This window comes from Pseudomonas asuensis (assembly GCF_014646755.1).
GTDB lineage: Bacteria > Pseudomonadota > Gammaproteobacteria > Pseudomonadales > Pseudomonadaceae > Chryseomonas > Chryseomonas asuensis.
Genome location: NZ_BMNW01000002.1, coordinates 480,218 through 537,888 on the forward strand (window position 1 = coordinate 480,218; position 57,671 = coordinate 537,888).

Annotated in this window: 48 protein-coding genes, 1 tRNA gene and 1 pseudogene (2 of these 50 running past the window's edge); 24 read left to right on the top strand and 26 right to left on the bottom strand. The window is 54.2% G+C overall.

Going from position 1 to position 57,671, the window contains the following annotated elements; translation table 11 throughout:
- The 4 genes from bcsG to IEX86_RS06005 all read right to left on the bottom strand — a co-directional run.
- Window positions 1-1,314 carry the 5' portion of a cellulose biosynthesis protein BcsG gene (gene bcsG / locus IEX86_RS05990; protein ID WP_188865204.1) on the bottom strand. It extends 372 nt beyond the left edge of the window, so only the first 1,314 of its 1,686 coding nucleotides appear in the window; it begins with the start codon at window positions 1,312-1,314; its stop codon lies beyond the left edge, outside the window.
- Window positions 1,315-1,397: 83 nt separating this feature from the next.
- On the bottom strand, window positions 1,398-1,607 hold the full coding sequence (bcsF, locus tag IEX86_RS05995) for a cellulose biosynthesis protein BcsF (protein WP_188865205.1): 210 nt from the start codon (window positions 1,605-1,607) through the stop codon (window positions 1,398-1,400).
- Window positions 1,600-3,162 carry a cellulose biosynthesis protein BcsE gene (gene bcsE / locus IEX86_RS06000; RefSeq protein ID WP_188865206.1) on the bottom strand — a complete coding sequence of 521 codons (1,563 nt, stop codon included), beginning with the start codon at window positions 3,160-3,162 and terminating at the stop codon, window positions 1,600-1,602. The genes bcsF and bcsE overlap by 8 nt, the downstream gene beginning before the upstream one ends.
- A gap of 124 nt (window positions 3,163-3,286) precedes the next feature.
- Entirely contained in the window at window positions 3,287-3,571 is a 285-nt protein-coding gene (locus IEX86_RS06005; protein WP_188865207.1) for a DUF1652 domain-containing protein, read from the bottom strand.
- 314 nt (window positions 3,572-3,885) lie between these two features.
- Between IEX86_RS06005 and IEX86_RS06010 the strand changes: the two genes are divergently transcribed.
- Window positions 3,886-4,176, top strand: a complete 291-nt coding sequence (locus tag IEX86_RS06010; RefSeq protein WP_188865208.1) for a hypothetical protein — start codon at window positions 3,886-3,888, stop codon at window positions 4,174-4,176.
- An 82-nt stretch (window positions 4,177-4,258) separates the two neighbouring features.
- On the opposite strand, the gene IEX86_RS06015 is transcribed toward IEX86_RS06010, so the two are convergent.
- Window positions 4,259-4,348, bottom strand: a tRNA-Ser gene (locus tag IEX86_RS06015).
- 201 nt (window positions 4,349-4,549) lie between these two features.
- Here IEX86_RS06015 and IEX86_RS06020 point away from each other — a divergent pair.
- Complete coding sequence (locus IEX86_RS06020) at window positions 4,550-5,245, top strand: crotonase/enoyl-CoA hydratase family protein (protein WP_188865209.1); 696 nt, start codon at window positions 4,550-4,552, stop codon at window positions 5,243-5,245.
- A gap of 353 nt (window positions 5,246-5,598) precedes the next feature.
- On the opposite strand, the gene IEX86_RS06025 is transcribed toward IEX86_RS06020, so the two are convergent.
- The 9 genes from IEX86_RS06025 to aroC form a co-directional block, all read right to left on the bottom strand.
- Window positions 5,599-6,486 carry an AEC family transporter gene (locus IEX86_RS06025; RefSeq protein WP_188865210.1) on the bottom strand — a complete coding sequence of 296 codons (888 nt, stop codon included), beginning with the start codon at window positions 6,484-6,486 and terminating at the stop codon, window positions 5,599-5,601.
- Window positions 6,487-6,641: 155 nt separating this feature from the next.
- Complete coding sequence (locus IEX86_RS06030) at window positions 6,642-6,977, bottom strand: ribonuclease E inhibitor RraB (RefSeq protein ID WP_188865211.1); 336 nt, start codon at window positions 6,975-6,977, stop codon at window positions 6,642-6,644.
- A 255-nt stretch (window positions 6,978-7,232) separates the two neighbouring features.
- A complete protein-coding gene (gene speE / locus IEX86_RS06035; RefSeq protein ID WP_188865212.1) occupies window positions 7,233-8,093 on the bottom strand; it encodes a polyamine aminopropyltransferase in 861 nt (286 codons plus the stop codon).
- Between the two features lie 100 nt (window positions 8,094-8,193).
- The gene (locus tag IEX86_RS06040; RefSeq protein ID WP_188865213.1) at window positions 8,194-8,409 is read right to left on the bottom strand and encodes a PLD nuclease N-terminal domain-containing protein; all 216 of its coding nucleotides are present in this window, start codon (window positions 8,407-8,409) and stop codon (window positions 8,194-8,196) included.
- A 94-nt stretch (window positions 8,410-8,503) separates the two neighbouring features.
- Entirely contained in the window at window positions 8,504-9,187 is a 684-nt protein-coding gene (gene mtnC, locus IEX86_RS06045; RefSeq protein ID WP_188865214.1) for an acireductone synthase, read from the bottom strand.
- Entirely contained in the window at window positions 9,184-9,735 is a 552-nt protein-coding gene (locus IEX86_RS06050; RefSeq protein WP_188865215.1) for a 1,2-dihydroxy-3-keto-5-methylthiopentene dioxygenase, read from the bottom strand. The genes mtnC and IEX86_RS06050 overlap by 4 nt, the downstream gene beginning before the upstream one ends.
- Window positions 9,732-10,349 (bottom strand): methylthioribulose 1-phosphate dehydratase, encoded by a 618-nt coding sequence (locus IEX86_RS06055; protein WP_188865216.1) that lies wholly within the window; start codon window positions 10,347-10,349, stop codon window positions 9,732-9,734. The genes IEX86_RS06050 and IEX86_RS06055 overlap by 4 nt, the downstream gene beginning before the upstream one ends.
- Window positions 10,309-11,490 carry an MFS transporter gene (locus tag IEX86_RS06060; protein ID WP_188865344.1) on the bottom strand — a complete coding sequence of 394 codons (1,182 nt, stop codon included), beginning with the start codon at window positions 11,488-11,490 and terminating at the stop codon, window positions 10,309-10,311. Before IEX86_RS06060 ends, IEX86_RS06055 begins: the two co-directional genes overlap by 41 nt.
- A gap of 132 nt (window positions 11,491-11,622) precedes the next feature.
- Window positions 11,623-12,714, bottom strand: coding sequence for a chorismate synthase (gene aroC / locus IEX86_RS06065; protein ID WP_188865217.1), 1,092 nt, complete (start codon window positions 12,712-12,714; stop codon window positions 11,623-11,625).
- A 178-nt stretch (window positions 12,715-12,892) separates the two neighbouring features.
- On the opposite strand from aroC, the gene IEX86_RS06070 reads away from it, so the two are divergent.
- Both IEX86_RS06070 and IEX86_RS06075 read left to right on the top strand, forming a co-directional pair.
- Window positions 12,893-13,855 carry an alpha/beta hydrolase gene (locus IEX86_RS06070; RefSeq protein WP_188865218.1) on the top strand — a complete coding sequence of 321 codons (963 nt, stop codon included), beginning with the start codon at window positions 12,893-12,895 and terminating at the stop codon, window positions 13,853-13,855.
- 57 nt (window positions 13,856-13,912) lie between these two features.
- On the top strand, window positions 13,913-14,719 hold the full coding sequence (locus IEX86_RS06075) for a hypothetical protein (RefSeq protein ID WP_188865219.1): 807 nt from the start codon (window positions 13,913-13,915) through the stop codon (window positions 14,717-14,719).
- A gap of 201 nt (window positions 14,720-14,920) precedes the next feature.
- On the opposite strand, the gene IEX86_RS06080 is transcribed toward IEX86_RS06075, so the two are convergent.
- Entirely contained in the window at window positions 14,921-15,115 is a 195-nt protein-coding gene (locus IEX86_RS06080) for a hypothetical protein (RefSeq protein ID WP_188865220.1), read from the bottom strand.
- Window positions 15,116-15,163: 48 nt separating this feature from the next.
- Between IEX86_RS06080 and IEX86_RS24980 the strand changes: the two are divergent.
- Window positions 15,164-15,250 (top strand): annotated as a pseudogene (locus tag IEX86_RS24980) (hypothetical protein); the annotation flags it as partial.
- Window positions 15,251-15,816: 566 nt separating this feature from the next.
- Here IEX86_RS24980 and IEX86_RS06085 read toward each other — a convergent pair.
- Together IEX86_RS06085 and IEX86_RS06090 are read right to left on the bottom strand one after the other, a co-directional pair.
- Window positions 15,817-16,503, bottom strand: coding sequence for a CatB-related O-acetyltransferase (locus IEX86_RS06085; RefSeq protein ID WP_229685276.1), 687 nt, complete (start codon window positions 16,501-16,503; stop codon window positions 15,817-15,819).
- A 110-nt stretch (window positions 16,504-16,613) separates the two neighbouring features.
- The gene (locus tag IEX86_RS06090; protein ID WP_188865222.1) at window positions 16,614-17,903 is read right to left on the bottom strand and encodes a mechanosensitive ion channel family protein; all 1,290 of its coding nucleotides are present in this window, start codon (window positions 17,901-17,903) and stop codon (window positions 16,614-16,616) included.
- Window positions 17,904-18,113: 210 nt separating this feature from the next.
- Between IEX86_RS06090 and IEX86_RS06095 the strand changes: the two genes are divergently transcribed.
- The 9 genes from IEX86_RS06095 to IEX86_RS06135 all read left to right on the top strand — a co-directional run bounded on the left by IEX86_RS06095 (window position 18,114) and on the right by IEX86_RS06135 (window position 28,436).
- On the top strand, window positions 18,114-19,016 hold the full coding sequence (locus IEX86_RS06095; protein ID WP_188865223.1) for an AraC family transcriptional regulator: 903 nt from the start codon (window positions 18,114-18,116) through the stop codon (window positions 19,014-19,016).
- 279 nt (window positions 19,017-19,295) lie between these two features.
- A complete protein-coding gene (locus tag IEX86_RS06100) occupies window positions 19,296-20,603 on the top strand; it encodes an ABC transporter substrate-binding protein (RefSeq protein ID WP_188865224.1) in 1,308 nt (435 codons plus the stop codon).
- Between the two features lie 119 nt (window positions 20,604-20,722).
- Window positions 20,723-21,661 carry a carbohydrate ABC transporter permease gene (locus IEX86_RS06105; RefSeq protein WP_188865225.1) on the top strand — a complete coding sequence of 313 codons (939 nt, stop codon included), beginning with the start codon at window positions 20,723-20,725 and terminating at the stop codon, window positions 21,659-21,661.
- A gap of 49 nt (window positions 21,662-21,710) precedes the next feature.
- The gene (locus IEX86_RS06110) at window positions 21,711-22,544 is read left to right on the top strand and encodes a carbohydrate ABC transporter permease (protein ID WP_188865226.1); all 834 of its coding nucleotides are present in this window, start codon (window positions 21,711-21,713) and stop codon (window positions 22,542-22,544) included.
- Window positions 22,545-22,561: 17 nt separating this feature from the next.
- Window positions 22,562-23,659, top strand: a complete 1,098-nt coding sequence (locus IEX86_RS06115) for an ABC transporter ATP-binding protein (RefSeq protein ID WP_188865227.1) — start codon at window positions 22,562-22,564, stop codon at window positions 23,657-23,659.
- 48 nt (window positions 23,660-23,707) lie between these two features.
- The gene (locus IEX86_RS06120) at window positions 23,708-25,180 is read left to right on the top strand and encodes a mannitol dehydrogenase family protein (protein ID WP_188865228.1); all 1,473 of its coding nucleotides are present in this window, start codon (window positions 23,708-23,710) and stop codon (window positions 25,178-25,180) included.
- Window positions 25,181-25,251: 71 nt separating this feature from the next.
- Window positions 25,252-26,757: a xylulokinase gene (gene xylB, locus IEX86_RS06125; RefSeq protein WP_188865229.1), complete on the top strand. Its 1,506-nt coding sequence runs from the start codon at window positions 25,252-25,254 to the stop codon at window positions 26,755-26,757.
- A 74-nt stretch (window positions 26,758-26,831) separates the two neighbouring features.
- Complete coding sequence (locus IEX86_RS06130; RefSeq protein ID WP_188865230.1) at window positions 26,832-27,257, top strand: HPF/RaiA family ribosome-associated protein; 426 nt, start codon at window positions 26,832-26,834, stop codon at window positions 27,255-27,257.
- Window positions 27,258-27,374: 117 nt separating this feature from the next.
- Window positions 27,375-28,436 (top strand): oxidoreductase, encoded by a 1,062-nt coding sequence (locus tag IEX86_RS06135; RefSeq protein WP_188865231.1) that lies wholly within the window; start codon window positions 27,375-27,377, stop codon window positions 28,434-28,436.
- On the opposite strand, the gene IEX86_RS06140 is transcribed toward IEX86_RS06135, so the two are convergent.
- On the bottom strand, window positions 28,437-29,480 hold the full coding sequence (locus IEX86_RS06140; protein ID WP_188865232.1) for an acyltransferase family protein: 1,044 nt from the start codon (window positions 29,478-29,480) through the stop codon (window positions 28,437-28,439). It abuts the gene before it with no gap.
- A 215-nt stretch (window positions 29,481-29,695) separates the two neighbouring features.
- Window positions 29,696-31,888 (bottom strand): bifunctional 23S rRNA (guanine(2069)-N(7))-methyltransferase RlmK/23S rRNA (guanine(2445)-N(2))-methyltransferase RlmL, encoded by a 2,193-nt coding sequence (gene rlmKL, locus IEX86_RS06145; RefSeq protein ID WP_188865233.1) that lies wholly within the window; start codon window positions 31,886-31,888, stop codon window positions 29,696-29,698.
- Window positions 31,889-32,200: 312 nt separating this feature from the next.
- Between rlmKL and rmf the strand changes: the two genes are divergently transcribed.
- A complete protein-coding gene (rmf, locus tag IEX86_RS06150) occupies window positions 32,201-32,416 on the top strand; it encodes a ribosome modulation factor (RefSeq protein ID WP_010797981.1) in 216 nt (71 codons plus the stop codon).
- Between the two features lie 107 nt (window positions 32,417-32,523).
- On the opposite strand, the gene IEX86_RS06155 is transcribed toward rmf, so the two are convergent.
- Window positions 32,524-33,552, bottom strand: coding sequence for a quinone-dependent dihydroorotate dehydrogenase (locus IEX86_RS06155; protein WP_188865234.1), 1,029 nt, complete (start codon window positions 33,550-33,552; stop codon window positions 32,524-32,526).
- A gap of 396 nt (window positions 33,553-33,948) precedes the next feature.
- Here IEX86_RS06155 and IEX86_RS06160 point away from each other — a divergent pair, with 396 nt between their 5' ends.
- On the top strand, window positions 33,949-34,884 hold the full coding sequence (locus IEX86_RS06160; protein WP_188865235.1) for a DUF6685 family protein: 936 nt from the start codon (window positions 33,949-33,951) through the stop codon (window positions 34,882-34,884).
- Here IEX86_RS06160 and IEX86_RS06165 read toward each other — a convergent pair.
- The 4 genes from IEX86_RS06165 to IEX86_RS06180 all read right to left on the bottom strand — a co-directional run bounded on the left by IEX86_RS06165 (window position 34,870) and on the right by IEX86_RS06180 (window position 40,684).
- Window positions 34,870-35,451: a biliverdin-producing heme oxygenase gene (locus IEX86_RS06165; protein ID WP_188865236.1), complete on the bottom strand. Its 582-nt coding sequence runs from the start codon at window positions 35,449-35,451 to the stop codon at window positions 34,870-34,872. The two genes, IEX86_RS06160 and IEX86_RS06165, sit on opposite strands and share 15 nt — an antisense overlap.
- Window positions 35,448-37,865 (bottom strand): response regulator, encoded by a 2,418-nt coding sequence (locus IEX86_RS06170; protein ID WP_188865237.1) that lies wholly within the window; start codon window positions 37,863-37,865, stop codon window positions 35,448-35,450. Before IEX86_RS06170 ends, IEX86_RS06165 begins: the two co-directional genes overlap by 4 nt.
- 88 nt (window positions 37,866-37,953) lie before the next feature.
- Complete coding sequence (locus tag IEX86_RS06175; protein WP_188865238.1) at window positions 37,954-38,415, bottom strand: response regulator; 462 nt, start codon at window positions 38,413-38,415, stop codon at window positions 37,954-37,956.
- 10 nt (window positions 38,416-38,425) lie between these two features.
- Window positions 38,426-40,684 carry an ATP-binding protein gene (locus IEX86_RS06180; RefSeq protein ID WP_188865239.1) on the bottom strand — a complete coding sequence of 753 codons (2,259 nt, stop codon included), beginning with the start codon at window positions 40,682-40,684 and terminating at the stop codon, window positions 38,426-38,428.
- Window positions 40,685-40,913: 229 nt separating this feature from the next.
- Here IEX86_RS06180 and IEX86_RS06185 point away from each other — a divergent pair, with 229 nt between their 5' ends.
- On the top strand, window positions 40,914-41,918 hold the full coding sequence (locus IEX86_RS06185) for an alpha/beta fold hydrolase (RefSeq protein WP_188865240.1): 1,005 nt from the start codon (window positions 40,914-40,916) through the stop codon (window positions 41,916-41,918).
- Between the two features lie 49 nt (window positions 41,919-41,967).
- Here IEX86_RS06185 and IEX86_RS06190 read toward each other — a convergent pair whose 3' ends face one another.
- Together IEX86_RS06190 and IEX86_RS06195 are read right to left on the bottom strand one after the other, a co-directional pair.
- Complete coding sequence (locus tag IEX86_RS06190) at window positions 41,968-46,839, bottom strand: NAD-glutamate dehydrogenase (protein ID WP_188865241.1); 4,872 nt, start codon at window positions 46,837-46,839, stop codon at window positions 41,968-41,970.
- A 261-nt stretch (window positions 46,840-47,100) separates the two neighbouring features.
- Window positions 47,101-49,209 carry an LTA synthase family protein gene (locus IEX86_RS06195; RefSeq protein ID WP_188865242.1) on the bottom strand — a complete coding sequence of 703 codons (2,109 nt, stop codon included), beginning with the start codon at window positions 49,207-49,209 and terminating at the stop codon, window positions 47,101-47,103.
- 757 nt (window positions 49,210-49,966) lie between these two features.
- On the opposite strand from IEX86_RS06195, the gene IEX86_RS06200 reads away from it, so the two are divergent.
- The 7 genes in view from IEX86_RS06200 to IEX86_RS06230 are tightly spaced (at most 45 nt apart) and all read left to right on the top strand, a layout consistent with a single transcriptional unit that may run on beyond the window.
- Window positions 49,967-50,926, top strand: a complete 960-nt coding sequence (locus IEX86_RS06200) for an AAA family ATPase (RefSeq protein ID WP_188865243.1) — start codon at window positions 49,967-49,969, stop codon at window positions 50,924-50,926.
- Window positions 50,927-50,930: 4 nt separating this feature from the next.
- Entirely contained in the window at window positions 50,931-51,869 is a 939-nt protein-coding gene (locus IEX86_RS06205; RefSeq protein ID WP_188865244.1) for a DUF58 domain-containing protein, read from the top strand.
- Complete coding sequence (locus tag IEX86_RS06210) at window positions 51,866-52,363, top strand: DUF4381 domain-containing protein (protein WP_188865245.1); 498 nt, start codon at window positions 51,866-51,868, stop codon at window positions 52,361-52,363. The genes IEX86_RS06205 and IEX86_RS06210 overlap by 4 nt, the downstream gene beginning before the upstream one ends.
- Entirely contained in the window at window positions 52,356-53,390 is a 1,035-nt protein-coding gene (locus IEX86_RS06215) for a vWA domain-containing protein (RefSeq protein ID WP_188865246.1), read from the top strand. The genes IEX86_RS06210 and IEX86_RS06215 overlap by 8 nt, the downstream gene beginning before the upstream one ends.
- The gene (locus IEX86_RS06220; RefSeq protein WP_188865247.1) at window positions 53,387-55,126 is read left to right on the top strand and encodes a VWA domain-containing protein; all 1,740 of its coding nucleotides are present in this window, start codon (window positions 53,387-53,389) and stop codon (window positions 55,124-55,126) included. Before IEX86_RS06215 ends, IEX86_RS06220 begins: the two co-directional genes overlap by 4 nt.
- On the top strand, window positions 55,123-56,763 hold the full coding sequence (locus IEX86_RS06225) for a BatD family protein (RefSeq protein ID WP_188865248.1): 1,641 nt from the start codon (window positions 55,123-55,125) through the stop codon (window positions 56,761-56,763). Before IEX86_RS06220 ends, IEX86_RS06225 begins: the two co-directional genes overlap by 4 nt.
- A 45-nt stretch (window positions 56,764-56,808) precedes the next feature.
- A protein-coding gene (locus IEX86_RS06230; RefSeq protein ID WP_188865249.1) for an exonuclease SbcCD subunit D C-terminal domain-containing protein crosses the window boundary here: on the top strand, window positions 56,809-57,671 show its 5' portion. It continues 379 nt past the right edge of the window; only the first 863 of its 1,242 coding nucleotides appear in the window; it begins with the start codon at window positions 56,809-56,811; its stop codon lies off the right edge, out of view.

Below are 57,671 nucleotides of genomic sequence, written 5' to 3' on the forward strand. Positions count from 1 at the left end.
AACGATGACCAGAAGAACCGGTTTCCCCGAAGCCTGAAGGCGATCGATGAATGCGCTCAGATCATCCAACACATTTTGCAGGCGCGATTTGTAGTCTGCCGTGACTGTCTTGCCGGATATTGGATCAACGACCCGATTACCGTCATGCAGGGAAATGGTGTTGTAAAACATCGCTTCCCGGGCCGAGACATTGCTTAACCGCTGCTGCCACCATTTGGACAGGATCTGCCCATCGCGGTAAATGGGTGAGCCATCAAACCCCGTCATGACAGGGCGTAAATCCCCAAATGGAAACAGCGTAGCCTGCATGTCACCGTTATCTTTAACCTGACCGATCAGATTGTCGAAACGGCCAGTGTGGTTCATGACCATCGCTTCGTCAAACCCCAGCTGCTTAAGGTTTTCAAACAGAAAGCACTGCTTGCTGGCGGGCTGATACAACCCGGCATTAGGCGACTGTCCGCAACTGGCGCGAAGCAACCTTAATACGGCTGGCCCACTGTAGGTGGCTGCCGAGTTGAAGTCATCGAACAGCACGTCCATCTTGTTCCAGAGCGGATGCTGGCTTAGCCCAACATCCTCCATATCGTCCCATGCCAATGAGCAGATATTGAGGATCAGCACATCAAAAGGGGCTGCATCATTACCCAGGGCCTGAGGGAACTGACTAATCAGGCCACTCTGACGCGTATAGAAATCGGTAAGTGTCGCATTGAGATTGGCATCGGTCGGCTCGACCGTTCCGCCCGCTACCGGTCTGGGTACAGGCAAAGCTTGCCCACCAGGCTGTACGGTAGCCGTCGGTACCTCTACAAGCGTTGGCCCAGCCGTAGGACTGGATGACCGCCAGAATGTTGTTTGACTACCAATCAGGATCGCTGTTAACGCTACAACCGTTACAGCCGTGAAACGTATCCACTGGCTAAAGAAAAGGTAGCCCACCAGTAGCACTAAGCCTGCTGCCAGCCAAGAGGTGTTGATAAACCGGCCTAGTAGTTCAAGGATGTACTCAAAGCTGAACGCTGATATCTCAGCAGATTGGGCAAACAACCGGCTGATTGGGGGTAACCACGTGTCATACAGATAGAGCGACACCCCAATGGGGATCGCCACCAGATGCCTTAGGCGATGCAGCCACACAGGCGGTAACGGCGCCAGCAAAAAGGCTGCAAAGGCCAGATTTTCCAAGGCATGAAAATTCAACAGGCCCTGCCAGACCAGCACAAACTTAGTGAGAAAGTAATAATTCCAGAGGCCCAGTCCTCGCCAGTATTGAAGCGCAGTGGGCGGCGGCAGCAATGGTCTATCAGTCATGAACACATCTTCAATCAAGGCGTCCTGCCTGCTTTAAGACGACAGCGAGGCATAGGCAAATGGATGACGAAACGTAGAATACGTCAGGCCTGTTCTTTACTCCGTCCCTGCGTCTCGCTGCTGCGAATCTTGCCCCCTTTGAGCTCTAGCGAGGGCTTCAAATAACGAGGTCTCTGCATTTTATGAAAGACCCAATCCACTATGGCTTTCCAGGCCGAGCGCAACAAAAAGCCGGTCAGAAAGGCCAGAATAGCGGTCAGGATAATTGCATAGTTAAATAGCTCATCACTCATTGGCTGCTACCCTCTTCACCATGAGCGAAACACGCCTTAGTGCAGGCTGCGGCTCACCAGACTCTGGGGAGATATCCTTGATGTCGGCCGGCTCAGCGATACCTTTCAATCGCATGGCCAGATCGCCCGTATAATCATGCTGAGGCGGTAGTGCATTTATTCGGCTCAGCTCCAGCCCTAGGCGCTCGGGGCTATCATACAGCTCAACGTTGCCAGCCAATGAATCCACGGAAACACGAAAAATGTTCCGTAAGGCCGGTTCGATGTCATTGATGCGGCAGGCGAATAGATAGAGATATACATTCTGTTCTACAGCCGTCATGAAATCGCCGCGACGCTTCATTTCACACTGTGCCAACAGATCCAGAGCAGTCAACCCATTGGCTGGCTTAAGCTTTAAAACCATGCCAGTCAGCTCATCCTGCATGGTTCGCTCAAGCTCAGCCTGCACACTGCCAATAAAAGCCTCCGCAGCAACATACCCGCGCATAAATTGAGGGCGCAATGCCTGTAAGAGCTTGTCGAAATCCGTATCGCCTATTCGCTGGTAAACCTGTCCCTGCACACTTTGCAGTTGACTGAAAAAGCGGGATACATCGTTCAGGTAGGGCACAACAAGGTTGGTGCCTGCAGAAAAGAGCAGGCGCTCATCCACATGGCGAAGACACTGACTGATTTCACGAATGACGATCTTGAGACGATTGCCTCGAGCCGCACGCAGACCATGGATCTGTCGCGCAAGCTCCTCTACCTTACCGGCACTTGCTATGCCCAGAACTACCGTAGCGGCGTAGGCACCATGGGCAGCATTAAGCAGATCCTCAAGCTGTTCAAATAGTTGCCAATGCCGGGACGGCGCCTGCCGGCCCGCCAAACATTCTCGCCATGCCAGAACGACATCATCATCACGATTGCTGGTTGAAACTTCCACATCAGCAGCCTTTGCCAGGCGCAAACCAGACTCACTTAGCTCCAGGGAAAAATCGGCATGGAATACACCGCCTTCCCCGCTACGCCAGTGATCAATGTGGTAGTGCACATGAAACGCATGGCGCTCCATTTCACCCAGGCCTGATAGCTCATCGCTAAGAGGAGCAAGACGCGTCCGCTGCTGGATACCGTCTCCTACCCCAATCATGAGCAGCGTAATCTGATGCTTACGCACCCAACCTGCCAAATGAGCCAGCCGCTTTTTCAAAACAGCTTCGGTCAGGCTGTCTAGCTGGCGGACATCATACTGCACCACAACCAACCGGCCGGTCAGTCGGCCATACCATTCCAGTTCTTCTGTTAGCCGCTCTAGCCAACGCCCGTGGCTCTCTCCCGTCAAGGTATAAAACCGGACATTAGCCTTATGAGCCAGCAGCACATCAATCCAACTGTCCTTGGGCTGGCCAGGCAACACGCAAATGGACGATACGTCAGAAGCCTGCTCATGAAGGGTAGACAACAACAGCGTCTCAGCGACCAATGCCTGATTGACCAGTAGCCAATAAAGACCTGGTTGGCGCATGTGGCCATATTGTTGAGGTAAAGAATGAATAGCGATACGCAAACTGTTCGCCTTTGCCTGAAAATAAACAAAGCATTGCAGACAATAGGGCGAACATCCAGTTAGCCATACGCTACAACCCTAGTTTTTGACAGCATCAAAAGGGAAAAGTAAGCCTTGGGTTCGCTTAGGCTGCTACGGCGTCGCCTTGCTCAATCAAGATATCCAGTCGATTAATTGCGAGTTCCAAATGTAGCTCAGCAATCAACTGGCCAAGCAGGCCCGCATGGTGACAGTCACGCGTTCGCATGCCAAACACGACTCTTATCACACAGCCATCCGTCAGACTGAAGAACTCCAGGCCAAAGTGTTCAGGGCCATCAGGTATAAACCGGCATCCATAGGGCGTAAAACTAGACTCTAAAAGCCTTTTAGCCTGAACAATACTTAGTCGCTCATAGGTAGGCGACATACAGGCCTCCATGCCTCTTTGGCAAACCCATTGATAACGTGAATACATAGACATTTTACGTTACCCAGAGCCGCCCTAAAGCAAACGTATAGACCAATCGACAAATGGTTAACCGCTATAAACAGGCGAAAACGGCACACCGTTTTTATGCCCTGACGTTGCAAGGCCTGATAAATATTAGAGAAGTCTCCTCTTCTTGATCCAAGTCACTACACAAGACTGGAAAAGAGGATCTGACAAACGGTTAGGCCTCAAGGGAATGTTTGCGAAATTCCGTATCTAATGCTCATCATGGAAACTGCTGCTCTTTGATCATGAAGTCACTCCTTCACCTGTCAGATCTCTCGCTCGGACGCTATCAGGTCAATAGCATGGTCGATTGCGATGGCAGCCTGACGATTACCGCAGCCCCCGTAACAGGTAAATCATCGCTCACCTGGAAGCTGACGTCAGCACAAGTGCAAAACCCTCTGCTGATGGATACCGTCCTGACAGACATAGAGCGTGCGCTTCGCAAGCCGGCACCCGCCAACGAACCTAATGTGCCAGATCTAATGCTTGCGACGTATACCGCGGGATCACGGTATCTAAATCTAAAGCGCTAACAGGCGCCTTTCAAGGTCAACAAAAGCATACCTAAAAAGCACAAAACCCCTGAAGCTTTCGCTATCAGGGGTTTCGTTAATCTGGCGGTGAGGGTGGGATTCGAACCCACGATACGATTTCTCGTATACACACTTTCCAGGCGTGCTCCTTCAACCGCTCGGACACCTCACCAGAATGTTCTCAACGTCTGCGTCGTTGAGGTGCGCTACTATATCTATGTGATTTTGAAATGGCAAATTTTTTTTAATGTATTCATGCATTTAAATCAGAAAGTCACATTAGCCCGTGACCAGGCAGTCAACCAAACGGCTTTACGTGACTTAAAACAGCCGCTACGTTCACTGCACTATCAATAATGATAACGGCACCGCTATGACTGCACTCGTTTCCTATCGATATGAATCTCCTGTTGCAACCTTGACGCTCAATAACGGCAAGGTCAATGCACTCTCGCCAGCGGTCATCGAAGCCTTGAATCAGGCATTGGATCAGGCTGAAAAAGACAAAGCCATTGTAGTGATTACAGGCCAGCCCGGAATCCTCTCAGGGGGATACGATCTGAAAGTCATGATGAGCGGCCCGCAACAAGCAATTGATCTGGTGACCCTGGGGTCCCGTCTGTCACGCCGCCTGTTGTCCCACCCCTGCCCCGTCATAGTGGCTTGTAACGGCCATGCTGTTGCCAAGGGCGCTTTCCTGTTGCTATCTGCGGACTATCGCATTGGGGTAGAAGGTGCCTTCAACATTGGGTTGAACGAAGTGGCTATTGGTATGACGATGCATCAGGCAGGAATCGAAATAGCACATGATCGCTTAACGCGACCCGCCTTTCAGCGAGCCGTCATTGGCGCAGAGATGTTCTCGCCTCAGGCAGCTGTCGATGCAGGCTTTCTGGATGAGACTGTAGCGCCAGAAGACTTGGAATCAGCCGTACACAAGGCGGCCTTACGTTTGAGCAAGCTCAACATGCCAGCCCATGGCAAGACCAAGATAAAGGCCAGAGCCCCCTTACTGGCTGCACTGGATGAAGCGATCGCATTGGATGCGAAGTACTTCGGGCAAGCCTGACAATCATCAGACAAACGGCACGCTGTCGCAAAATCTGCGTGAAACGTGTCTATATCGCTAAAAAGGCGCTGTACAAGCAGCTCTTTAATCGCTAAACACCATTAAGCGAGAGATTTAGAAAAGCTTTAGATCTAAACAGGCTGTAACTTGCGACCTAGTCTCGACTCAATGTGATATGGCCCTTCAAAGGGCCATAACTGCCGACAGAGCAATTGAGCTTCTCCCTATAAGAAGAAAGGGCTTGAGTCATGTTAAGAAAACCGACACCCAAGTGGCGGCAAGCGAGCCTCGTGCTGATAATCACCACAATCGTACTTGTACTTCCGAACCTGACCCGTCTGCTGGGAGGTTGATCATCCAGCGGCAGGCATCCACCACGCCAACATGAGCGGCAAAAACCCAAATGCCAGTATGGTAGAGCACAAGACGAGACTGGCAACCTCTTGAGGGGAACGGTTAGCGCGTAGCGCATAAAGGTAATTGAAAACCGCCACCGGCATGGAGGACTGGATTACGAGCACTGCATGCGCCAAAGGTGGTAACTGCAATGCCCAGCCTACCAACCAACCGACAAGAGCACCCAGGCAGAGCCGGATTCCACCAAACAGGAATCCAGATCCCAGGTGTTGAGGCCGGATGCTGGCCAATGACACGCCCAATGTAATCAGCATGAGCGGAATCGCAAGGCCGGACATGAGATCAACCGTATTGGCAATCCAGCGCGGCAGTTGGGCATCAAGCATCATGAGCGACAACGCAATTGCCACGCTGATCATGATGGGATTACCTAATAACATCTTGAGCGAGCGCTCACCAGACATCCAGAAAATACCCAGGCTGAAATTACCGATCGATAACACCAGATAAAACGCTACCGCTAATGTCATCCCCGGCTCGCCAAAAGCGTACAGGCATACCGGTAGCCCCATGTTGCCGACATTAGGGAACATGAAGGCCGGTGCAAGTACCTTCCAGTCTCTCTTGAAAAGCCTGGCTAACCCCCATGCTGCTACACCCATGATCAGGCAAATAATGACGCAAGCCAAAGCCATTTGCCCAAAGCTGTGTTTATCGATGTGCGCATGACCAAGTGTTGCAAGAACCAGGCAGGGAGACGCTACATTGAAGACCAGCCGGGAGATGAAATCAGTGGGATACTCATAGCCCCAGCGCTTCCAGAAATAGCCGATACCCGCTCCAATGAGCACAGGTGCCATGACCGCGAATAACTCTGACAGCATGCTGTTCCCCCCTGAACCAAGCACTCATTATGCGCTCTTGGGCAGGAACGAAAAGTAATAAATCAGCAATCTATCAAGTGAGAAGGAGGCAGAGCAGAAGGCATAAGAAGGAATTGGGAGAGGCATGACACTGAAGGCCATGCCCCGCGCGGAGATCAGGTTCTCCTGATTTCCTGGGTTACACCCCAGCCATCCAGTGTTCCACCAAGAGGGCTTACTACGGCTTCCAGGTCGGACTCAAAATCGTCAATGGTCGAGTAGGTGGCAAACATCACTTTACTGACTTGCAAATGCCATCCACCTTCTTCATGCGGCATTATCTGAGCGTTCAACGACTCCCCTTTGAATTGACATGCAGCCTTTCGGGCCTGTTTTTCTTCAGGAAAAATAGCAAAGAAATCGATGGGATGTATGCGTGAGAAGTCGAAACCACCCTCCTTCATCTGCCGAAGCACGGTAAGACTCACATCATCGGAGATGTTTAAAGGCATAGGGCACCTCCTGCTCAATGAATGGGATTTTTTAGTTAATGCGATAGAGCGTGATAGAGGCACTGCAACAGCATTCACCAAGATCGTGGCGAAGTCACCATGCCGAACCTTGTGACTCAAAGAAACGCCAACACAGGGGTCTGACGTAGAGCATTACACATAACTAAAAGAGAGCTGTGAGGCCGCGCCGGTTCCTTGGGTGGCGACGAGTGGCGCATGCCCTGCTGCTGATCAACAGGGCACCTTCTGAAGGTATCAGGCGTTTGAAGTCTTGCCAATGGCGCTCAACACATACTGGGGCAGCGCAAACGCTCCTACATGTATATCGGCATTGTAATAGCGAGTAACAATGCCAGAGGTCGCAAAACGTTCACGTAACGTTTCTACAGGTACGAAACGCTTCTTGGCATCTCGGCTACCCCAAGCAAACGTCATCGAACCGCCAATATAAGTCGGCACAGCCGCCTGATAGAAATGCCAGTCTGCAAACAGGCCATTAACACGGCTCGCTGTGGTCTTTACTTCGTCAAGTTGCATGAACGGTGTGCCATTCTGGGTAACCAGAATGCCACCCTCGTTCAGACAACGATGGCAAGCCTGATAGAAGTTTTCAGAAAACAAGACTTCGCCTGGGCCAATGGGATCGGTCGAATCGGAAATGATCACATCGAAACGGTCAGTTGTATTTGCCACGAAACGCATGCCGTCATCAATGACGAGATTAAGACGCGAGTCGTCAAAGGCACCGTTTGAATGGTTTGGCAGATAGGTTTTGCACATATCAACAACGGCCGCATCAATCTCAACCATGGTGATGTGCTCGACACTCTTGTGCTTGGCCACTTCACGCAGAATACCGCCGTCACCGCCACCGATAATCAAGACACGCTTGGCCTGGCCATGGGCAAACAACGGCACATGGGTAAGCATCTCGTGGTAAATGAATTCGTCAGCTTCGGTCGTCTGGATTACGCCATCGAGCGCCATCACGCGACCCATGCGGGCATTCTTGAAGATAACGAGTTGCTGATGTTCAGTACGCACTTCGTGGAGCAGCTCGTCCATGCTAAAACGCTGGCCGTAGCCTTCATACAGGGTTTCTAGATAATCTTTCATAGAGAGGTCTCCCGTTCCTCAGTGGGCGGAACGGAAAACGCCCGCCCTGGAAAGGCGGGCATTGTAAGGGCAATGCGTGACGGCCTCTACACTTACCCTATTAGCCCTTGTGCGTTGGCGCAGAAACAGAGGTACTGGCGCGAGGACCGGCAACCCCCCAGGCAATCAGCCCCACGATTGGCAGAATGATGATAAGCAGTGTCCAGAATATCTTCTTGTTACTGGTGCTATCGCTGCGAATCACACTCACGATGGCCCAGATATCCAGCAAGAAGACGATAAAACCGATGACACCGCCTATAGTTGAGTTAATCATGGGTGCTCTCCAATTCAATTCCAGTAAAACTGGGACTGCGCACCCGAGGCGGTAGTTCGCCCTAAACGACCGAATGTCAGTGAATAAGCCTTTATCAGAGCCTTAACGGATCGATTTCAGCAAAACTTTTGACACACGGATGACCTGCCAGCTCACCGCCCTCTCGAACCAAACCACAGGTCTTCATACCGGCGGACTTGGCAGCCTCTAGTTCTTCGACTACATCGGACAAAAAGATGATTTCATCTGCCTGGTGTGTGGTCGCACTGGCGATACGGCGATAGGAATCGGCTTCACGCTTACCTCCGGTCATCGTATCGAAGTAACCAGAAAACAAGGGCGTCAGGTCACCTGCTTCAGAACAGCCAAAGATCAGTTTTTGCGCCTGTACTGAGCCGGAGGAGTAGACATAAAGCGTGATTCCTAACGCATGCCAGCGACGAAGAGCCTCGACGGCGTCCGGATAGACATGGCCCTTCAGCTCGCCAGCCTTGTAACCCTGAGCCCAGATCATGCCTTGTAATGCCTTGAGCGGTGTAGCCTTGCGATCTTCGGCAATCCAGCCCAACAGAATCTCGATAACACGCTCTATATCGGCATTCAGCTCCCCCGCTTCGGCACGCACAGCATCCAGTTGCTCTGCAACTGTCGAATCCTCTGCATGCTCACGCACAAAAGCAGGCAGGTGCTTGGTGGCGAAGGGAAACAAGACATCAAAGACAAAGCTGACTGCGCTGGTCGTGCCTTCGATATCTGTCAGGATTGCGCGAATGCTCATGCTTCTAGCTCCAGACGAGGAAAGCGGGCTGCAATATCTTCACCCGTAAACTGGGCTACCCATCCTTCAGGATTATTGAACAACCGGATCGCGACAAAGTTGGGCTCTTCACTCATGTCGAACCAATGCGGCGTACCGGCAGGCACTGAAATCAGATCATTCTTTTCGCACAATACAGCGTAGATATGCTCGCCGATATGCAAGGTAAAAAGACCTCGCCCAGCCACAAAAAAGCGGACCTCGTCTTCGGCATGGCGATGCTCTTCCAGAAACTTGGCGCGCAGCTCGGCTTTTTGCGGGTGATCAGCTTTCATGCTGATCACATCCACTGTCTGGTAGCCACGCTCCTGGATAAGACGATCAATCTCGGGACGATACGCCGCAATGACTTCTTCTTGGCTTGCCCCTGGCGCGACAGGCGCGGTGGCCTGCCAGCGCTCGAAGCGAACACCTACTTCAGCCAGCGTTGCCGCGATGTGATCACCCTGGGTAAGCACCTTGTTCGGCTGTTCGGGATGGGACTCGTGGTAGACGGTCAGGCAGCTCATGTCCGGATACTCAATATTTTAAGTTCACACTCGAAAAGAAACTCGAACGCCTCGATCTGACGCAAGGCATCGCTCATACGCGCCCCCCAAGTATAAAGGCCATGACCGCGGATCAAATAGCCCACGCAATCAGGGTGCGTGTCGAGCCATGTCTGGACTTGCGTAGCGAGACGGGTGATGTCCTGATCATTTTCGAAAATCGGCACCAGCACCCTACCCTCATGAGTCGTAACACCGCTAAAGGCTTTCTGCAGCTCGTAGTCATGCAGCACCAGCGCATTGTCGGCAATCATTCGGGACAAGACCGTGGCATTAACAGAGTGAGTATGCAGTACAGCACCAATCTCCGGCTTCCACTGATATAGCTGGGTATGCAACAGTGTTTCGGCCGAAGGCTTTTTGCCAGGCTCCAGGCTGTTGCCTTCCAGATCAGTCACAAGCACATCGTCCAGCCCCAGCTGCCCTTTATGCTTGCCTGAAACAGTCAGCAATGCGCGAGTCTCGGACAACCGGGCAGAATAGTTACTGCTGGTGGCCGGTGACCATCCTCGACTATAGAGGAACTGACCTGCCTCAATGATTTGCTGCGCCAGCAGCTCCCGATGATTCATCATGATGTCGATCTTCCAAACGCGTAATGATCATGCATGCCCCGACCAGCGCTGCTAGGCTGGCGAAGCCGAATGTCCAGGCAGGTCCCAACACCTGCCAGCTGTAACCGGAGTAGAAAGCCCCTAAGGCGCCCCCGGTTCCCGACAGTGCAGCATACAGTGCCTGCCCCTGCCCCTGATGCCTGTTTCCGAAACGGCGCTGGATGAAATGAATCGCTGACGCATGGAAGCAGCCAAATGTAGCGGCATGAATCACTTGAGCAAAGAGAAGCACACTCAAGTGATCGGCCAGATGGCCCAATAGCAACCAGCGGAGCGCCGCAAGCAGGAAACTGGCGGCGAGCACCTGCTTCAGGCTAAACATGGACAGCAACCGAGGCATGGCAAGAAAAATCAGAACCTCTGCCACGACACCTACGGCCCACAGCAGGCCAATCGTGCCGCGAGCATAGCCCAGGTTTTCCAAGTGTATCGTTAGAAAGGTGTAATAAGGCCCATGGGAGAGCTGCATAAGACAGGCCCCCAGATAAAAAGCGATGACGCCCGGCTGGCGTAGGCAGCTCATGAGCCCGCCCTCATTCCCGGAGCTTTCAAGTTTTACGGGCTGAGGCGAAGGGACCCAGGCACTGCCTATTACAATACCGGTCATGATCACCAGCAGGCCTGCTGGATACAGATCGAGGCTGAAATGCTCGAATAACTTACCCAGCCCTACTACAGCCGCAATAAACCCAACGGACCCCCAGAGACGGATACGACTGTACAGCGATGCCTGCTCACGCAGGTGAGCCAGGGTGATAGCCTCAAACTGTGGCAGCACCGCATGCCAGAAGAAGGCATGCGTCGCCATGATGAGTGCAAGCCAGGCATAACTGTGGCTGACATAGATGCCAGCAAAACAGATAAGCGTGCAGCAGGCGCCGAAACGAACAATGGCCAGCCGCTTACCCGTCCGATCGCCCAGCCACCCCCATAGATTAGGTGCTAGGCAGCGCATCAGCATGGGAATGGCCACTAGCTGACCGATATGTTCGCTGGAAAACCCCAGGTGGTGAAAGTAAAGCGACAGGAACGGCGCCGTTGCGCCCAGCAATGCAAAGTAGAAGAAATAGAAGCTGGACAGACGCCAATAAGGAATCGCCATTGACTTACGCATATCCATACAATGCCCGAGCAGGCCGGTACGACTGATCAACGGCGTGCCAAGTCATAGCAGCCTTCTAGAAGAAGGCTGCGGTTGAACACACCTGCAACCTGCAGACCGATAAACAGCCAATCAGAGCTGACCCAGAACAGGCGTCTCGACATGCACGTCGGCATTCTGGGCGCGATGCCGCAAGTAATGGTCTATCAAGACTAGCGCCATCATGGCCTCAGCAATAGGTGTGGCTCGAATACCAACACAGGGATCGTGGCGTCCCTTGGTAATAACATCAACGGGTTGGCCATTCACATCGATGGAGCGGCCAGGCGTGGTAATGCTCGAGGTCGGCTTGAGAGCCAGGTGCGCCACGATCGGCTGCCCGGAGGAAATGCCTCCCAGCACACCGCCGGCGTTATTGCTGAGAAAGCCCTCGGGCGTCAGCTCATCACGGTGCTCGGTGCCCCGCTGCGTTACACTGGCGAAACCGGCGCCGATTTCAACACCCTTCACGGCATTGACGCTCATCAGTGCATACGCCAGCTCGGCATCCAGACGGTCAAAGATTGGCTCACCAAGACCAGGGGGAACACCGTCAGCCACGACCGTGACACGCGCACCCACCGAGTCCTGATCTCGACGCAGCTGGTCCATGTACGCCTCCAGCTCAGGGACCTTGTCAGGGTCTGGACAGAAGAATGCGTTCTCTTCCACGCTATCCCAGGTCTTGAACGGAATTTCGATAGGTCCAAGCTGGCTCATATAGCCCCGCACACGGATACCCTTGGTTGCCAAAAATTTCTTGGCAATAGCGCCTGCTGCGACTCGCATGGACGTTTCGCGGGCAGAACTACGGCCACCTCCACGGTAATCACGCAACCCGTACTTGTGGTGATAGGTGTAGTCCGCGTGCGCCGGGCGGAACAAGTCCTTGATGGCAGAATAGTCTTTTGACTTCTGGTCGGTATTGCGAATCAGCAGGGCGATAGGCGTACCGGTGGTGACACCTTCGAACACGCCGGTCAGGATCTCGACTTCGTCCGGCTCCTGGCGCTGGGTAGTATGCCGGCTGGTGCCCGGCTTGCGACGATCCAGATCATGTTGAAGATCGGCTACCGTTAGCGGCAGGCCGGGTGGGCATCCGTCGACAATCGCGACCAGCCCGGGCCCATGGCTCTCGCCAGCCGTGGTAACAGTGAACAATGTGCCAAAGGTATTGCCGGACATGTCGCAAAGCTCCGCAGAATCGATGGACCGGAGCCTATCCAGCGCCGGCACAGAAAGCGAACGAGTATACCTTCTGGCTATCCTGAGTTCATCTTTAGAACCCTAACCGTTACGCTGCGTCCAATTACGGGTTGCCAGAACAGTCTGGCACCCTTTGTTTATGGCTACGAGTGTTGTGATGTCCCGTCTGTTTACCCTGCTTCTTTGCTTCCTGGCGCTACCTGCACTCGCAGCCAAGGGGTCAATCCTGTACCACCCTATCAACCTTGAGACGGCCAACGGCACGCTATATGGCAGCCTGGTCATGCCGGAAAGTCATAAGCCACAACCGGTAGCCTTGATTATTGCCGGTTCTGGACCAACTGACCGTGACGGCAATAATCCCATGGCACGTAATTTTGCCTTGAAACGTCTAGCCGAAGCTCTAGCCCAAAACGGCATTGCCAGTGTGCGTTATGACAAGCGTGGCGTTGCGCAAAGCAAACCTGCCGCACCGCGGGAAGAAGACCTGAGCGTACCGCGTTACGTTACTGATATCGTCGCCTGGTCAAAAAAGCTTCATGCAGATCCGCGCTTTACGAAACTGATCTTGATCGGCCACAGCGAAGGGGCTCTCATGGCTAGCCTTGCAGCCAATGAGGCGGGTGCCGATGCTCTGATCACCTTGTCGGGCAGTGGACGTCCCATTGACGATGTGTTGCGCGAGCAACTGGCAACCAAGCTTCCCCCAGCGCTACTGGCAAGCAGCCAATGGATCATGGACCAGTTGGATAAAGGGCAGATGCAGTTCCAGGTACCTGAGCCGCTGATGGTACTTTTCCGCCCAAGCGTTCAACCTTATTTGATCACCCTCTTCCGGGAAGATCCTGCCCAGGCTTTTGCCAAGGTCAAGGCACCGGCACTGATCATTCAAGGCAGTCATGACATTCAGGTTGACATTAAAGATGCCGAAGCGCTCAAGCGGGCAAGGCCGGAGGCCAAGTTGGTATTGATACCCGGCATGAATCATATGCTGCGAATCACCCCTACCGATCTCGACGCGCAGAAAGCCACGTACAACAACCCGAATCTTCCCTTGGCGGGCGAATTAGTGGATCGAATGACCGCCTTTATCCGAGAGAACGTCTCTAGTCCACACTGATTTGGCCGATATAGCGATTTGAATTACCCCATGCGGAGGTAGAAAAGGATCGCGGCCATGACTGAAACCGACATTGAAGAACCCACTACCGCCGAGGAAAGCGCCCCCGAGAAGCAGACGCACCCGTGGGCCGAACTCGGACCAGAGCATTTTTACCTGTTGCGCCTGGCGCCATTACCCACCGATCGCATTACCGGACCACGGCCCCTGCGCTTCGTCCAGTTTGGCAAGACCGAGCGACATGGCGATGATCTCAGCGTTTTATCATTGAGCATTCAGCTGCCCGGACAGCGTGTGCACCGTGATCAGAACCTCCTGAATATCTGGGCAGATCACGAGAATAAGGAGATCCGCTTTACCGCCGAACCGGGTGTACTCGAAGGTGGACTTTTGCAGGTCGAGCCGTCCAACCGTGGCCTGGGCCGTTTCCTGTTGGCTCAAGGAATTGCATGGGCCAAGGCAAACTGGGGTCACTACAAAGTGGCCAATCTCGACCTGCCTGCCCGCGATGGGTTTGTTGAGGAGATGCGCAAGCGCCGAGACCACGCACTGGAAGCTCAAGGTTTTACCCTGACCTATCTTGAGGGACAGACCCTTAAAGCGGTTTGCAGCACCCCTAAGGTCAGCGAGCTGAGCAGCGAGTGGAACATGGACAAGGTACAGGTACTCTCCCTGTTGGATGTGGGCAGTATGCTGGAGCAGGCCGACAAAAATTTGCATGAGCGTGACCTCAGTCTGTTCAAGCTGCAAGAGCAGATTGCCGCTTATCGCCGGGACGATGCAGGCCTTAAATTCACAATGGCTTGCCTGACTGCGTTCTGCCTGTTCGAGGCCGGACTGTTGATCTGGATGGTGTTTCACTGAACCACAGGGCTTCAGGCGTTTTAGCTACACCTGAAGCCCTGCTTTTTTCTACCAACAACCTTCTGGAGAGCGCTCGCTACTGGTGGCAGGCACTGTTTCCGCAGTAATTAGCCCCCGAATACAGGCCAGCGTCTCATCGTTGGTTTTGATAAGGTTCTCAAGGCTTCCTGCCTTTTTCCAGTCGCGGATGTGCTCAATACCCTAAAAGGCATGCTTGCCATTATAGGTATTCTGGGGTTGCATCAGAGCTACGTCATAGCGGGGATGCTCATGGCTCTCTAATGTCATGCGTGCCGTGAGCTTTTCATACATGGGAATGCCAGTATTGAAGCGCTTGATATATTGCGGGACCTGAGGCGCGTTGACGCCGGGTGCCAACTCTTTGGAGAAAAGCAATCAGCTCCCCTAGCAATGCATCAGCCTCACGGGCTTCCTTGATGAACGGTGAGCCATGCAGAATTCGACAAACTCAGTCGCTTCGGCAAGAACAAATTAAGGGCGGCAGTGATCCTGTATCCTTCATCTCAGTAAGAAATTAGTGGCCTCGGAAACCGATGGCACATGAGAGGGAGAACGGCAGGCTCAACACCGCCCTTCTCGGTAACATAAGTCTGAATAAAGACGTTTCACAAACGCCAGACTCTATACGAAAAGTCTTCGAGCGAAGGTCAGGCGAGGCAAAAATCGGTAAGGAAGCGGAGTGTATTGCAAATGAGCATTCCGAATCGATTTTTAACGAAGCATCACTGAGCGCAGATACGTTTCGTACAGAGCCTAATACCCATTATTACTACAACGGAGCGCTTATGAGCACCTGGGTTCTTCTAGTGGTGACCCTTATAAATACAGTCAACAATCACGGTGATAAAGGCACTTCCCCCATGGTGGCGATGCAGGAGTTCAATTCACAAAAAACCTGCATGGACGCGCGGACTCAGCTGATCAAAATGAATCCTGCCATTAGTGCATCGTGCGTTCTTAAATAACCGCGCCGCACCTTACACAAGGGCCAACGACCTGCTCAAATCCAGCTGCAGGCAGGCCTTTTCTGCCACTACATACCGAGCACTACGGCAGATCAATCCATAGCAGACCTCTCACTGTACCCGACAGCCTTTTCGAGTAACTTCCAGGGTTTTATAAGCGGCCTGTTGGGCGTAACGGGGTACCTCCTGGACGAAACGCTCTGGGTCATCAAAGGGAAGCTGCTTAAGTGCTTCAGGGCTAAGCGTCCACCATTGAGAGGCCAAGAGTTTTTCAATCAACTCAGGAGCAAAACGGTATCGAATGATCCGGGCCGGCGAGCCACCAACAATGGCATAGGGCGGGACATCCTTGGTGACCAATGCACGTGCGCCGATAATGGCACCTGTTCCAATCGTGAGCCCATCCATGATCATGGCATCACGGCCAATCCATACGTCATGACCTATGATGGTCACCCCCTGCTTGCCCTGATAAGGCAGGCCAGCCTCATCGGAAGCAAACGGGTGAGAGGTCGCCCAGTGTAGGGGATGGGTGTCTCTTTCCTGACCAATCAAAACGTTATTACTAATCGAACAGAAACGGCCAATCGATTGGACTAAATAGAGTTCACTGCCGCCTCGAATATAGGTATAAGCCCCAATAGAAAGCTGCCGAGCAGCGATTTCTACAGGGCCAACCGAAGCATGCTCTTCAAGCAGCAATGTGGTCCTGCTACTGACTCCCAAAGGGCCATTTGAAAGTTTGCATCCCTGCTTTCTGATCCAACGCTTCCAGTACGTATTTCTAAGCTTTTTAATCACAGCGCTTTCTCAATCCCCTAATTCCTCAGCCGGAGCATTTGCTTAAGATAAAAGCTCCGGCATTAGTATTACCCATGTTGAAAGGCACAGGGTAAAAGCGTGGCAGCTCACCGTATAGTCAGATGCTTGTCATCCAATGACGTGACAGCATTCATAGGTCGATCTGACATGAGAAAGGCTCGCATGTCTGCGCCGCTGGGCTGCTGATAGATACGAAGCCCGAATTCCGGCAGGATAGCCATCAGGTGATCAAAGATATCGCTTTGGATATTCTCGTACTGCGTCCAGATCACCGTGTTGGTAAAGCAGTACACTTCCAGGGGCAAACCACTGGATGTGGGGTCAAGCTGGCGAACCAGCAGTGTCATGTCCTGCCGAAGACCAGGATGGCTACGCAGGTAACGCTCGATATACACGCGAAATGTACCCAGATTGGTGATCCGACGTGTATTGACGGGCTCCTGGCCACGCTCGGCCAGCTTCTCGTTCCACTCGTTCAGCTCCTTCTGCTTATTGTCCAGGTAGTCGGCCAGCAGGCTGAAACGGTGCAGGTGCCGATATTCATCACCGTCGATGAAATGCACACTCTGCTGATCCAGAAACAGGCTGCGCTTGATACGGCGGCCGCCTGACTCCTGCATGCCTCGATAATTTTTGAAGGCGTCAGAGATAAAGCGCTTGGTGGGAATAGTGGTGATGGTCTTGTCAAAATTCTGCACTTTTACCGTATGCAGTGCGATGTCGATGACATCCCCACTAGCGTTTAGCTGAGGCATTTCTATCCAGTCGCCGATCCGCACGATGTCACCGGATGATATTTGTACGCTGGCCACAAGCGACAGGAGCGTGTCCTGAAAGATCAATAACAGCACAGCTGCCATCGCACCCAGACCGGACAGGAGAATCAGCGGAGAGCGATCAATCAGCGTGGCGATGATAAGAATGGACGCTACGCAAAATATCCCAATTTTGATGACCTGGATGTAGCCCTTGATGGGGCGAAAGCGCGCATCAGGCCGACGCTGATAAACCGCATTGACGATATCCAGCAGATTACTGATCGCCAGAACGATCGTCAGGATAATGAAAGCGCTACACACGTTTTCGACTACCGTAACCAGTGCCTCCGGCAAGCCAGGCACAGCGACGATACCTGTAGAAAGGATCAAGGCCGGTACTACATTGGCCAGACGCGCGATCATTGGTGTATTGGTGACTTCGCTTTTAAGGCCCAACGAAGCGCTGCTTAACAGGCGGTAGACGCCTCTCACCAGAATGCGTTTCACAATCCAGTTGCACAGCCAGGCAGCCAGCAACAGTACTGTCAGACAGAACAGCGTATAAAACTCGGGATAATTCCTGAGCCAATCCAACGAGGCATTCAAATAAGTAGTCATAATGTTTACTTTTCTTATTGCACCGCCCCGCTTCGGGCGGCATGGAGGCGTTACGGTAGCAAAATGCAACCGGCTTCTGTATGACTAGCGACAAAGCGGCACCCGCTAATCTGTATGAACCGCCTTATTGAGTGTTTGAAGACATTTCAGACGAAGCCGACTATGCTGCCTTGGCCTTTTCCGTATAACCACAACATCACGGACCCGGCCATGACTCGAGCTCTACGCAAACGCGATCCGTCGTATGAACTGATGGACGACCTTAGCGGCCACTCAGTGATCTACCGCGAACACGGCTTCCCCTGCCCGCTGGTTCGCTGGCATTTTCATAAGGAATACGAGCTGCATCTGATTACAGCCAGCGCCGGCACAGCCTTTATTGGGGACTATATCGGCAGTTTTTACCCGTACAGCCTGTTCCTGACTGGCCCTAACCTGCCTCATAACTGGATCAGCCAGATAGCCGAGGGCGAAATCGTCGACAAGCGCGACATGCTGGTCAACTTTACCGACGAGACGCTTGAAAACGCAGCCACGGTCTTTCCCGAGCTTAATTCGTTGAACCCCCTGCTTGAACGTGCTCGCTTCGGCATTCAGTTTAACTGCTCGCATACCATTGCTGAATCAGCAGACCTCCTGCAGCGCATCGCTGACTCAAAAGGTGCCAGCCGGCTAGGGCATTTTTTCGTACTGATGGAGTTGCTGGCAGCCTGTGAGGATTACCACCTGCTGAGCGGAGCACCGATTCGCTCAGAGGATGACGAGCACACATTGGACCGCACCAACAAGGCACTCAATTTTATTTTCGAACGCTATACCAGCGAGCTGACACTGGAAGAGGCTGCAGAGCACTTGGGCATGACGCCTACCTACTTTTCCCGATTCTTTCGCAAGGCTACGGGGCGGTGCTTTATCGAGTTTGTGAATAGCCTGCGTATCAGCAAATCTTGTGAGCTGTTATCGCAGAGTGAAAAAGCAGTGACTGACGTCTGTTTTGAGTCAGGCTTCAATAACATTTCCAATTTCAATCGCCGCTTTCAGCAAATGAAGGGCATGACGCCTTCCCATTATCGACGCCTAACCGCACGGCGCTTGACCGAGCAAAACGTATAAAACCGACTCAACCTTTATCAATACCATGCATTTTCTGTCACGCAGGCTCAGTGCTAAAAATCTGCAGAGCCTTATTACAGAGCTATTCGTACGTAAACGGCTTATAAAAGGTCGCTTTTTATAAGTGCAAAAAAGTATCAGTCAGTGTGCATTTTCGCATTTGTCTATTATCAGCCTTAAGGGGTGTAATTCAGACGAACACACTCCTCCTGTTTCGTCGTCTGGAGGTTAAAACAACAATAAGAACTTCTGTGGCTATGACGCAGAAGGGAGTGCGACATGAACATGCTATTGAAAGCGCTTTTCGCCACAGCCGGAATTTGTGCCGTCACCTACGCTCAGGCCGCAACGGTCACCATCGCTACCGTTAACAACAGCGATATGATTCGAATGCAGCGACTCTCCAAAACGTTTGAAGAGCAGCATCCAGACATCAAACTCAAGTGGGTAGTCTTGGAGGAAAACGTCCTTCGGCAGCGCCTGACCACTGACATTGCTACCCAGGGCGGCCAGTTTGATGTATTGACCATTGGTATGTACGAAACCGGGCTCTGGGGTGCCAAGGGCTGGTTGGAACCCATGAAAAACCTGCCAGCCGACTACGACGCGGACGATCTTTTCCCCTCGGTACGTGAAGGCCTGTCGGTCAAGGGTACGCTGTACGCCCTGCCCTTCTATGCTGAAAGCTCAATCACCTACTACCGTACTGACTTGTTCAAGGGGGCCGGGCTGACCATGCCTGAGCAGCCTACATGGGAACAGCTGGGTGAGTTTGCCGCCAAACTTCACCAGCCAGATAAAGACCAGTACGGTATCTGCCTGCGTGGTAAAGCGGGCTGGGGTGAAAATATGGCGCTTGTTGGCACCATGGCCAATGCCTTTGGTGCCCGCTGGTTCGATGAAAAATGGCAGCCCGAATTTACCGGTCCGGAATGGACCAAAGCGGCCAGCTTTTATGTCGACACGATGAAGAAGTATGGCCCTCCAGGCGCGTCCAGTAATGGCTTCAATGAGAATCTGGCTCTGTTCAATAGCGGCAAGTGCGCCATGTGGGTGGATGCCAGTGTGGCAGGTTCCTTTACGACTGATAAATCACAGAGCAAGGTGGCCGATCATGTCGGCTTTGCTGCCTCCCCCAGCCAGGTAACCGACAATGGTTCTTCCTGGCTCTACGCCTGGTCACTGGCGATTCCTTCCAGCTCCAAAAACAAGGAAGCCGCACAGTCGTTCGCCACCTGGGCAACCTCCAAGCAATACGCCAAGTTGGTTGCTGATAAGGAAGGTATTGCCAACGTCCCACCAGGCACCCGCAAGTCTACGTACAGCGATGCCTACATGCAGGCAGCCCCCTTCGCCAAGGTATCCCTGTCCATGCTGGAGAAAGCCGATCCGGCCCATCCATCAGCCAAGCCTGTTCCATACATAGGCATTCAGTACGTCACCATCCCCGAGTTCCAGGCAATTGGCACCTCGGTAGGCAAATTGTTCTCGGCGGCCCTGACCGGGCAGATGCCCGTAGAGCAGGCACTACAGGCGGCCCAGCAGTCGACCGCTCGTGAAATGAAGCGCGCGGGTTATCCCAAGTAGCCTGTTAACCGGCTCGGTGCAGCCTTGGTGGCTGCGCCGCCTTGGACAAGGCCTCCTACAGGGTCTCCCTGAAAGGCGGCCCTGCACCCCTTTCGCCGCAACGGTTCGGAGCGATTGTCATGAGCACTACTACCCTGAAAAGCCCCGTTTCTGCCCAAGCGCAACCCCGCAAGCATACAGCCCATAAACGCCGGACCAGCCCTGGTTGGTTTCTTGTAAGCCCGTCGGTTATGTTGCTGCTGCTGTGGATGATCGTGCCATTGGGCATGACAATCTATTTTTCTCTTATCCGTTACAACCTGCTCTACCCCGGCGAAAATGATTTTGTCGGCCTGGAAAACTTCGAGTATTTCGTCACCGATACCGGCTTTACGCCCGGCATGACCAATACCCTGCTGCTGGTCGGCAGTGTATTACTGATCAGTGTGGTACTGGGTGTGCTGATTTCAGCGCTGCTGGAAGCCACCAACTTCTGGGGACGCGGCATTGTCCGGGTCTTGCTGATATCCCCTTTCTTCATCATGCCGACAGTCAGTGCACTGATCTGGAAAAACCTCATCTTCCATCCGGTCTCTGGAATCCTTGCAGCCGTGTGGAAGTTCTTTGGCGCACAGCCGGTCGACTGGCTGGCGCATTTCCCGTTGCTGTCGATCATTCTCATCGTGTCCTGGCAGTGGCTGCCCTTTGCCATCCTGATCCTGATGACGGCCATGCAGTCTCTCGACCAGGAGCAAAAGGAAGCGGCGCGTCTCGATGGTGCCGGTCCGCTTGCCATTTTCTGGCATCTGACACTGCCTCATCTGGCGCGGCCCATTGCCGTGGTGGTGATGATCGAAACGATCTTCCTGCTTTCTGTATTCGCTGAAATCTTTACGACCACCAGCGGTGGTCCCGGCTTCGCCTCTACAAACCTTGCTTATCTGATCTACAACCAGGCGCTTCTGCAGTTCGATGTAGGCATGGCCTCGGCAGGCGGCTTGATTGCTGTTGTGATCGCCAACATCGCCGCCATCATTCTGGTTCGGATGATTGGTAAGAACCTGACTCAACAGCAATGAAGATATCCATGACGGTATATGCCACTGATGTTTTCATGAGGGCTTCAAGATGCTGACACTCAAACAATCCCGCCGCCTGCAAAGTGTCGTGCTTGGTGCATTGGCCTGGACGGTTGCGCTGATCCTGTTTTTCCCGATTTTCTGGATGATCCTGACAAGCTTCAAAACCGAAATCGACGCCTTTGCCACACCCCCTCAGTTGATTTTCCACCCTACCCTTGAGAATTACCTGCATATCCAGGAACGCAGCGACTACTTTCACTTTGCCTGGAACTCCGTTGCTATCGCGTTCGGCTCGACCATTATTGGTATGCTGCTTGCGGTACCAGCGGCCTATTCCATGGCCTTCCACGAAACACGCCTGACCAAGCAAACGCTGCTCTGGATGCTCTCGACCAAGATGCTGCCCGCCGTCGGCGTGCTCATGCCAATCTACCTGATGACCAAAAGCCTTGGGCTGCTCGATACCAAGCTTTCGCTGATCATTATCTACACGCTGATCAACCTGCCAATCATGGTCTGGATGGTTTACACCTACTTCAAGGACATTCCCAAAGACATTCTTGAAGCCGCACGTCTTGACGGCGCAACGACGGTTCAAGAGATTGTCAGGGTTCTCCTGCCCATCAGCAAAGGTGGCCTGGCGTCGACCGTGTTGCTGTCGCTGATCCTGTGCTGGAACGAAGCGTTCTGGTCACTCAACCTGACGTCCTCCAGCGCCGCACCTCTAACGGCCCTGATCGCCTCCTACTCAAGCCCGGAAGGCTTGTTCTGGGCAAAGCTGTCCGCCGTCTCGACACTGGCTTGTGCGCCTATCCTGATTTTTGGCTGGATCAGCCAGAAGCAACTCGTACGCGGCCTGTCCTTCGGCGCCGTCAAATAAGAACAAGAGGATTTCCCATGGCTACGTTAAAGATTCGCAATCTGCGCAAAGGCTTCGACGCTATCGAAATAATCAAGGGCGTTGACCTGGATATTAACGACCGTGAGTTCGTGGTATTCGTCGGGCCTTCCGGCTGCGGCAAGTCCACTCTGCTACGCCTGATTGCCGGGCTTGAGGATGTTACCGGCGGCACCATTGAGCTCGATGGGCGCGACATCACCGAGGTAAGCCCCGCCAAGCGGGATCTGGCCATGGTGTTCCAGACTTACGCGCTTTATCCCCATATGACCGTGCGCAAAAACATGTCTTTTGCGTTGGATCTGGCTGGAATTGCTAAAAGCGAAGTAGAGAAAAAAGTTGACGAGGCGGCGCGCATTCTCGAGCTCGGGCATCTGCTCGAGCGCAAGCCTCGCCAGCTCTCGGGCGGCCAGCGCCAGCGCGTCGCCATTGGTCGCGCCATTGTACGCAACCCCAAGATCTTCCTCTTCGATGAACCCCTGTCCAACCTTGACGCTGCGCTACGCGTACAGATGCGCCTGGAGCTAGCCCGGCTGCACCAGGAACTCCAGGCCACTATGATTTATGTCACTCACGATCAGGTGGAAGCCATGACATTGGCAACCAAGGTAGTGGTGCTCAATGGCGGCCGTATCGAACAAGTCGGCTCACCATTGGATCTCTACCATCATCCGGCCAACCTGTTCGTTGCAGGATTTCTGGGCACGCCCAAAATGGGCTTTTTAAAAGCCAAGGTCATCCATACCAGCGCTCAGGCCACAGAGATCGAACTTGCCAGCGGCCCTCGCCTGCGCCTGCCTCGTGACGGAAGATCCCTGGTCGTTGGGCATGAAGTTACTCTGGGTATTCGTCCTGAGCATCTTGTTATCGACCCTCAAGGTCAGCTCCCCGTCATTACAGACGTAACTGAACGGCTCGGCAGTGACACCTACTGCCATATGAATACGCCGTCAGATGAGCCCCTTACCGTACGCGTACCAGGCGATTTTTTCTGTGCCTATGGCGAGCGGCTCAAGCTGGGGGTGGATGTTAGCCATTGTCACCTGTTCGATGAACATGGCCAGGCCGTAAGCCACGCCTTGCAACAAGCTGCCTGATCAACTGAATCCGTGCGGCTTAGCGAAGCTGCACCCGGAGATACACGTATGAAACTCAACCGCCAGACTCTTGAACAGCTGACCGACCCCATCCGCAAGCCGACTTACGAGCCATGCCAGACCCGGCAAGGCATTGCTCATATCGGCGTTGGCGGCTTCCATCGAGCGCATCAGGCTATCTATACCGAAGCCCTTCTCAACCAGGGCGAGGCGCTGGACTGGTCAATCTGCGGCATAGGCCTTCGCAGCGAAGACCGTGCCATACGTGACACCCTGGCCGAACAGGACTATCTCTATACCCTGTTCGAACTGGGTGACACGCCTGATCTTGAAGTACGTGTAGTCGGTGCGATCAGCGACATGCTGCTGGCGGAAGATAGTGCTCAGGCACTGATCGATAAGCTGGCGCATCATCGCATTCGTATCGTTTCACTAACCATTACCGAGGGGGGTTACTGCATGGACGACAGTACCGGCGAGTTCAATGATGAACTGCCGCTGGTCCAGCATGATATTGCCCACCCGGACGATCCCAAGACGGTTTTTGGGTTTCTGCTGGCGTCCCTGAGCAAGCGTCGTTGCGAAGGAACGCCCCCTTTCACCATCATGTCCTGCGACAACATTCCCCATAATGGTGATGTTACCCGGCGGATGCTGCTGTCTTTTGCCAGGCTCGTCGACAAGGAGCTGGCAGACTGGATTGCCAAAAACGTCTCGTTTCCCAATGCCATGGTCGATCGCATCACGCCTATGACCAGTACGGCCCACAAGCAAAAGCTCAAGGACACTTACGGCATAGAAGACGCCTGGCCCGTTGCGTGCGAGCCCTTCATGCAGTGGGTACTGGAAGACAAGTTCGTCAATGGTCGGCCCGCCTGGGAAAAGGTGGGCGTACAGTTCACTGATGACGTGACGCCCTACGAAGAAATGAAAATCAAGCTGCTCAACGGCAGCCATCTTGCTCTCACCTACCTAGGCTTTCTCAAAGGTTACCGTTTCGTTCACGAGACCATGAACGACCCCTTATTTGTCCAGTACATTCGTGACTACATGGATAAGGATGTTACCCCACAGCTCGCCCCTGTTCCCGGTATTGACCTGGAGGCCTACAAGAACAAGCTGATTGAGCGCTTTTCCAACCAGGCAATTGCTGATCAGCTGGAGCGGGTCTGCTCGGACGGCTCTTCGAAATTCCCCAAGTTCACCATCCCAACCATCAACCGCCTGATCGCCGACAAACAGAATCTGGACCGCGCCTCCCTCGTGGTAGCCGCATGGGCACTTTATCTCAAAGGCGTGGACGAGCGTGGCGAAACCTATCGTATTCCTGACCCACGCGCCGACTTTTGCCAGTCCCTGGTTAAAAATGACCAGCGCCTGACTGAGCAGCTTTTAGATGTTGAAGAAATCTTCGGGACCTCTATTCCAAAGTCTGCCGCCTTTATCGCCTCCTTCGAGCGGAACCTCGCCAGCCTGAAAGCCTTAGGCGTACAAAAAACCCTCGAAAATCTTCTGAAGTAAATAACTGACAGCTCCTCTCCAGGGGTAAGTACCTCTGGAGCGTCTCTAAGCGGATAAAAGTGAGACGATATATGTTTCTTGGTATTGATTGCGGTACACAAGGTACCAAAGCCGTCCTATTGGATGCAGCTACAGGTCGGATACTAGGTGAAGGGTCCGCTTCTCATGACATGATCAGCGGAGCCAATGGCCGTCGTGAACAGATGGCCGAGCAGTGGATTCAAGCACTTGAGACCGCTACGCGGCAGGCATTGGCACATGCTGATCTGCCTGGAAGCATAATTCAGGGTATCGGTATTTCAGGTCAGCAACATGGGCTGGTATTACTTGACAGTAATGGTGAGGTACTGCGCCCCGCCAAGCTATGGTGCGATACAGAATCAACGCCGGAAAACGACGAGTTGCTCGATTATCTAGGCGGCGCCAAGGGATCACTGGAGCGCCTTGGCGTTGCGATTGCGCCAGGCTATACCGTGTCCAAATTACGGTGGACGCAAAAATATTTTCCTGACATTTTTGCCCGTATCGCCCACATTCTGCTTCCCCATGATTATCTGAACTACTGGCTTACCGGTCGCTGCTGTACGGAGTTTGGTGATGCCTCAGGAACGGGCTACTTCAATGTGCGATCCCGACAGTGGGACATTGACCTACTCCGGTATATCGATCCAACCGAACGGCTGGTAAGCGCGCTGCCTGAGCTTATTGAGTCCCATGAACCTGTAGGTACGCTGCTTGCTCAGGTTACGAAGCGGCTGGGCCTGAATGAAAACGTGATCGTGTCCAGCGGTGGCGGCGATAACATGATGGGCGCGATCGGCACAGGAAACAGTCAGGAAGGCCTTATTACCATGAGCCTGGGCACTTCCGGGACGGTATATGCGTACTCTGATAGTGCACGAGTCAGCCCCCATGCTTCGGTAGCAACATTCTGCTCATCTACCGGCGGCTGGCTCCCGTTAATTTGCACAATGAACCTGACAAACGCCAGCGGAGCGTTGCGCGAGTTGCTGGATATCGACCTGCAAACATTCAACCAACTGATCGAGCAGGCACCAGTGGGGGCTGAAGGCATCACGATCCTGCCCTTCTTCAATGGTGAGCGAGTCCCGTCTCTTCCCAACGCAACGGCCAGCATCCTGGGGCTGACAGCCTCTAACTTTACCCGTGCCAATCTTTGCCGCGCGATGGTTGAGGGGGTGATCTTTGGTTTGCGTTATGGCCTTGATCTTTTACGTGATACCGGCATGCACAGCCAGACTATCCGATTGATTGGTGGAGGCGCCAAAAGTCCTGTCTGGCGACAGCTGGTTGCAGACATCATGGATACGCCTGTGATCAGTACCCGTCATACCGAAGCGGCAGCACTTGGCAGTGCGATCCAGGCTGCTTGGTGCTGGTCCCACCAGCATGGCTCACCAGAAGGTCTTGAAGCGCTAAGCAAACGCTGCGTGCAGCTGGATGAAGCTACGCAAACCGTTCCTGATACTGAGCGCGCCAACGCCTACGAGGTCATTTACCAACGCTATCGGTATCAGCTTTCTGCGCTTCACAGCGAAACGCTTGATGCCCTTTAGTCTTCAAAAGATGAACCTCCTACTGCCGAACCCGTCCTACTAGATAGGCACGTCAAAAAACATGAGGATGTGGTATGCAAGTCCAAGTGAACACCAATCAGATCGAAGGCAGTGCCGAGCTGCAAGAATGGGTAGGTTCTGCTGTTGTCGATCGCCTGGAGCGTTTCGAAGATCTTTTGACCCGTATCGAAATTCATCTAAGTGATGAGAATGCTCAAAAATCCGGTGCAGAAGATAAGCGTTGCCAAATTGAGGCACGTCCCAAAGGTTACCGTGCGATTTCAGTAACCCACAAAGCCGAAGCGCTGGATCTTGCTGTAGATGGCGCGGCAGAAAAAATGCGGCATGCACTTGAACACCTGACCGGCAAGCTCGATGCAAAAGTCACCTCGACTGGTCACATTGACGACCCAATTAATCTTGAGGATTCGCAAGAATTTACCGACTCGCTTTTACAGGATGACTTCCTGGCAAAGCAAGAAGCCTTAGGTAAGGAATAACGTATCTCCCACCTTGCCGCGAGGAATGACTACTTACCCTCGCGGCTTTCTTCTGCCGGATCTTTTTCAGGCTGGCTATACTGCGGCACTTCTCTCCAATTAGTGTGCTAGCCCGTCATGGATACCCAGCTTCGAGTCGCTCTTATCGGTTATGGCTTTGTAGGAGAGATCTTTCATGCTCCTCTCATCGAGAGCGTGAATGGCCTTCGCCTAACCCATATAGCCTCTCGTCAAATTGATAAAGTTCGCACCCAGCGCCCTGGCGTCACCCTCATTGATGACTATCACGCGGCGGTCGCTCATCCTGATGTCGACTTGGTAGTGCTGGCTACCCCTAATGATACCCACGCAGCCTTGGCCGAGTTGGCCTTGCGAGCGGGTAAGCATGTTGTAGTGGACAAACCTTTTACGCTGACGCTTCGCGAAGCTCGTCAGTTGGCAGGTATTGCCCAGGAGGAGCAAAAAGTATTATCCGTCTTTCAAAACCGCCGCTGGGATAGCGACTTTCTAGGTGCTCAAGACGTGATCACCAGTGGCCGGCTGGGCGAGATTGCTGTGTATGAGTCCCGTATCGAGCGCTTCCGCCCTGAGGTTCGCACACGCTGGCGTGAAAGCGATGGACCAGGCAGTGGCTTGTGGTATGACCTTGGCCCACATTTGGCGGATCAGGCACTTTGCCTGTTCGGTCTGCCTGAACGAGTAACCGCTCAGCTGGTAAAACAGCGTCAGGGAGCTTTGGCAGATGACTGGTTTCATGTCGTACTGGATTACGGACGCACCCAGGCCATTTTGCAAGCTGGGATGTTGAGCGCAGGAGGTTCACCGCGCTTTTTGATCCAGGGTACTCAGGCAAGCTGGTTAAAGCGTGGCGCCGATCGCCAGGAAGATGCACTTCGCCAAGGCGTCCTGCCAGGCAGCATGAACTGGGGAGCCGATGAAGACCCTGGTCAACTGTTCAACGCTGAAGGGATCAAAGAAACCATACCCGTCCCTGCCGGGGATCATCGCCGTTACTATCAGGCCGTGGTCCAGGCATTACGCGGGAAAGCCAAAAACCCAGTGACCCCGTCTCAAGCGTGCTCACTCATGGCAGTTATCGAGGCCGCGCAGCACTCTGCAAAGAATGGCATCAGCGTTGTGCCCGACTTCAGTGAAGCCGAGCGCAACGCCTGGCACTGATCAGCGAGTGCGTGCTGCGTCCAAGGTCTCGGCGATACGTGCCGGGACCGCCTCCAGAGCCGTCTTGACCTTACGCGTCATTCGTCGCTCGATAAATTCGAAACTGAGCCACGACAGCAGCAAGATGACCGGCAGACACAGCAGTAGCGTTCCGTACGGGTTTAGCCCCACTCGATGATGTAGCCAGTAATCACCTAGCCACAGCACGATCACGTGAATAAGGTAAACAGAGTACGACCAGTCCCCTAATGCTTTGAGCACTCGATTACCGGCAAAGAGCGGTTCCATTGCAATACAGCTTGCTACAAGCAAGGCACTGGAGAGACCCCACGTGAGCAAGCGCCAGTCGTTGCCTGCATCAAAGTGCAGAATCGTGGCTATCGAAAACCCCGCAACCAGTGGCGCTACCTTCAGACTTTGCGGTATGAGCCCCTTCCGGTATAGCACACCGATGCCCATCCCCAGCAGGAACTCATACATGATGGGGTTGTGATAGAAATGGCTGATAAAAGGCTGATCTGCTGAGGCAACACTAACCCCAACGACCAGAAGCGATACGATCCAGAGCCGCCAGCGCTCCGGCGCCTTGAACGATAGCGCAAACAGCAGGTAGAACAGCATCTCGTAGTTTAGCGTCCATCCTACGGGTAACGTGGGGTACAGCCCAAACCCACCAGGGTTCTGGCTAGGGATGAAAAATAGCGATAGCAATAATTCCTTGCTTGCTACGCCGTAGACCGGCATGACATCAGCGGCGAAATAAATGATGCCGGCAGTAATGGCAGTGTAGAGCCAGTAGGCAGGGACTATTCGCGCGATCCGATTCACCATGAAACGAAAGGTCGGCATGGTTCGGCCAGCCGTAGAGATGTAGATGACGAATCCACTGAGAACAAAAAAAATATCGACTCCCACCTGCCCTCGCGTTGAGAGCAAATGGCCGACCAGGGTGTCAGACCGGAAGTCGAAGAAGACCTGCATAAAGTGATGAAACACCACGAGCCAGGCTGCCAAAGCCCTTAACGCTTGAAGCGAAACCAACATTGAAAGCGTTTGCCTCCTTGAAGCCCATTGATGCGGACGAGGAATTGCTGCAGCGCCGGCACTACCTGTGCAGCACTTTTATGAGTACTGCAGTGGCAGCAGCCAGCCCCTAAACAAACCTTAGAGGCTATATCCGCCCAAGGTCGACCCTTGTCGACCTATAGGGTTTCAAGTTTTGGTCTACTTCATGACAGAGGTCACAGGCATGATCATCATCACGCTTTCGGCTTTGCCGAAATTCGCCAAGCTCTATGGATTTTATTGTTGCGTGCAAAATCAGGGTCGAGTGTGTCACGTGTGACCTCTTCAACCTGATAGCGAGACACCAACGAAGGATCCAATTCGAACTTGCGGAAATTGTTGGAGAAGTACAGGAAGCCACCACGGGCAAGACGTGCCATGGCCATGTCGATCAGCAAAACATGGTCGCGCTGGACGTCGAACACACCCTCCATGCGTTTGGAGTTGGAGAATGTCGGTGGATCGATAAAAATCAGGTCGTACTCTCCCTGATTATTCTCCAGCCATTCCATGACATTTGCCTGCTCCAAACGATGCTTGTCAGAAAAGCCGTTGAGCGCCAGGTTACGTCGTCCCCAGTCCAGATAAGTACGAGACATGTCCACACTGGTGGTATTACGGGCACCACCAACAGCCGCGTGTACGGTAGCCGTCGCGGTGTAGCAGAACAGGTTCAGGAAACGCTTACCGGCGGCCTCTTGCTGAATACGCAAGCGCAAGGGCCGATGATCCAGAAACAGGCCAGTGTCCAGATAATCAGTCAGGTTGACCAAAAGCTTGACGCCCCCTTCAGTCACCTCCATGAAGTGTCCTTGAGCAGCCTGACGCTCGTACTGCTTCTTACCAGACTGACGCTCACGACGCTTGACCACAACACGAGCAGGATCAACATTCAGCGCTTTCGGAATGGCGGCCAATGCATCCAGCAATCGTGACTGAGCCTTCTCTGGGTCGATCGTCCGTGGCGGTGCGTATTCCTGTACGTGGACCCAATCACGATATAGATCAACAGCTACGGCATATTCAGGCATGTCCGCATCATAAACGCGGTAGCACTCGATATTTTCCTTGCGCGCCCATTTGGCGAGTTGCTTCAAGTTCTTTTGCAGGCGGTTGGCAAACATCTGCCCGCCCTCGCTCAGCTTGGCGGGCTCAGCGGCTGCCTGGGTCTCGTCGCGTGACTGGGACACTTGGGAAGAGCGTTCACCGGTTACAAACTGGCGTGGCTCTACATCAAACATCAGCAACTTACACGGCAGCGCTCCATTCCAGAACGCATACTGCTTGTGGCTACGAATGCCCATGCGCTTACCTAAATCAGGCGCGCCTGTAAACACGCCTGCGCGCCAGTTCAGGCAGCTCATACGCAAACGCTCGCCCAGGTTCTGATAGAGATACAGCAGACTTGCCTCATCTCCCAGGCGCTCGCCGTAAGGGGGGTTGCAGATAACAAGCCCCGTCTGATTCTTGTCTGGACGGGGTTCGAAGCTCGCGACCTCACCCTGGTAGACCTTGATCCAGTCGCTAAGGCCTGCTCGCTCGATATTGTTACGTGCTGGCTGGATGAGCCGAGGGTCGGCCTCATATCCACGAATCCATAGCGGCGGACGGGCCAGTCCTGCGACCGCACGGTCTTCTGCCTCATCAATCAGACGATTCCACACCGCCGGAATATGGCCTAACCAATTCGAAAATCCCCAGTGCTCACGCTTCAAATTTGGCGCGATATCGGCTGCCATCAGCCCCGCCTCAACAAGAAACGTTCCTACCCCACACATCGGGTCGGCAAGTGCGCCACCTTGTGCAGCGAGCTGCGGCCATCCTGCCCGGATCAGAATAGCCGCGGCCAGGTTTTCCTTGAGCGGCGCTGCACCTTGCTGCAGACGGTAACCACGCTGGTGAAGGCTATGCCCTGACAGATCCAGCGATACAGTAGCCTCACCCCGATCCAGGTGAACATGAATACGAACATCCGGCCGTACTTTATCAATCGACGGGCGCTGGCCGGATAGTCTACGTAAGCCATCAACAATGGCATCCTTAACCTTGAGCGCACCGAAATGCGTGTTGTCGATTCCCGATCCTTTCCCGGAAAACTCAACGGCCAACGTACCGGAGGGCTCTAGATGCTCGCTCCAATCAATAGCTGCTACTCCCTCATAGAGGGTATCGGCGTTCGTCACGGTAAAGCGTGACAGCACCAGCAGTACCCGGTTAGCCAGACGCGACCAGAGACATAGCCGATAGGCTGTCTCCAACGTGCCCTGTCCACGTATGGCAGAGACCTGGGCGCGTGCTTGCTCCAGGCCAAGCGCTTGCGCTTCGTCCAGTAGCAATCCGTCCAGGCCTTTAGGACATGTTAGAAACAATTCGCATTGATTGGTCATGGATCATCATTACTCATTAGTGGCTGATCCGCTGACCAGCCAGAAAACTAAAAACCATAAAGAGCCTTATTACATGGGCCTTTGACCACAAAGGCCAGTCTTGAAAAGGTCTTTCTTATTACGTCTTTATGGTTAGATTTAATAAAAACTCTATGTTTATGCCAAAACGATCATTCACATAGCTGTAACCATTGGTTAGAACTTAACCAATCCCGATTCGCAATGAACGGGATGAGAAGCGTCACGCCGGCAACGCTTCCGCAAGGCCCAAGGGCCATTGGGAAAACAGTCAACAAACGAGGGCAACACCCTATGAGAAGACTTAAGCGTGATCCGATGGAACGAGCTTTTCAACGTGGTTATCAGCACGGCGTCAGCGGAAAGTCCCGCGATCTTTGCCCCTTTAACCATCAAAAAATTCGTCAAGCCTGGATGAACGGCTGGCGAGAGGGCCGCGGCGACCACTGGGATGGCTTCATCGGCACAGCAGGCATTCATCGCTTAAATCAACTCAACGTAGCAGGCTGATACAACCTCATTCGCTTTAGAGGGGTGTTTTAACGCCCTCTTACAGATCGCACTGGTGAATACCAGATACGCCTCCAACGAGGCATAGGGTTAAGCCCAAGGGCTCCTCATGGGGCCCTTTTGATTGTCGAGGCAATGGCATCGACCGACTCACGGATCAGTGCCGGCCCCTTGTAGATAAAGCCGGTATAGATCTGCACCAGGCTGGCACCAGCAGCAATTTTCTGTTCTGCATGCACACCTTCGGTAATGCCACCTGCTGCAATAATAGGCAACTTACCCTTGAGTTCCGAGGCCAGCACACGCACCGTATGCGTACTTTTTTCGCGCACTGGCGACCCGGAGAGACCACCCGTTTCGGCAGCAAAGGATAGATTCTCTACCCCCTCCCGACTGAGTGTGGTGTTTGTCGCGATGATGGCATCCATACCGGCCTGATGAATGGCATGAGCAACAAGTACAGTCTCCTCATCGGTCATGTCCGGCGCGATCTTGATCGCAATCGGCACTCGTCTGCCATGACGTACAGCCAGGTCTTCCTGGCGGAGCCGAAGTGCCTCAAGAAGCGCCTTGAGCGAATCACCAAACTGCAAACTGCGCAACCCAGGTGTATTGGGTGAACTGACGTTGACCGTTACATAGCTGGCATGTTCGTAGACTTTATCCAGGCACAGCAGATAGTCATCGGCGGCACGCTCTACAGGCGTATCAGCATTTTTACCGATGTTAATTCCCAAAACACCTTTGTACCTGGCCATCTTGACCCGCTGGATCAAATGATCAACGCCCAGATTGTTGAATCCCATGCGATTGATGATGGCCTCAGCCTGAGGAATACGGAACAAGCGTGGTCGAGGATTACCCGGCTGTGGCCGAGGCGTTACTGTACCCACTTCGATAAAACCGAATCCCAGCTGCGAAAAACCATCAATGGCAGCCCCATTTTTATCTAATCCAGCAGCAAGCCCTACTGGATTGGCGAACTCCAAACCCATAACCGTAACGGGAAGCGAAGGTTGGCGATGGAACATGCCATTGAGACCTAGCCTGCCGCCAGCGCCGATCAGATCGAGCGTCAGGTCATGAGACGTTTCTGGAGAAAGCTTGAACAGTAGGTTACGAACCGTGGAGTACATGGGCAATAGCTGTTCGAATAGAAGGACTCGGCATTATACAGCTCAACCCGGCACGAGTCTCGCCGCGCCAGCACTTGTAACAAACCATATGGCGCTTTTGTAATTGCAAAGCAGTTATCAGTAAAGAACTGAACAAGTTATAAAATGTCAGAATAAAAAGAGTATTTTTCAAAACCTGCTCTTATTTACCCAAATGCTTTTCAAGTGATGCACGACTTCCTCGGATAAGTCCAACCGTTGGGAAGAAAAACGCGCGGACTTTCCTGCACATGCCATAGTTATTTGTCACTGTAATCAGTGAATCTTTATAGGTTGACAGGGTCCGATAGCCGACCTTTAGTGACCAGGTCGTTGGAATGCTAATGGAGTGCCAGTGAATTGCCCCACGGAGGGAAGATGAGCCAGCGGAAAGCGCTAAGCCTCAGCGCTCGTTTCATGGCGCTCACCCAGCGTTTAAGGCTTGGCCAATCGGCCAGCCGAGTATTGCATCGTGCCAGTCGGCTGAATTTAAAATTTCAGCCATTACCTGAAGACATAGAAAGCATCTGGTGGGACGAAGGTCTTCCGCTTTATCAGTTGATTTCCCTGTCCCGCGGGGCGCTTTCAGGCCCGGTTCAAGAAGACAAGGCACCGGCTTATGAGCTTCTCAGTCAGCTCATCAAACCCCACCAAATCAATTATTCCAGCTTTGACCTGCGCTGGATCAATGGCGTCTATACGCGTCACCCTGCCGTGAGTACGCTAGCTGCAAGCAGCTTCGAGGAACTTGCAGCGACGCCCTACTGCCGTCGCCATGTTCGCATCATCAGTTACCGCGATTTTGAGACCACCTTAGGTCAGGCCTTATCAGGGAGCCGCTTTTCGCTACAGCTTCGTGAGGCCAGCTGGCGTGGGTCACGCCTATTTTGGCATGGCGATGAACAACAGGTGTGTGCTTTTGCAGGCGCCGTGGCCTATGCACGCTTGAGGGGTCTTGAATACTTATTGCCGGCCGAACTGACAACTTACCAGCTTGATCCTGCTGCGATAGAAGCTCTTGGCGAAGCCTTTCACGTACTGGCCGTACCCTCCGAGAGTTGGAACGAGCGGGGCTTTGTGAAGCTTCTGATTGATAATGCTATTCCCTATGCACGGCTCACCTTGCCCGGCCATCCCGAGCAATTGGAGTGGCTGTTGCTGCCGCGCCAGGCACCTCTTAGTGATGCTCTTGGCCAGGGGCTCAAGCTTGCCGGCGCTCCTGACCTTCTCGTTCGATTGCGCCAGATTGGAGCGGCTCCTGGGGAAAAGAAGCCCGAAGAGCCCTTATCGCCTGATGAATCAGGCGATGCTTGAGGCCACCGGCTGAAAACGCTGTCCTGCCTGTAGAAACAGCCCAAAGGCCTGAGACTGACCCTTGAAAAGATCGTCCTCTTTCCACTCTGCTGCCCGACGCTCTAACTCTGCCAAAAAAGCAGGCCATCCAGCCTGACCCGGCTGAGGGGCATGGTTCAGGTAGTGTGTTGCCGCCCGAACCAAGGGCTCGTCACTACCAGCCACATGGCGGGAAATCATTTTGGCACCGAGCCGCGAACCCTCAAGCACATAGGCGTAACCCCAAAGCGTTGCCTCATTGGTGCAGGTCTGCAAGGCTTCGTAAGCAGGTATAGCGACGCCCAGGACAGCAAGATCTTCAGCCAATGCAAACCGGCGTCGACGCTGATTCCACTCAGGCATCATGGCTTCAATGCCTGAAGCCTCAAGCATCTCCTCCATAGGAAACAAAGCCCATGCATGGGCCACTAGAAAGGCGCTATAACCTTCCAGATCAGTTAATCGGTAAGACGAAAACAGGGCATCCACCTGCTGATGTAATTCACCACCAGCCTGCCGTAGACGCTCACGAATAGAAGGGTTAGTCATGGCTGTTGTACTACTTTCAAAGGATTGGAGCCCTGCAAGGCAGAAAGAACCTTGTTTGCCAGATCATTCTCTCGGAAAGGCTTGGGTATGATGAAGTACTCCTGCTCGTCCAGCTCGCCTAACTCGGCGTATCCCGTGATGAACACTACAGGAAGATCAGGCTGACGCTGGCGCAACGTCCGGGCAAGCTCCGCACCATTCATACCTGGCATGGCAAAATCAGCCAGCAGCAAGTCAATTTTGGCCGTCCGCTCTATGACAGCCAATGCAGCAAAGCCATTCTGCGCTTCGATAGTGTTATACCCCAGCTCTTGAAGCAGTGTTGCAGTCACTTCACGCACAGCATTGTCATCATCCACCAACAAGATCGTACGCTTGGGGCCATTCATCCGGTTTTCGGAATCTGCCTGGACCTCTGCGGCGGCCTCATCCTGCTCTACTTCCGCGCGAGGGAGAAACACCATGACTGTAGTGCCTACGCCCATTTCGGTTTCAATTCGAACCCCACCGCCAGACTGCTTGGCAAAACCAAACACCTGCGCAAGACCCAAGCCGGACCCCTTACCTACTTCCTTGGTTGTAAAGAATGGCTCGAATGCCTTGGCCAGTACCTCATCCGTCATGCCGGTACCTGAATCCTTGACGGACAGCATGACGTAATCACCGGGTTCGGGCTCTTCTGGTCGAGATGGTGCGGTCGTAATTGTTTGATTGGCAGTTTTCAGATGCAAGGCGCCACCTACGCTCATAGCATCCCGCGCATTGATCGCAAGGTTCAGGATAATCAGCTCAATCTGGGTCGGGTCGACCAACGCATGCTGGAGTCCCGGCTCCAGGGAAGTCTCGATCCAGACACTGCCGCCCATGGTGCTCTGCAGCAACGCCAGCATACTGTTGACCGTCTCATTCAACTCGACGGGCTTGGGTGCAAGGCGTTGGCGCCGTGAGAAGGCCAGTAACTGGCCAATCAGTTTGGCGCCTCGCTCTCCTGCTTCGCGGACGTTCTGCAGGCGAGACGGCAGCTTGTCCAGGGTGCCTTTTTCCAGATCGCGACCCATGAACGCGGCGCTGCTGAGAATAACGGTCAGCAGATTGTTGAAGTCATGCGCAACACCAGCCGTGAGTTGGCCTACAGCTTCTAGGCGCTGCATTTGCTGCAGTGTCGCCTCTACCCGCTCCCGCTCATTGATCTGCTCACGCAACTGTCGATTGGCGGTAGCCAGCTCTTCCATCGCGTCAACTTCGGCGGTGATGTCGCGGCCTGAGCCATACATCTTTCCGTTTTCAGGTACAGCCGTCCAGGAAATCCAGCGGTAGCTGCCATCCCGGTGCTGGATACGATTAACGAACCGATTGGTTATCCGTCCGTTGCGAACACTATTGAGTTCGGCCTGAGTGATGCTGCGATCATCACTGTGTACCAACTCAATAAAGGGTCTATCAATCAGGGCCTGACGATCCCAGCCAAGCGTTTCAGCCCAGGCAGGATTCAGTGCCAGCAGCCGACCATGTGGCCCCGTCACAATCAACAGATCCCGCGACAGGTCCCAGGTACGGTCACGCTCACGCGTACGCTCCTGCACGCGCTCGCCCAATAAGGTATTGAGCTGTTCCAGCGCCTCAGTAGCCCGCTTTTGCTGGGTGATGTCCATCATCACTCCTAGCAGACGGGTACAGATGCCGTCTTCGAAAAAGGCCTTGCCTCTCGCCTCAATCCAGCGCTGACCGCCAGCAGGAAGGGAGATTCGATATTCTGCGTGGTATTCCTGATCATTGCTGTGCTCAGTGGCACGACGCACCGCATTAAACATCTTTTGGACTTCGTCTGGATGCCCCAGACGAGCAAAGAGCTCCAGATCGACCTGCGCCTCTGGCGGTAGGTCGAACATTGCTTTGCAGCGTTCGTCCCACAACAGGCTATTCGTCTCGGGTTGAAGCTCCCACATACCCAAACGCGCCGCATCAATTGCCAGTCGAGAGCGCACCTCAAGCGTTTGCAATGCCTCTTCGGCCTTGCGGCGCTCTCGTCGCTCATGCACAACGGTCAACGCACGCTCTACCGAGGTAGAAAGCAGCTCCAGACTCTGCTTGAGAACATAGTCATTAGCGCCCAGGCGCATCATTTCTACTGCGTGCGCCTCACCAAAAATACCGGAAACAAAGATGAATGGCGTATCGGGAGCAGCCAGACGCGCCATCTTTAGCGCCTCGGCTCCGGAGAAGCCAGGCAGAATAATATCCGAAAGAATAATATCGAACGGCTGACTACACAGCGCTTCATCAAGCCTTGCTCGGTCATACACCACCGTTGGCTCAAGATTGAAGCCATTACGCTCTAGCTCGATAAGGATCAGCTCAACATCAAGCTTGCTATCCTCTACCAATAAAATCTTGATACGTTTCGGTAAGGGCATATTGCTTCGCCAAGCAGGTTCCACAGGCATAGAACGTAGGATGAAGCCGCTAGCATCATCTGCAGTATAAGATTTGATAAAGACCTCTCTATGACCCGGGACGGCGAGTGAGACGGAACGAGCCTGGCGGTGGCTCGTTGAGCACAGCCCAAAAGACGCCCAGGTCGCTAATGGCCGCTACAAAGTCGCGAAACTCGACAGGTTTTACCACATACGCATTAACGCCAAGTTGGTAGGCACGTTCAAGATCAGGCTCCTCCCGGGAAGACGTCAGCATCACGACCGGTATGCTACGCAGCTCAGAGGTGGCACGTACTTCCTTGAGCACTTCAAGACCATCAACTTTTGGCAGCTTGAGATCCAGCAGCATAACGGCGGGATTACCCTCGGGGCGCTCGGCATAGCTGCCACGACGCTTAAGATAATCTAATGCCTCGGCACCATCACGCAGGACGATCACCTCGTTGGCTAACTGGCTTCGCTCAAGCGCAACCAGCGTCAGCTCAAGATCGTGCGGATTATCTTCAATCAGAACAATCGGCTTAAGCATGGGAGGAATCTCAACGTTTCTGTGTGGAAAGGGGGCGTTGTTTTGGTAAAGCAAAGTAGAACGTGGCACCTGTACCCAGCTCTCCCTCAGCCCAAACCCTGCCATCGTGGCGTTCTATGATACGGCGTACGGTTGCAAGACCAATACCGATACCTTCGAACTCGTCCATATGATGCAGCCGCTGAAAAACACCAAACAGCTTGCCGACATAGTCCATGTTAAACCCAACTCCGTTATCCCTGACATGGAAGATATCTTCTTTGTCAGTGGAACTGGCGCCGATCTCAATAACTGCCTGCTCACGGTTACGTGTGTATTTGATAGCGTTGGAGATCAAGTTGCGAAGCGCCAGATGAACAAAAGCCGCATCAGCAATGACCATGGGCAATGCCCCAATCTTCCATTCGATTTTTCGCCCAGCAAAGTCAGGCGCCATTTCCTGGCGAATTGCCTCGATCAAGGCCGCGACGTTTACATCGGAATACCGGATGGCTGCCCGCCCCATCTGGGAAAAGCTCAGCAGGTTATCAACCAGTGTTCCAGCAAAACGTGCTGAAACGCCGATGTTTTCCAGGAACCGAGCTCCACGATCAGAAAGCTTGTCACCTTCGAAATCATTCAGCAGTTCCGCATAACCTGCAATATGCCGTAGAGGTGCCCGCAGGTCATGTGAAACGCTGTAAGAGAAGGCTTCAAGCTCCTTATTGGTTCGCTTGAGCTCCTCTGCCAGTTCAGCCAGCTCTTCAGCCTTGCGCAAGACGATACCGCGAACGGCATTGCGCAGCTCAATGCTACTTTCGACTTCTAAGGGGTCCCAGGGCAGCGAAAAGCCCCGAACAGTTTCCTGCCACGTATTAAAGCTCAGGCGAGGGTTAAGTCTACCGTCGTCCTGTACAGCTTTATGCGGCGGCCCAGCCCAATTGACGACCTGAATCTGCTCGGGCCGGAACCATATCAAATAATGGGAATGAAGCTCGGAAATCGGCACCGCCAAGAGGCCGCCTACATAATCACTCAATTCCAGTTCAGGAATATCACGTGATACGTTGTTGGTGTGAAAATCATCCTCAGCGTGAGTTGAAAGCCACATCACCAATGATTCAACCACCGAGCGTGGTGGTGTGTGACCGATCAGATCGCAGCGCTCGGCCGAGACGATGGCGCCTCCCATCGCGCCGGCAAACTGAAGAAATACCTCCGGCACCTCAGCAATGCCTTCAATAACACTGTCACGGTCAGCCATAACGGCCAACAACTGGACGATCATCTGCCGCAGTAATAGGCGTCTATCGGCCAGCTCATGGGACTCTGCCGACTCGATCTGCAAGGACAACATGCGGCCGAGCAGCTCGCAGCCGGTGCGCTTTTGAAAGCTGACCGCCTTGGGTTCGGCATCGTGACAGGAAATAAGCCCCCAGAGCTTGTTATCCACCAGAATGGAAATGGACATTGATGCCTGTGTACCCATGTTGCGCATGTATTGGATATGCACAGGCGACACACTACGGAGCATCGCAAAGCTAAGGTCCAGCGGACGCCCCGTCTCAGGGTTGATCGAAGGCTCGATGGCTGACGGCTTGTAATACGCATCCTGGATGACACGGATACGATTCTCACGGTAGAGCCGGCGCGCCTGAGCGGGAATATCTGACTCAGGGAAGAAATGTCCCAGGTAACGGTCGTAGCCCTCGTCAGCCTCTTCGGCAATGACCTGGCCATGCCCGTCGTGATCAAAGCGATAAGCCAATACACGACCGAACTGAGTAATCCTTTTGACTTCCCTGACCGCCAGCAAGCACAGCGCCTCAATGGAGTCTGCATGCCGCAGTTGCTCTACAAAGGTACGTACCAGGGGATACATGGTCGTATAGGCCATTGCCGCGGTGCCGGCCGCCTCGAATTCAGCGATTAACACACCATTGAATCGATGCACGAACATGGCGAACGGATAGGTGCTACCAGCAAGGTGCAACGCCACATCGCCCAAGTAGAAAGGGTTATGGTCTTCCAGGGCCAGTTCTTTCAGTCGCTCAGAGAAATCTGTTTCAGGCAGGAAATCACTCAGGCATCGCCCTAACAGGTCAGCGGGGGGGGTATTCAGGTAGTCCTGCACATTTTGGCTCACCTGAGTAATCGTCAGAGTCGGCTCGCTCAGGGCCAGTAGAAATCCATTTGGTTGAATACTGCCAGGAATGTGTATGGGTTCTTTCGCACATTCCGTCAGCGTACTGGCTGGAAGCGAGGAACTGGGACTATCGGCGAGGGCCAAGCATCCTCTCCTATCGTTACGTATGGATGATTTCTTTGTATACATTGTGCCTGTATAGGTACGTTGTTGTACAAGTATGTTCGTCGGAATGCGTTTTAGAGGCCCACGGCATGCGTACTAGCGCCTTTCTACTGTACATGTCTTGTCAAACAGTGGCAGTAGACTGCGGAACTACTACTTACCTAGGGTAAGTCGAAACGGCTGAATCGTCTCAAGGAGCAAGTCATCCATGTTCGCGCGCCTCGCCCCCGCTTTGCTGCTAGCTACCCTTACCCATTCGGCGTTAGCTGCCGATGCCGCCTATGGTCCTCGTCTGGAGGGCTTCGAGTACGCCTATCCTGTAAGTGAGTTTAAGTTCACGTCTCAAAATCAACGCCTGCAAATGGCATATATTGATGTGAAACCCACTGCCGCACCCAATGGACGCACTGTGGTACTGATGCATGGAAAGAACTTTTGTGCCGGAACTTGGGAAACGACCATCGCCCAGCTGAGCGGGGCCGGTTATCGAGTGGTAGCTCCAGATCAGATCGGCTTTTGCAAATCAACCAAGCCCGAACATTACCAATACACCTTCCAGCAATTGGCTGTGAACACCCACGCGCTTCTAGAGCGCCTGGGTGTAGATAAGGTCACAGTCCTGGGACACTCCACCGGAGGCATGCTGGCTACTCGTTACGCCCTCCTCTATCCCAACCAGGTCGAGCAGCTGGTCATGGTAAATCCCATCGGCCTTGAAGACTGGAAAACCAAAGGCGTGCCTTACCGCAGCGTTGATCAGTGGTACGAGCGAGAGCTGAACACAAGCGCCGAAGGTATCCGCAAATATGAGCAAAATACCTACTATGCCGGCCAATGGAAGCCTGAATATGATCGCTGGGTCGATATGCTGGCGGGTTTGTACCGAGGCGAAGGCAAGCAGGTAGTAGCCTGGAATTCGGCACTGCTCTACGACATGATCTATACCCAACCCGTCGTCTATGAATTTGATCAATTGCGCATGCCAACCCTGCTCATGATAGGCACCAAGGACAACACTGCGATTGGCAAGGATGCAGCCTCACCTGAAGCACAGAAAAAGCTGGGTGACTACACAACCCTAGGCAAGAAAACGGCAGAAACGATTCCTCATGCCACCCTGGTAGAGTTTGATGACATGGGGCACGCCCCCCAGATCCAGGACCCGGAGCGCTTTCACAAGGCGCTGCTTGAAGAGTTGGCCAAACTCAAGTAAGCCAGATAAAAAACCCCGCCAAGGCGGGGTTTTTTATGAGCGGCACTGTTTACATCGTTGAGCTTGAAGCCGAGCCCAGACTGGCCAGATCCATCAGCTCACGCGTTGCAACAGCATACATGGCAAAGTCTTTGCCACTGGCGGCACGCACATCACCAAGCATGCCCCTCCAACGCTCCACCATGGCACGGTTGTGCTCCATCCAGAGCGCCAGACGTGCAGCACTGTCCTCAGGTGCCTCGGGCATCTGCAGAACCGCAATAGTGATAATGCGCTGCTGCGCATCCAGCTCATCGCGGAATGCTTCACGTGCCAGCGCCTGCCAGGCGTTTTCGACCGGCAACTCATTAAGCTGCTGCTGAAACCAGGTCAGATCAAGCGCATTGCCAACCGCGAACCAGGTCGAGGCTACCTGGATAGGATCATGCCCGGTTACATCGGCTGCCTGTATGATTGGCAAGAGCGTATAGATGTGTGTGGTTCCCGCCACAACACGTGCCAGCAGTTCAGGCGTTCCCTGATTGATGTAATGCTGATAACGCGCTTCCCACTGACCACGCGGCTCGCCCTCAAGAAGCTCGTTCAAGCGAACACCCAGCGCGGCAACACGCGGCCCGAAGTGAGCAACGTCTTGCGCGGCATCCAACTCGCCACGACGGCTGCGCAGGAACCAGCGTGTTGCGCGACGTCCCAGACGCATCAGCTCGTCCATCAAGCTCAGCTGAACATCGGCCGGAACCTTGTAGTCCAGCGCCTCGATCTGCCGCCACCAGTGCGGTAGATGCAGGACATCACGCATGACGACGTAAGCTCGCGTGATATCTGCCGCGCTCATGGCGGTCGATTCCTTGAGCCGCTGGATAAAGGTAATGCCCATGTGGTTGATCAGATCATTGGCGATCTGGGTGCTCACGATTTCACGCTTCAGGCGGTGTCGCTGCATCGCCTCGCCGAACTCCTCGGTCAGGCGCTGCGGGAAGGCCGTATGCATGTCGCGGCTGAGGTACTCATCGTCCGGCACACTGGACTTGAGGAGCTGCTCCTTCAAATCGATCTTGCTGTAAGAGATCAGCACCGAAAGCTCGGCGCGAGTCAGGCCTATACCCTGACTGGCACGCTCAGCCAGAATATCGTCGGAAGGGAGGAACTCCAAGGCCCGATCAAGCTTGCCTCGGCTTTCCAGATCCACGATGAGACGCTTGTACTCCATGAGATGCGTGCGTGCACGCCGCTCCGCCAAGGACAGGGCCTGGGTTTGCATGTAGTTATTGTTGACGACCAGCTCACCAACTTCATCGGTCATTTCACCCATCAGCTGGTTACGCTGCTTTAGGGTCATGTCGCCGGAAGACACCACATCGCCCAAGAGGATCTTGATGTTGACCTCATGGTCAGAACAGTCAACGCCGCCAGCGTTATCGATAAAGTCAGTGTTGCATGCCCCACCGTTCAGGCCGTACTCGACACGTGCCAGCTGGCTCATGCCCAGGTTACCGCCCTCACCCAGCACTTTGGCACGCAGTTCGTTGCCATTTACCCGCAGTGCATCGTTGGCCTTGTCCCCAATATCTGCGTGGGATTCGAAGCTGGCCTTCACATAAGTACCGATACCGCCATTCCAGATGAGGTCAACCGGTGCCTTGAGCAAAGCATGAATCAGCTCATTAGGCGTCAGTTGATCGGCCCGGATGTCGAAGCGCTCTTTCATTTGCGGAGTGATATCGATCCGCTTGGCACTGCGCGAGAAGATACCACCGCCTTCGGAGATCAGGCTGGTGTCATAATCCGTCCAGCTGGAACGTGGCAGGTCAAAGAGACGCTGGCGTTCGGCGAAACTGCGAGCCGCATCTGGATTCGGGTCGATAAAGATATGCAGGTGGTTGAACGCTGCAACCAGCTGAAGGCTTTCCGAGCGCAACAGGCCGTTACCGAATACGTCACCGGCCATGTCACCAATCCCCAGCACAGTAACGGGGTCCTTCTGAACATCGATACCCTGCTCGCGGAAATGCCGTTGCACGCTGACCCAGGCACCCCGTGAGGTAATACCCATCTTCTTGTGGTCGTAACCTGCCGAACCACCAGAGGCAAACGCATCACCCAACCAGAAGCCGTATTCTGCAGCGATACCGTTAGCAATATCCGAGAAAGTCGCCGTACCTTTATCTGCTGCCACAACCAGATAAGGATCATCATCGTCCTGGCGCACAACACCTGCTGGCGGAACGATTTCACCCTCTTTGAGGTTGTCGGTGATATCCAGTAATCCAGAAATAAAGATACGGTAGCAGGCAATTGCCTCGGCCAGGATCTCGTCCCGGTTGCCGCCCGCAGGCAGGCGTCGCGGGACGAAACCACCCTTTGCGCCAACTGGCACGATTACAGAGTTCTTGACCTGCTGCGCCTTCACCAGGCCCAGCACCTCGGTACGGTAGTCTTCTTCACGATCCGACCAGCGCAGCCCGCCGCGGGCAACCTTGCCGCCCCGCAGGTGTACGCCTTCTACACGTGGCGAGTAGACGAAAATTTCAAACCGCGGCACCGGCTTGGGCAGCTCGGGAATCGCACGCGGGTTGAACTTGAAGCTGAAATAGCCTTTGGATTGGCCATTTTCATCCGGCTGATAGAAGTTGGTGCGCAGTGTTGCCTTGATGAGATCGAGATAGCGGCGAAGGATACGGTCTTCGTTAAGTACCGCTACATTATCCAGTGCCGCCAGAATGGCCTGTTCCAGACGCTGCTGCTTGTCCTCCAGATCCTCTGGACTCATGCGGCGTGCCAGATAGAAGCGCATACGGAACAGACGCGTCAGCTCGCGAGCAATGTCGACATGGTTGTTCAACGTGCTGGCGATATAGCCCACGTCGAAACCAATGCGAATCTGCTTGAGGTAGCGAGCATACGCACGCAGCAGAGCGACATCACGCCAGGGTAAACCGGCAGTCAACACCAGGCGGTTGAATGAGTCGTTTTCGGCACTGCCGTTGACGATATGGATGAAGGCATCCTGGAAGGTGTCGTTGAGCTGCTGCAGATCCACATTCAGCCCTGCCACCGTAGTGAAGGCAAAATCGTGAATCCAGTATTCGCGCCCATCCTTTTTGCGCAGGTGATAAGGGAATTCACCCAGCACACGCAAACCGAGGTTCTCAAGGATCGGCAACACATCAGACAGAGCAAGCGGTGTGTCAGCATGATAGAGCTTGCAATGCAGGACGTTATCGCCACCGCTATAGCCGAGCGGCTGATAAAAACTCATGATCAGCGGGCGGCTTTCCGACAGGTTTAGCAGGTGCCGCATGTCCACTACAGCCAGATGCGGGGCAAAGCGCTCGCGATAGCCCGCTGGGAAACCTTGAGGGAAGTCAGCCAGTACCGCGGTTCCCTGAGCTTCGCCCAGATTATCAATGATCAGACTAGCGTAATCATCCTTCCAGGAACGGCACGCCTGTACCATTTCTTTTTCGATACGCGAAGGATTGATTTCAGGCTTCTGGCCAGGGTCTATCCGCAGAATGAACTGGACACGAGCGAGGACAGATTCGGAGAAGTACGTCCAGAACTCGCAGTCAGTACCATGCAGACGCTCCATGAGGATTTGCTGCATGCGCTGACGGACTTCTGTGGAATAGATATCACGCGGCACATAGGCCAGGCAGTAATAGAAGCGTCCATAGGGATCGCGACGCAGGAAGACGCGAACTTTGTTGCGCTCCTGAATCTGCACGATGGACATCGCCGTACCGAAGAGGTCGTCTACCGGCGTCTGGAAAAGATCATCGCGGGGTAACGCTTCAAGTACCTGGGCCAGCTCTTTGCCTAAGTGTGCACTGGCCCCAAAGTCGGCACGCCGTCTGACTTCAGCCGACTTGCGTCGAATGAAGGGGATGGTTTCTACGCTCTGGTTATACACATTGGAGGTATACAACCCCATGAAGCGGTGTTCACGGACAACATGCCCCTGCTCATCGCACTGACGAATTGAGACGAAATCCGGATAGGCCGGACGGTGCACCCGGCTTGGCAAGGCAGCCTTAGCAAACGAGAGCAGTAAAGGCTCACGGAAATAGTGCAGCGACTCGGTCTGGATATGAGCATCTTCAGCGGTAAGGCCAGTACGTAGCTGCCGCGAAAGCCCCAGAAGCGATGACTCATCATAGAAGATACGGCCACCCTCGCCTTCGTCCTGGACGGTGAACTCTTCATAGCCCAAAAAGGTAAAGTGGTTGTCGTTAAGCCAGGTCAGGAATGTTTTAACCTCATCCAGCTCGTCTGCTGTCGCATTCGGGCCCGCCATGGTATCCAGCTGACCCAGCAGATCCGACACACGCTGCTTCATGGGATTGAAATCGCTCACGGCCAGACGTACCTCGCCCAGCACCTCCAGCAAGGCAGACTCAAGTGCCTTCATGTCGCTGGCTGAAGCACAGCGATCGATTTCCAGGAAAATGACTGACTCTTGGCTAACACCTTCCCCCTGGGTGCCCTTGGGTAGCACCTCGAGCAGCCGACCTGCGTCATCACGGCGTACGCTCAGTACACTGTTCTGCAGGGTATGCACGCTATACCCAGAGCGATTGATCTGCATGCGGACCGAATCGACCAGGAAAGGAATATCGGCATGCAGGACCTCTACCGCCGTATGAGCTGATTGCCAACCATGTCGCTCGTACTCGGGATTGAATACATTGACCTGTGGCTGAACTGGATTGAAACGCTCTAACAGGCGCCAGGCCGAGAGTACACAACCAACAAGGTCCGAGAGCCGGCGCTGGGTCAGTTCTTCCAACGCGACGATTCCAAAGAATTGGTCAGCGAAGGGGGTCAGCCTGGCGAGCGTTGGCTCGTCGACATGCTGAGCGAGAGCAAGGTGTAGCTGGTGTTGAAAGTCCGCTTTGCTGGCAGCGGTAAAAAACGCCATGGTTGTACTCCATCTGGGCTTTATTCGTTTTTTGCACGCCTGGTGCCTACATACAAGGACGAGGACCCAGGGTGTTCAGCGCGAGTTCAACTTTATTGCAACTAAAGTCTCTGACTTTTTGGCAGCAGCGACTTCAGCCAGGCAAAAGCTTAAAACGAAGCTGGCACCAGTGCATTCGGCGCCGCGACATCTTCGTTCATGCCTGTTGCAAACGGCGTTTAAAAGAGGCTAGCGCAGCGGCAAGCGCTGCGCCAGAAAGAGCTATTTCGAGGAGGGAGTCTGGATCGCTGGAGCAACACCGGTTGTGTTGTTCAAAAGACTGTCTGTTGCGGTTTGCAGGAAAGCATCCAGCTTGTGCTGCATGGCAGATGCTTTATCTGCATCATTAACCACTTCCGCGTGATGGGTAGCGCCCAACTCGTATCGATACAGGCGTGCATCCAGGTCTTTTGGCTTTACCAGAATATTGTCGCCCGACACGATAGCCACGGTCTGCTCTCCCCCTGACGGCTTGATAACCGCAACGCCAGGATCACCTGCCGGCAGGTCTAGCAAATCTCGCCCCCAACACTGATGGCGGGCCGGTTCGCCCAAGCGCCCTAGAATGGTAGGCACGATATCGATCTGGCTACCAATCGTATCGCGGCGGCTGCCAAAGGTTTCCTGCACACCGGGGCCAATCAACAAAAGCGGCACATTGAAACGGAACAGATCCATTTCAGTGAGCTGCTCCGGCGCTCCAAAACCGTGATCGCCAACAACGATGAACAAAGTATCCTTGAAATAGGGCTGCTTGCGTGCTTCAGCAAAGAACTGACCCAGCGACCAATCGGCGTAGCGCATTGCCGTCAGATGTTCGTCCAGAGAGCCGTGTCCTGTCACGCGCTCAATCGGCAAATCCTTGGGTAGCGCATAAGGCGTATGATTAGAAAGGGTCTGCAGCAAGGCATAGAACGGCTTACCCTGCTTTTCGAGCTTGCTAAGCTCCTCTGCCGAGCGGGCAAACATATCCTGATCAGAGACGCCCCACGTCGGATCGATAAAGACCGGATTCACGAAGTCGTCACGCCCTACAAACGAGGTCATGCCCTGGTTGCTGAAAAAGCCTGATTGATTATCCCAGGCAAAACTTCCGTTATAGACATACACATCATTATAGCCGCGCGGGCTAAGCATCTGCGGCAGCCCCGAGAACTTGTTGCTACCCTCCGGCATTCGCATGAGGTATTCGAAGGCAGGCAGGTTCGGGAAGCAGGCCATGGTGGCAAACATGCCTTGGTGGGTATGAGTGCCATTGGAGAAGAAACGGGTAAACAGTAGCCCATCTTTGCTCAATGCATCGAAGTTGGGCGTAATGTTATCTGTACTGCCCATGGCGCCAATGTAGCGCCCTGCCATGCTTTCCATCAGGATGACTACAACATTGCGTACGCCTGGCAGCCTGGTTTCAGGCGCAGGCGTGTATACGCGTCGAACAGCCGCCGTATCGGCATCAACGAGCTGGTCGCGTGGCGTAAGCAACATGCTGCGTACGGTTTTGAGCGCCTCATCCTCAGGCAGAGTTGCCTTCCAGGTATTGTCCCGATGGTCAGAGAACGTGTGCTCTGCGGCATTGATGAGCGTCAGCGTACCGTTGAGCCCCAGATGATTGGCGAACATGGACTCCGTTGTATAGGCGTCGCCCCAACGCAATGGCGGACCGTGGCGCAGTGTGCCGCGGACGGCAACCACAGCAACCAGCAGGCAGACCACAAACACTGCACCTCGTGTATACCAGGCTGGCGGTGCAATCCTCTGTGCTTCGGTATGGCTGGATACAGTAGCTTTGGGCCGCGTCGCACGTTCGATGCGATAAAACATCCATCCAAGTAACAGAGCCGCTGCCAGCCAGGCCAGCAGGAGACGGACAACAGGAAAGCCGTACCAGATCATGCTGAATACAGTCTTGAGATCTTCCTGCATGTATTGGAACACGAGGCCGTTAAGACGCTGGTGGAACTCTCGATAGAAGTTTAGCTCCACTACGCCTAGAAATAGGCAAAGGCTTGCGGCTACTGTGAGCCAGAGACAATGCAACCGGCGAGCTGCCATTGCCCGCACACTGAGCAGAGAAAGCAATAGCGGAACACAGATGTACGCAATGAGGCGTAGATCAAAGCGAGCGCCATTGATAAAGGCCTCGATGAACTCGCTGACGGGCGTAGCACCAATGGACTCATGATTATAAGCCAGCAAGGCCAGCCGCAGCAGTGCAAACATGACCAGCAAGGCCAGCGCACTACCCAATGTAAAGGCCAGATGGCTGCTGATAGTTGGCTGTATGGGCCTGCGCCCGAAATTAGCGGATCGTTTGGCGTCCGTTTGTTGCATTGTTTAAGCGCCTTCTTTGGAGCGTTGGAGTTTCAGGATGCGGTTGCGCCCCTGCTCGGATAGCAAAAGCCGCCATCAGGTAATGGCAGTGAGGTCTGGGCGGAACGAAGATGACTCAGGATGATGTGATTCTTTCCCTGCCTGTCCAGCAGCGGCCGGGCCATGAGCGTGGCGTCTTCCGTGAGCCATAGGTCTTCCGTAGTACACAACATGAAACCAGGCGCATTTAAACCGTTCAGCACTATAGGGTTCTGGCCGTCCGGTTGCCATGTGTGGATTTCGCCCTTCGATGTATGGAGTACATGTACCGTCAGGAGACAAAGTCAAAATTTTTCCCTTTCCGGCTCGAAACGCCTCTGTCACATACAACGTACCCCTGTCGCCTTTTATCTGTGCGCTGACATTGGGAGCGTCCGAGCGATAGACCAAATAGTCCCAACCGCTGGCGCCCTTTACAGAATAAAAGTGTCGCCAAAGCGGAGCGCAGGCAACTGCAACCAGCACAACGGCTGTAACAAAAGCCAACTTTCCGGCGAGCTTGTTCAGCGCCATTAACACGCAGCCCTTTCAAAAAAGGCGTAAGAATGCCGGATCAGGAATCAAAATTTCGTTAAAAATACCGCCTGCAGCCTTTGCAAGACCACTGATCTTCCGTGTACTAGCCAAACGCCGGTAGAGGTTAGGTGTAGTACATGGGAATGGATTAAAGTAACGCCCTGCCGAGGCTTTCATCCTTGCCCTTTTCCAGGAAGTATTAATGGAACACCGTGAAGCGCTGATCTCGCTACGTAACTACCTGTCCAGCCAGATTCTGGGCCAGGAGAAGCTTATCGAGCGTTTGTTGATCGCACTGCTTGCCGATGGCCATCTCCTTGTAGAGGGCGCGCCTGGACTTGCGAAAACCAAGGCCATCAAGGATCTCGCCGAAGGCCTCGAAGCTGATTTTCATCGTATCCAGTTCACGCCCGATCTACTGCCGGCTGACATTACCGGTACAGAGATCTATCGAGCCGACAGCGGCAATTTCGAGTTTCAGCGAGGCCCCATCTTCCACCACCTTGTCCTGGCAGATGAGATCAACCGGGCGCCAGCCAAGGTACAATCCGCTCTGCTGGAAGCCATGGCGGAGCGCCAGGTCAGCATTGGACGCACTACCTACGATCTACCACCGCTGTTTCTGGTCATGGCTACGCAAAATCCTATCGAGCAGGAAGGAACCTACCCACTGCCAGAGGCCCAGCTTGACCGCTTCCTCATGCATGTAAAGATTGGCTATCCGGACGCCAGCGTTGAGCGACGGATTCTGGCGCAGGCCCGCGGCGAAGCACTGAACGGGGAAACAAAGGCCCCCAGCCAAGTGACTCAAGAGGCTATTTTCACCGCCAGACGGGAAGTCGTCTCGCTGTATATGGCCGATGCGGTCGAGGAATATCTTGTCCAGCTCATCATGGCAACACGCACGCCTGCACGCTTCGACGCCGAACTTGCACAGTGGCTCACGTATGGCTCGAGTCCACGTGGCTCCATAGCACTGGATCGCTGCGCACGCGCACATGCCTGGCTTGCAGGGCGGGACTTCGTCAGTCCCGAGGATATTCAAGCGGTACTGTTCGATGTGCTGCGCCATCGCATCATCCTGTCTTTTGAGGCTGAAGCAGCCGGAGTCGACCATGACCGCGTCGTGCAACGTATCCTTGATGTTGTAGCAGTTGCGTAACGATATGAGAGCGCCTCGCAGCGTCAGTATCAGCCTGACCGAGCTGATCGACATGAGACATCGTGTTCCAGAGGTCAAATTGTTCTCAGCTGCCGGGCGGCGCAGCCCACTGATTGGCCTGCATCACTCACGTCTGCGAGGCCGTGGCGTAGATTTCGACCAGGTACGGGTGTACCAACCAGGCGACGATGTCCGCACCATCGACTGGCGCGTAACAGCCAGGAGCCGCGAGCCACACACCAAGTTATTTCATGAAGAACGTGAGCGCCCCGTCTACCTGCTGATCGAGCAAAGTCAGCGCTTGTTCTTTGGCTCAGAGCGCGTATTCAAGTCTGTATTGGTTGCCCAGGCCGCTGCACTGATTGGTTGGTCGGTATTAGGTCACAGCGACCGTATTGGCGGCATGGTCTTTGGAGACGACGGTTTCCACGATGTCCGCCCCCGTCGAAGCAAACAAAATCTGCTGAGACTCTTCGATCATCTGATCAAGGCGAATCACAGCCTTATGGATCAGACGGAGCAAAAGCTTCCGAACGACGCGTTTTCCCTGGTCTTGCGCCGCGCCCGCGAAGTGCTGCGACCAGGCAGCATGGCGCTGATTCTGTGCGATGAGCGCAGCTTGAGCGAGGCCGCCGAGCAACAGCTAGCCCTGGCTTCACGCCATACGGACCTCGTCCTGCTGCCTGTTTCCGACCCATTGGACCACCGCTTGCCAGCTGCAGGATTGCTGCGCTTCGCTCAGCATGATGCCGAGCTTGAACTCGACACCTTAAACGGCACGCTGTCGAATGCTTATATCCAGCAGGCAAAGCAGCGTCGGGAGCGCTGGACACAGCTGAGTCAACGACTCGGCATTCCGCTGCTTCCGCTGTCCACCTCCCATGATCTGATTGAGCAGCTACGCAAGCACCTGCACCAGCATCAACCTGGCTATCAGCAATGAATCCGCTCGATCAGTTAGCCCCTCTGATCAGGCCAGAGCCTATTCCCTTTTGGCCTTTAGCACCCGGATGGTGGATAGCGTTAGCCTGCCTGTTGGTGCTACCGGTTGCAGTCACCCTATTATGGCGGCGCCGACATCAGGCAGTCATGGACCAGCCTGTTTCCGAGGAAGAACAGCTGGAGGGCCCCCGTCGGGCCGCACTGATTGAACTTGCACAGATGCCCCGTCCCTATGGCGAATCTGCAGGGCCTTGGCTACAAAATCTCAACGCTCTGCTCAAACGGCTGTGCCTGGCACGCTACCCAGACAGCCATTGTCAGACGTTAAGTGGACGCGCCTGGCTGGCCTTTCTCGATACACGGTGTACGGCAGCAGGCCTCACACGCTGGATGGTCTTGGTAGAGGGTGCTTATCGTCCAGACTGCCGACTGGATGACAAGACCATTGATGGCCTTTACGCAGCGGTCGGCACATGGATTCGCAAGCATGTTTGAGTTCGCCTGGCCCTGGATCTTTTTCCTGGCACCCCTGCCCTGGATAATCCGGTTGATATTGCCGCCGGCACAAAGCCAGGAGTCAGCGCTCAAGGTGAGCTTTCTGGAAGAGCTTGAACACCTGGCAGGGCATCGCGCCCATACGAGCCTTTCCTGGAAACGGCAACTACCGTTTGTACTGATCTGGATTCTGCTGCTGTCAGCGGCGGCTCGCCCCCAATGGGTTGGTGCTCCCCTTCCGCTTCCTACCAGTGGTAGAGACATACTGCTGGCTGTGGATGTGTCCGGCTCCATGGACTATCCAGACATGACCTGGCACGGTGAAGAGATCAGCCGCCTTACCTTGGTAAAGCATCTGATCGGCGATTTTATCGAAGGCCGCACGGGCGACAGAGTCGGCCTTATCCTATTCGGCTCGCAAGCCTATGTGCAGGCTCCGCTCACCTTTGACCGTCGCACTGTCCATGCTCTACTCGATGAAGCATTAGTGGGTATTGCCGGTAAAAACACCGCTATAGGTGATGCCATTGGCTTGGCCGTGAAGCACCTGAGGATGCGCCCGGAAAATAGTCGGATCATGGTTCTGATCACCGATGGCGCCAATAATGGTGGCCGCATTGATCCCTTGATTGCCGCTCGACTGGCGGCTGAAGAACACGTGCGAATCTACACGATTGGAATCGGTGCAGACCCTCAGCAGGGCGGCCTTTCAAGCCTATTCGGCTTTAGCAGCCTCGACCTGGACGAAGACACACTTAGAGCCATAGCCCAGGAAACCGGTGGCCGTTATTTCCGCGCACGCTCACAGGAAGAGCTGTCAGCGGTCTCCACTGAACTTAATGGTTTTGAGCCAATTGTCCAACAGCCTACCCGAGTGCGCCCGGCCAAAGCACTTTTTTATTGGCCTTTAAGCCTTGCGCTTCTCGCTAGCTTGATAGCAGCCGCTCTATATATCTGGCCGAAACCCTGGCGGCGTATTTCTCGGCTTCGGGCCTACTTCCAGGCACGCGGGAGGAAACAGGCATGATATCGGTGCTTCCACATCTGTCGCGTCCCTTCTGGCTTCTGGCACTTCCCTTGTTGTTCTGGTTGCTTTGGAAATTATGGCATCGCCCGCGACGAGTGGGACATTGGCAACGGCTTTTGCCAACAGCGTTTCACGAATGGTTGCTGACCACGCCCTCTGCTGAGACTCAACGTCTGCCGTTGTTGATGTTTGCTCTTGGCGCAACTCTGGCGATCCTGGCCTTGTCCGGCCCTAGCTGGGAGCGAGCTGAGCAACCCGCTTATACGCGTACTGATCCACTGGTGATCGTGCTTAATATGACTCCGGACATGCAGGCTTCGGATGTCTTACCTTCCCGCCTTGTTAACGCTCAGCACACCATTCTGGATCTGTTGGCGGCCCGACGCGATGCTGAGACCGCTATTGTTGTCTATGCCGGCAGCAGCCACATCCTGGTTCCTTTAACCAACGACCTGCGGACTGCACAGAACCTACTCGAAGCGGTACGCCCATCAATCATGCCTGAGGCCGGTGAGCGCGGGGATTTAGCGGTACGCCAGGCCTTGCAACTACTCCGACAAGGTAGTGGTGCAGGAGGCAGGGTTCTGTTAATCACCAGTCAGCTCACTGCACAGGAGCAACAAGGCATACGCGAAGCCCTGTCCAGTTATCGAGTGCCGTTGCTTATCCTGGGTATCGGCACGCCTGAAGGTGCTCCAATGGCACGCGAGGATGGCACGTATATAACGGATAACCAAGGCAATATCCTCTTGTCCCGCCTGGATGAACTCACTTTGCTCCGCTTTGCCCAATCCGTGGGCGCCCGTTACCAACGTCAACGACCTGATGAGCGCGACATCCAGGCCTTGGGCCTACTCGACACACCGGATAACGTAGCTGAGGGAGAAGAACAGGTACGCCTGGACGCCTGGGTCGATCAGGGTTATTGGTTACTGATTCCCCTGCTGCTCCTGGCTGCCTGTGCCGGACGCAAAGGCTGGCTTCTATGTGTGCCGCTTCTTCTCTTTGTCATGCCGCCACCTGCTCATGCTTTGGCGTTTGAAGACCTCTGGTTGCGTAAGGACCAGCAAGGCGCCCGACTCCTTGAAGCGCAACACCCTACCGAAGCAGCCCAGCGGTTCGAGAACCGTGAATGGCGTGGCATAGCCCAATATGAAGCAGGTCAGTATGAAGCGGCTGCCAAAACCTTTGCCCAGGGCAATAGCGCAGCCGATCATTACAATCGCGCTACCTCCTTAGCCAAGGCTGGACAACTGACAGGCGCTTTGGACGCGTACGATCAAGCGCTCAAGCTGCAGCCTCACTTTCCTGAAGCCATCCATAACCGAGCCCTGGTTGAAGCCCTGATCAAACAGCAACAAGACCAACAAGCTGCGCAGAATGCTGCCTCCAGTGATGCAGAAAGCTCAGAACAACAAAGCCAGCCTGATAGCCAAACTCAGTCCTCCGCACAGGACAGCGACTCGCATGATGAACCAAGGGCTGCGCCGAGTCATGATGAGTCAGGTCAGCCCACCGGGCAAATATCAGAAGAAGCCGGTGAGCGTAGTGAGGCAGCCGAAGCTGGGGAGGAAACTGATGAGCCTTTATCCCAGCCCCGTTCAGATGCGTTGAGTGAGGAACGCAGGCAATCGCTTGAGCAATGGTTAAGGGAAATACCGGATGATCCCGCAGAGCTGTTACGCCGCAAGTTCTGGTATCAGCAGCAACAAAAACAGGAAAACAAAACACCATGAGCCTAGCCCGTGTCATCCTCGCCTTGCTCTTGCTGTTCAGCCTGCCCGGCTGGGGGGCAGACTTCACGGCTCGTGTAGATCACACCCAACTCGTACCTGGCGAGACCTTCGAGCTCATTCTTGAATCAAGCGACCCTACGCTTTTCGGCAAGCCAGACTTATCTCCTCTGGAGCCGCAGTTCGACATCCTGGGCACACGCCAGATCAACCAGCTTAGTACGGCGCCCGATCAGAGCGAACCTGTTACACGCTGGATAGTGACACTCCAACCCCGGCAGCGAGGAATTGTAGTTATTCCCCCGCTTACCCTCAGCGGCGTACAAAGCCAGCCGATTACGCTACATGTCAGCGAAACCTCAACACTGACCCCGAGCGCCCAAAATCTGGAAGCGGTGTTTATCGATGCCAGCGTGGATCGGGAAACGGTTTATGTACAAGCACAGCTGATCCTGACATTACGCATTCTTCACTCTGTTCCCCTCTATGACGATAGCAACCTCAGCACGCTGACTCTGTCATCAGCACGGGTCGAGCCGCTGGGAGAGCCGAGAACGTATGAGCAGACCATTGGCGGGGTAAGGCATGGCGTTATCGAGATTCGCTATGCCATTTTTCCGCAGCAAAGTGGCTCGCTACGCATCCCGAGCTTGTCCTTCAGCGCCACGGCAGTCGAAACCGCCGCCAATAGTCAGCAGATGTCGCCGTTCAGCTCAAGACCGGGCCGAGCCATACGTGTCGACACCAGTGAAATTCCTATCCAGGTCAAACCAAAGCCTGCGGATTATCCCTCTGACGCGCCCTGGCTGCCAGCACGTCAAATTGAGCTGAGTGAGGCGTGGAATCCTCAGCCGACCGAGGCCCGACAAGGTGCGGTACTGACTCGCCACGTTGTGCTTAAAGCAGAAGGCTTATCCAGTGCACAGCTACCGCCCTTGCCTCAGCCAACCGTAGACGGACTCCGCCGCTATCCGGACCAGGCCAGACTGACCAATGAAGTGCAGGACCAGAGTCTGGTTGGCAGCCGTGAAGAGCGAGAGGCTTTCGTGCCTGGCCGGAGTGGCGATCTTAGTTTGCCTCCTCTGGAAATTACCTGGTGGAACACTCAGACTGACCAACTTGAGCGTACACAACTACCCGCTCATACGCTTACAGTTGCTGCCGACCCTGCTCTGGCACTACCCCTTCAAAGCGAGCCTTCTACCGTCATGGGCGGGAAGCGACCGCTTCTTTGGCCCTGGCAGCTGGCCTGCCTTGTTCTGCTTCTCACTACGTTGATAGGTTTCGGGTTATGGTGGCAGGCTCGCCAGTTACCCGCCATTGTAAAAGCTGCTTCTGCTGGCCCGAGCCCACGCACCTTGCTTGATGACTTGCGACGTGCCTGCCTAGCTAACAATCCGCAGGCCACGCGTCAGGCGCTGGATGCCTGGGCTCGACAACAACCGGAAACCCTGGCAGAAATAGCAGCCCGCTTCGATCCGCTTTCTGTCGCCCTGGATGACCTTAACGGCGCGCTTTACAGCGAAAGCGGACAGCACTGGCAAGGCGAAACATTGTGGCAGGCGCTCCAGGCTTTACCGCCGCCGACACCGCTCACACAGCAGGAGCCCGGCACCTTGCCACCGCTTTACCCGCGTTAATGGCCCGAGCGCAATGCCTTGGCCATACGCTCGAACAGGATAACCATGCGCATTCTTCATACTTCTGACTGGCATCTCGGCCAGACCCTTCACGGTCAGGATCGCGATTTCGAACACGCCTGTTTTCTCGACTGGCTGCTAGAGCAACTCAAAACACGCCAACCAGACGCCTTACTTATCGCCGGAGATGTCTTTGATACCATCAATCCGCCAGTCAAGGCGCAGGAACGCCTCTACAACTTTATCGTACAAGCGCATCTGGCACTCCCTAAACTGACGGTGGTCATGATTGCAGGCAATCACGATTCCGGTGCCCGGATCGAACTGCCCGCGCCCCTTATGCGCAGCCTGCGGACTCATGCACTGGGCCGGGTACTTTGGCTGGATGACGGCTCACTGGATGCCAAGCGGCTACTGGTTCCGCTGACTGATGCCGAGGGCGAGACCAAAGCCTGGTGCCTGGCCCTGCCCTTTCTGCGCCCTGCGGAAGTCACTGGCGGAAGCGACGGTACATATATGGATGGCATTGCGCGAGTCCATGCCGAACTGATTGCCCATGCTGAAACTCGCCGCACTCAAGGCCAGGCACTCATTGCCATGAGCCATGCGCATCTTGCTGGAGGGCAGGTCTCCGAAGACTCGGAGCGCAATATTATCGTGGGCAATGCCGAAGCCCAACCCGCCTCGCTGTTTCCGCCTGAGATTGCCTATGTTGCCCTAGGGCACTTGCACAAGCCGCAAAAAGTGGTCAAGCAGGATCGCATTCGCTACAGCGGCTCTCCGCTTCCCCTCTCGTTCGCCGAAGTGGATTACCAACACCAAATCCTTGATGTTCGGCTCGAAGGCGAAGCGCTCAAGACTATTGAGAGCGTTCGGATACCCCGGGCTGTAGAGATGATGCGCCTGGG

Excerpts from the sequence above, each read along its gene's own strand:
- bcsF (WP_188865205.1), bottom strand. The coding sequence starts at position 1,607 with ATGAGTGATGAGCTATTTAACTATGCAATTATCCTGACCGCTATTCTG.
- IEX86_RS06005 (WP_188865207.1), bottom strand. The coding sequence starts at position 3,571 with ATGTCGCCTACCTATGAGCGACTAAGTATTGTTCAGGCTAAAAGGCTT.
- IEX86_RS06010 (WP_188865208.1), top strand. The coding sequence starts at position 3,886 with ATGAAGTCACTCCTTCACCTGTCAGATCTCTCGCTCGGACGCTATCAG.
- IEX86_RS06020 (WP_188865209.1), top strand. The coding sequence starts at position 4,550 with ATGACTGCACTCGTTTCCTATCGATATGAATCTCCTGTTGCAACCTTG.
- IEX86_RS06025 (WP_188865210.1), bottom strand. The coding sequence starts at position 6,486 with ATGCTGTCAGAGTTATTCGCGGTCATGGCACCTGTGCTCATTGGAGCG.
- IEX86_RS06030 (WP_188865211.1), bottom strand. The coding sequence starts at position 6,977 with ATGCCTTTAAACATCTCCGATGATGTGAGTCTTACCGTGCTTCGGCAG.
- speE (WP_188865212.1), bottom strand. The coding sequence starts at position 8,093 with ATGAAAGATTATCTAGAAACCCTGTATGAAGGCTACGGCCAGCGTTTT.
- IEX86_RS06040 (WP_188865213.1), bottom strand. The coding sequence starts at position 8,409 with ATGATTAACTCAACTATAGGCGGTGTCATCGGTTTTATCGTCTTCTTG.
- mtnC (WP_188865214.1), bottom strand. The coding sequence starts at position 9,187 with ATGAGCATTCGCGCAATCCTGACAGATATCGAAGGCACGACCAGCGCA.
- IEX86_RS06050 (WP_188865215.1), bottom strand. The coding sequence starts at position 9,735 with ATGAGCTGCCTGACCGTCTACCACGAGTCCCATCCCGAACAGCCGAAC.
- IEX86_RS06055 (WP_188865216.1), bottom strand. The coding sequence starts at position 10,349 with ATGATGAATCATCGGGAGCTGCTGGCGCAGCAAATCATTGAGGCAGGT.
- IEX86_RS06060 (WP_188865344.1), bottom strand. The coding sequence starts at position 11,490 with ATGGCGATTCCTTATTGGCGTCTGTCCAGCTTCTATTTCTTCTACTTT.
- aroC (WP_188865217.1), bottom strand. The coding sequence starts at position 12,714 with ATGTCCGGCAATACCTTTGGCACATTGTTCACTGTTACCACGGCTGGC.
- IEX86_RS06070 (WP_188865218.1), top strand. The coding sequence starts at position 12,893 with ATGTCCCGTCTGTTTACCCTGCTTCTTTGCTTCCTGGCGCTACCTGCA.
- IEX86_RS06075 (WP_188865219.1), top strand. The coding sequence starts at position 13,913 with ATGACTGAAACCGACATTGAAGAACCCACTACCGCCGAGGAAAGCGCC.
- IEX86_RS06090 (WP_188865222.1), bottom strand. The coding sequence starts at position 17,903 with ATGACTACTTATTTGAATGCCTCGTTGGATTGGCTCAGGAATTATCCC.
- IEX86_RS06095 (WP_188865223.1), top strand. The coding sequence starts at position 18,114 with ATGACTCGAGCTCTACGCAAACGCGATCCGTCGTATGAACTGATGGAC.
- IEX86_RS06100 (WP_188865224.1), top strand. The coding sequence starts at position 19,296 with ATGAACATGCTATTGAAAGCGCTTTTCGCCACAGCCGGAATTTGTGCC.
- IEX86_RS06105 (WP_188865225.1), top strand. The coding sequence starts at position 20,723 with ATGAGCACTACTACCCTGAAAAGCCCCGTTTCTGCCCAAGCGCAACCC.
- IEX86_RS06110 (WP_188865226.1), top strand. The coding sequence starts at position 21,711 with ATGCTGACACTCAAACAATCCCGCCGCCTGCAAAGTGTCGTGCTTGGT.
- IEX86_RS06115 (WP_188865227.1), top strand. The coding sequence starts at position 22,562 with ATGGCTACGTTAAAGATTCGCAATCTGCGCAAAGGCTTCGACGCTATC.
- IEX86_RS06120 (WP_188865228.1), top strand. The coding sequence starts at position 23,708 with ATGAAACTCAACCGCCAGACTCTTGAACAGCTGACCGACCCCATCCGC.
- xylB (WP_188865229.1), top strand. The coding sequence starts at position 25,252 with ATGTTTCTTGGTATTGATTGCGGTACACAAGGTACCAAAGCCGTCCTA.
- IEX86_RS06130 (WP_188865230.1), top strand. The coding sequence starts at position 26,832 with ATGCAAGTCCAAGTGAACACCAATCAGATCGAAGGCAGTGCCGAGCTG.
- IEX86_RS06135 (WP_188865231.1), top strand. The coding sequence starts at position 27,375 with ATGGATACCCAGCTTCGAGTCGCTCTTATCGGTTATGGCTTTGTAGGA.
- IEX86_RS06140 (WP_188865232.1), bottom strand. The coding sequence starts at position 29,480 with ATGTTGGTTTCGCTTCAAGCGTTAAGGGCTTTGGCAGCCTGGCTCGTG.
- rlmKL (WP_188865233.1), bottom strand. The coding sequence starts at position 31,888 with ATGACCAATCAATGCGAATTGTTTCTAACATGTCCTAAAGGCCTGGAC.
- rmf (WP_010797981.1), top strand. The coding sequence starts at position 32,201 with ATGAGAAGACTTAAGCGTGATCCGATGGAACGAGCTTTTCAACGTGGT.
- IEX86_RS06155 (WP_188865234.1), bottom strand. The coding sequence starts at position 33,552 with ATGTACTCCACGGTTCGTAACCTACTGTTCAAGCTTTCTCCAGAAACG.
- IEX86_RS06160 (WP_188865235.1), top strand. The coding sequence starts at position 33,949 with ATGAGCCAGCGGAAAGCGCTAAGCCTCAGCGCTCGTTTCATGGCGCTC.
- IEX86_RS06165 (WP_188865236.1), bottom strand. The coding sequence starts at position 35,451 with ATGACTAACCCTTCTATTCGTGAGCGTCTACGGCAGGCTGGTGGTGAA.
- IEX86_RS06170 (WP_188865237.1), bottom strand. The coding sequence starts at position 37,865 with ATGCCCTTACCGAAACGTATCAAGATTTTATTGGTAGAGGATAGCAAG.
- IEX86_RS06175 (WP_188865238.1), bottom strand. The coding sequence starts at position 38,415 with ATGCTTAAGCCGATTGTTCTGATTGAAGATAATCCGCACGATCTTGAG.
- IEX86_RS06185 (WP_188865240.1), top strand. The coding sequence starts at position 40,914 with ATGTTCGCGCGCCTCGCCCCCGCTTTGCTGCTAGCTACCCTTACCCAT.
- IEX86_RS06190 (WP_188865241.1), bottom strand. The coding sequence starts at position 46,839 with ATGGCGTTTTTTACCGCTGCCAGCAAAGCGGACTTTCAACACCAGCTA.
- IEX86_RS06195 (WP_188865242.1), bottom strand. The coding sequence starts at position 49,209 with ATGCAACAAACGGACGCCAAACGATCCGCTAATTTCGGGCGCAGGCCC.
- IEX86_RS06200 (WP_188865243.1), top strand. The coding sequence starts at position 49,967 with ATGGAACACCGTGAAGCGCTGATCTCGCTACGTAACTACCTGTCCAGC.
- IEX86_RS06205 (WP_188865244.1), top strand. The coding sequence starts at position 50,931 with ATGAGAGCGCCTCGCAGCGTCAGTATCAGCCTGACCGAGCTGATCGAC.
- IEX86_RS06210 (WP_188865245.1), top strand. The coding sequence starts at position 51,866 with ATGAATCCGCTCGATCAGTTAGCCCCTCTGATCAGGCCAGAGCCTATT.
- IEX86_RS06215 (WP_188865246.1), top strand. The coding sequence starts at position 52,356 with ATGTTTGAGTTCGCCTGGCCCTGGATCTTTTTCCTGGCACCCCTGCCC.
- IEX86_RS06220 (WP_188865247.1), top strand. The coding sequence starts at position 53,387 with ATGATATCGGTGCTTCCACATCTGTCGCGTCCCTTCTGGCTTCTGGCA.
- IEX86_RS06225 (WP_188865248.1), top strand. The coding sequence starts at position 55,123 with ATGAGCCTAGCCCGTGTCATCCTCGCCTTGCTCTTGCTGTTCAGCCTG.